This is a genomic window from Brevundimonas sp. UBA7507 (genome assembly GCF_002478355.1).
GTDB classification, from domain to species: domain Bacteria; phylum Pseudomonadota; class Alphaproteobacteria; order Caulobacterales; family Caulobacteraceae; genus Brevundimonas; species Brevundimonas diminuta_D.
In genome coordinates, this window is sequence record NZ_DLNP01000004.1 from 126,492 (window position 1) to 178,045 (window position 51,554).

The following is a 51,554-nucleotide window of genomic DNA, read 5'->3' on the forward strand; positions in this document are numbered from 1 at the left end:
GCGCTCGACTACGAAGCTTTCCGTGACCTCGACCGAGCCGGGCTTGGAGACGCGGCCCACGTCGTTACGGCCCAGGTCCAGCAGCATCAGGTGCTCGGCCCGTTCCTTGGGATCGGCCAGCAGTTCGACCTCCAGCGCCTTGTCCTGTTCGGTCGTGGCGCCGCGCGGGCGGGTGCCCGCCAGCGGGCGGATAGTGACGCGGCCGTCCTTCAGCCGGACCAGGATTTCCGGGCTGGACCCGGCCAGTTGGAAGTCGACGTAGTCGAGGAAGAACAGATAGGGCGACGGGTTGCCGCGACGCAGCGACCGGTAGAAGGCGAACGGATCCTGGCTCCACGGGGCCGAGAAACGGTGCGCCAGCACGACCTGGAAGATGTCGCCCGCGGCGATGTAGTCCTTGGCCCGCGCCACCATGCGGCCGAAGGCGGCCTCATCGACGGGGGAGTGGAAGTCGGGCGCCGGGACCGGCTCGACTTCGCGCTGGATCGGCAGGGGGCCGCGCAGGCGGTCCTCGAAGTCCTCCAGACGGGCCTCGGCGGCGGCGTAGGCCTGGACTGGATCGCTTGCGGTGTCCGGATAGGCGGCGGCGATCAGGACGATTTCGTGCTTCACCGAATCGAAGATGGCGACCAGGGCCGGGCGCGCCATGACGGCGTCGGACAGGTCCAGCGGATCGGGATTTGCGGCGCCCAGAGGCTCCAGCAGGCGCACCATGTCATAGCCGAACACCCCGAACAGACCGGCGGCCATCGGCGGCAGATCGGCGGGCAACTCGAACTTGGTCGCCGCGATCAGGGCGCGCAGGGATTCCAGCGCGGGCCGGTCTTCAGGCGTGAAGACGTCGGACAGAACGTCGGCGCCGCGCGCGATCTCGGCCTTGCCGTCCCGGCAGCGCCAGACCACGTCCGGCGACAGGGTGACGAAGGAGTAGCGGCCGTTGACGGCGCCGCCCTCGACCGACTCGAACAGGCTGGCGTAACGCCGCCCGTGCCCGACCTTCAGGAAGGCTGAGACGGGGGTCTCCAGATCATCGACCAGGCGGCGGACCAGAACCTGGGGTCGGCCCGCCGTCAGGCCGGCGATGAAGGCGTCGCGTTCTTCGTGCATTACTTCTTGGCGGGAGCAGGCGCAGCCGGAGCCGCAGGCGCAGCGGCCGGAGCCTCCACGCCCAGGGCTTGCAGGGCCAGGGCCGGGTCGTTGCGCGACTTGGTGCGTGCAGCGGCGGCGGCGATGGTGCGGTCGGCCAGGGTGTTGGCCAGCTCTTCGGTCAGACGCGGGCGGGCCTGTTCGGCCAGCGGCGCGGCCAGGGCCGGATTGGCGGCGTGGATGGCGTCCACGCGGCCGACGACGAAGGCGGTCTGCGACTGGGCGTCGGAGAAGACCTGACCCTTGCTCTGACCGAACAGGCCGCGCAGCACGCCGTCGCCGACCTGAGCCTGCGACTCGCGGCTCTGTTGCACGCCAGTGCGGACCGTCAGCGGGGCGCCGGCTTCGGCGGCCACCTTGGCGATGTCCTCGCCGGCGCGGACGCGACCGGCCAGCTGCTCAGCCTTGGCCGACAGCAGGCGCGCGTTTTCACGCAGGGTCCACTGCTGGCCCAGCGGGGCGCGCACTTCGTCCAGCGTCGGCAGGGCCGACGGGCGGATGTCGTCCAGGCGGACAGCGAAATACTGGCCGTCGCCGGCGTCGATCACATCGCTCTCGCCGCCCTTGGTCAGGGTGTAGGCGCTTTCCAGAACCTGGCGAGGGGCGTTCATCGGCTGGCCGTCCGGCAGTTGGCCCTGCTGGGTGAAGGGCGGCAGCTGGATGACGCGGGCCTTGGCGGCCGTGGCGGCGTCGGCCAGGTTCTTGCCTTCCTGACGGGCCTTCTCGAACTGCTCGACCTTGGCGTAGGTCGCGGCCTTGACGGCCTCGGCCTGCAGCTCCTGGGTCAAGGCGGGACGGGCGCTTTCCAGCGTCACGGCCTGACCGGCCTGAATGGCGGCCAGCTTGGCGACGGTGAAGCCCAGACGGCCCTGGATCGGGGCCGAAACCTGGTCGACGGTCAGGCCGAACACGGCGGCGCCGACGGCGGGGTCGCCCACGGCGGCCTGCGGCGTGGCCTTGTAGTCGCCCAGCTGGATGTTGTTGGCCTTGGCCACCTCGGCCGGAGCCTTGCCGGCGCGCAGGTCGGCGGCGATCTTGTCGGCGGCTTCCTTGGTCGGAACGGTCAGGGTGACGAAGGTGCGCTTTTCCGGGTCAGCCAGGGCGGCCTTGCGGAACTCATAGCGCTCTTGAATCTGTTCTTCGGTGACCGTCGGGCGCGGGTCGTTCGGACCCGGCGTGAACAGCACCAGGGAGATCATGCGGAACTCGGGGCTGCGCAGACGCGCCTCGTTTTCCTTCATGAAGGCGGTCAGTTGGGCGTCGGTCGGGGCGCCTGCGCGGCCGGCCATGTCCTGAGTGACCGAGAACCAGCGGCCGTCGCGCGTTTCTAGCGCCTGACCCGCCAGCAGGGCGGCGTAGACGCGCGGCGCCTGAAGACCGGCGAATACGGCCGAACCGACGTGCGAGGTGACATACTGGTCGCGCAGATCCTGCTCGAGCATTTCCGAGGTCAGGTTCTGCTGGGCCAGGGCCTGGGCGTAGAGGTCTTTGTCGAACTGGCCGGTGATCTGGTTGAAGAAGGCCGGAATCTTGCGGATTTCCGCCAGCACCAGCTCCTTGCCCGGACGGATGCCCGCCTTATAGGCCCAGTCTAGGAAGCCCAGGCGCTGGGTCTGGCTGTCCAGATACTGCTGGTGCAGGTTTTCCTGGACCATGTCGTCATAGCTGACGGGACGACCGGCCTGTTCCTGCAGATTGGCGCGCACGCGTTCGAAGTCGGCGCGGAACTGGTTGGAATCGACGCTGCGGTCCCCGGCGCTGATGATATGGCGCGGCCCCAGATTGGCGAAGATGTCGGATTGCGCCCCGACGATCAGGAAGCTGAGGATGATCAGGGCGAACAGGCCGGCGGCCCATTTCGACTTGGCGAAGTTTCGGAAGTACGTGATCATCGAAAAGAACCTGACGAGGGCCGGCGTCGAAAGGGCGCCAAGGGTCGCGTATAGGGGGTGCGGGGCCGCCGCCGCAAGTGAGGCTTGACGACATCTTGGCTTCCGCCGCCGTCGCCACTAGACAGGCCGCATGAAACAATCTGTGAAGCTGGTCGCCGGCAACTGGAAAATGAACGGCCTGGGCGCGAGCCTGGCCGAGGCTGAAACCCTTGAGAAGGCTCTGAAGGAACAGGCTGCGGCTTGCCGCGTGGCCCTGTGCCCGCCCGCCACCTTGATCGATCGCATGGCCCAGGCCCTGAAGGGCGGCGTCGTCGAGATCGGCGGGCAGGACTGCCACGCCGAGACATCGGGCGCCTACACCGGCTCGGTCTCGGCCGAGATGGTCCGCGATGCGGGCGCCGGTCTGGTGATTCTCGGCCACTCGGAGCGCCGCGCCGGATTCGGCGAGACCGACGCCGACGTCGCCGCCAAGGTCGAGGCCGCCTTGGCCGCCGGTCTGGAGCCGATCATCTGCATCGGCGAGACGCTTCAGCAACGCGAAGCCGGGCAGGCGGTCGAGGTCGTCAGCCGTCAGGTCGCGGGTTCGCTTCCGGCCTCGCTGGCGGGCAAGGCGTTCGCCGTCGCCTATGAGCCGGTCTGGGCCATCGGCACCGGCCTGACGCCGACGCTGGAGCAGATCGAGGAAGTCCACGCCGCCGTGCGCGCGACCATGGTCGCCAAGCTGGGCGAGGGCGGCCGCGCCGCCCCAATCCTGTACGGCGGCTCGGTCAAGCCGTCGAACGCCAGGGAGATCCTGGCGGTGGCCGAGGTCGGCGGCGCCCTGGTCGGCGGCGCCTCTCTGAAGGCCGAAGACTTCCTGGGCATCATCCGCGCGGTTTGACCGCGCGCCTGAGCGTTTGCCCGAAACCTCCATCAATGTTAGAGGCGGCCGCTTGATCGGCGCGCTTCTGCGCCCACATGAATGACGCCATGCTCCAGACCATTCTGCTCGTCGCCATGATCCTGATCTCGGTCGCCCTGTCGGCCGTGATCCTGCTGCAACGTTCCGAGGGCGGCGCCCTGGGCATGGGCGGCGGTCCTTCGGGCTTCATGACGGCGCGCGGGGCGGGCAATCTGCTGACCCGCACCACGTCGATCCTGGCGATCGCCTTCTTCGTCTGCGCTATCGGCCTGACGATCGCGGGCAACTATGCGCGCGGTTCGCGTTCGGTCATCGACGCCGACGCCGTCGGCTCCATCGCTGTGGATCAGCCGCAACAGACGGCTCCGGCTACGCCTGAAGCCGCACCGGCGACCCCGGCCGCTCCGGCCGCCCCGTCGCTGGACGATCTGGAAGCCAGCCTGCCGGCCGGCCAGGGCGCGCCCGCTCAATAAGGGCGGTCGCCGCCATCGAGTTTTGGGGAAGCGCGCCGCAAGGCGCGCTTTCTTCTTTTGATCAACAGTTGGATTTTTCCTGAGCCCCTGCGCGCAGGACGAATCATGGAGTAAGGTGTCCGCCCATGGCTCGCTATGTGTTCATCACCGGCGGCGTGGTTTCCTCTCTTGGAAAAGGCCTCGCTTCCGCCGCTCTCGGCGCTCTTCTGCAAGCGCGGGGCTACAAGGTCCGCCTGCGCAAGCTGGACCCCTATCTCAACGTCGATCCGGGCACGATGAGCCCCTATCAGCACGGCGAGGTCTTCGTGACCGACGACGGCGCCGAGACGGACCTCGACCTGGGTCACTATGAGCGCTTCACCGGCGTCTCGGCGGCCAAGTCGGACAACATCACGACCGGCCGCATCTATCAGACGATCATTGAGAAGGAGCGTCGCGGCGACTATCTGGGCGCGACGGTTCAGGTGATTCCGCACGTCACCGACCAGATCAAGCAGTTCTGCCTGAACCCGGCCAAGACGGACGGCGGCGAGGACGTGGATTTCGTCCTGGTCGAGATCGGCGGCACGGTCGGCGACATCGAGGGGCTGCCCTTCTTCGAGGCGATCCGTCAGCTGGAGCAGGATCTGCCGCGCGGCCAGTCCTGCTTCGTCCACCTGACCCTGCTGCCCTTCATCAAGACCGCCGGCGAGATGAAGACCAAGCCGACGCAGCACTCGGTCAAGGAGCTGCGCTCCATCGGCATCCAGCCCGACATCCTGCTGTGCCGCTGCGAGGCGCCGATCCCGGCCGACGAGAAGCGCAAGATCGCCCAGTTCTGCAACGTCCGTCCCGACAGCGTTATCCAGGCGATGGACTCGGCCGACATCTACGCCGTGCCGCTGGACTATCATCGCGAGGGTCTGGACACCCAGGTTCTGGCCCACTTCGGCCTGACCGACGCGCCTGAGCCGGAGCTGTCCGGCTGGAACGAGATCGTGCGCCGCCGCCTGCATCCGGACGGCGAGGTCACCATCGCCGTGGTCGGCAAGTACACCGTCCTGAAGGACGCCTATAAGTCGCTGATCGAGGCCCTGCAGCACGGCGGCGTGGCCAACAACGCCAAGGTCAACATCGACTGGGTCGAGGCCGACACCTTCGCCGGCGACCCGCAGGCCTGCGCCGAGCGGCTGGAAGGCGCCCACGCCATCCTGGTGCCCGGCGGCTTCGGCGAACGCGGGGCCGAGGGCAAGATCGAGGCGGCGCGCTACGCCCGTGAGCGCAAGATCCCGTACTTCGGCATCTGCTTCGGCATGCAGATGGCGGTGATCGAGGCGGCGCGAAACCTGGCGGGCTATCCCAAGGCGACCTCGACCGAGTTCGGCCCGGCGGAAGAACCGGTCGTCGGCCTGATGACCGAATGGGTCCAGGGCAATGAGCGCGTGAAGCGCGAGCAGGGCGGCGATCTGGGCGGCACCATGCGTCTGGGCGCCTATGCGTCCACCCTGGCGCCTGGCTCGAAGATCGCCGAGATCTACGGCCAGACCGACATCAACGAGCGCCATCGTCACCGCTATGAGGTGAACATCAACTATCGGCAGGCGGTGGAGGAGAAGGGCGGCCTGTTCTTCGCCGGTCTGTCGCCGGACGGCGTGCTGCCCGAGACGGTGGAGCGCAAGGATCACCCCTGGTTCATCGGCGTGCAGTATCACCCCGAGTACCGCAGCCGCCCCTTCGCTCCGCACCCGCTGTTCGCCAGCTTCATCGAAGCCGCGCTGGTGCAGAGCCGCCTGGTCTGATCACGAATCCTTGTTGGGGATTTCGCCGAACCGTGTGTCATCATGTTGTTAACCTTTCCGAGGTCGATGCAACATGGCAGGCGACATTCTCTACTTCCTGCACCGGCATTTTCGCGCGGTGTTTCTGATCGGCGCCACGATCGGCGTGATGGCGCTCGGCCTGATCGTTCGCGGCGTTCTGGGGCTGCTGTTCAGCGCCTCGACCGGCGGCGGCGCTGGTTGAGGGCGTTCCCGAGCTGAGGTTTCTCGGGCAGCGGTCATTTGACGCGCAGACGCTGCGGCTCGGCCGACGACAAGCCTGACCGCATCGACTATCCCTGACCTGATCGCCGAGCGATTGGCAGGGAGTTCAGCATTGATCGAGTTTCAGACGCACGTCATTGACGAGGTCGTGGTGACGGCGGCGCGGTTGCCGCCTGCGGCGGGCGAGGCGGCCTTTTCTGTCATTCGGCTGGACGAAGCGGCGCTGGCGCGCGCGGATCGGCTGGACGAGGCCCTGAGCGCTGTCCCGGCCGTGTCTCTGTTCCGGCGCACCTCCAGCCTGGCGGCCAACCCCACGACACAGGGCATTTCCTTGCGCGCCATCGCGCCGTCAGGCGCGGGGCGGACCCTGGTGACGCTGGACGGCGTGCCCATGAACGATCCCTTCGGCGGCTGGATGATCTGGTCGCAGACGCCGACGGAGAGCCTGGAGAGTCTCGACATCGTGCGGGGGGCCGGGGCTGGCCCCTATGGCGCGGGCGCTCTGACGGGCGTGATCCAACTGCGCGAGCGGGAGCGCGGCGGCGTGCTGTCCGTCTCGGTCGCTGAACGGGGAGGGGCGCGGCTGGCCGGGGCGGGCGGATTCGATCTCGGGCCGGCGCGGCTGAAGGCGTCCACCCTGTATGAGACCAGCGACGGCTATACGCCTGTGCGCGGCGCGGCGGCGGGGGCGGCGGATACGCCGCTGGATCTGGAAGCGCGCGCGGCGGCCCTGCGTCTGGACGCGCCGCTGGGCGAGGCCAGCGTGTCGCTGCGGGGATCGATCTATGACGAAGAACGCGGTTCAGGCCTCGCGGGGGCTCGATCCAGCGCCAGCGGCCACCTGCTGTCCGCCACGGCGGCGCGCCGAACGGACGAGGGCCGCTACGGCTGGCGCTTGCAGGCGTGGCGGCGCGAAAGCGACTTCGCCAACACCTCCGTCGCCGTGGCGGCCGATCGCAGCGCGACCACGCCCGCCAATGACCAATATGAAACCCCTGCGACCGGCTGGGGCGTCAACGCCGCCTTGCGTCGCGCGACGCGCGACGTCGCCGGAGGGCGGCTGGAATGGGAGCTGGGCGCCGACGCCCGCTTCAACGAGGGCGAAACGCGCGAGCGTTTCCGCTTCATGCAGGGGGCCTTCACCCGCGATCGCGTGGCGGGCGGCGAGACCTCGGTGGCGGGCGTCTATGGCGAAGGGTCGTGGAGCGACGACCTGTGGCTGGTGGCGGGCGGCCTGCGGCTGGACGGCTGGCGTAACGAAAACGGCCGGCGGCGAGAGTGGGACCGCGCCACGGGCTCGCCGACCTTGGATGAGAGCGATCCGGATCGTTCGGGCGAGGTGGTCAGCGCCCGCCTGGCGGCGCGCCGTTTCATCGGCGGCGGTTGGGCGGCGCGAGCGGCGGCCTATTCCGGCTTCCGCCCGGCGAGTCTGAATGAGCTGCACCGTCCGTTCCGTGTCGGCAACGACCTGACCGAGGCCAATGCGGCTCTGGTTCCCGAGACGTTGCAAGGGATCGAGGCTGGGCTGGCGTTCGAGGGGCCGATTTCGGCCTTCGGGGTCAATCTGTTCTGGAACCGGATTGAGGACGCCATCGTCAACGTCACCATCGCCGAGGGGCCGGGAACGTTTCCGCGGGCGGGTTTCGTTCCGGCGGGCGGCGTTCTGCGCCAGCGTCAGAACGCCGGGACCATCGAGGCCAAGGGCGTGGAGCTGACGGCGCGTCAGGCGCTGCGAGGCGGCTTGACCCTGAACGGCGCCCTGTCGATCACCGACGCGCGGATGGACGGCGGATCAGCCGCGCCTCAGCTGACCGGGCTGCGTCCCGCGCAGGCGCCGATCTGGAGCGCGACGGGCGGGCTGGACTGGCAGACGTCGGACCGGCTCGGGCTGTCGCTGCAGGCCCGCTATGAAAGCAAGCGGTTCGAGGACGATCTCAACAGCCGCGTGCTGGAGGCCGCCGTCACCGTCGACGCCCGTGCGGAATGGCGCGCCGGACCGCGAACCCTGCTGTGGCTGGCGGCGGACAATCTGTTCGACGCCGAGGTCGAGGTCTCGGAAACGGCGGGCGGCGTTGCCGGCTACGCTCCGCCGCGCATCCTGTCGCTGGGTCTGCGCCTGTCCTACTGAGGCGTGGCTCAGGCGGCGGCTGAGGCCGCCAGCTCGGCGTTGGTGACGCGGTTCCTGCCCGTCCGTTTGGAGGCGTAGAGCGCTTCGTCGGCGCGTTCCAAGAACTGCGAAGCCGCCTCGCCGGAATGGCGAAGGGCGAAGCCGATGGAAATGGTCACGGCCCCCAGGTCGTCATTGGTCGAACGACGACGCAGGCTGCGCGAGGCGATCTCTTCCCTGGCGGCGTTGAGGGCGGCTTCGATCGCGCCCCCCGTCTCGCGCGGGAAGATGACGGCGAACTCTTCACCGCCATAGCGGGCGGCGATGCGCGGCGTGCGCGCGATGCGAGCCAGGACGCTGGCGACATAGCGCAGCACCTGGTCGCCCGTCTGATGGCCCCAGGTGTCGTTGAAGCGTTTGAAGTGGTCGATATCGATCAGCGCCAATCCGATGGGCGTGCCGTCGCTCTCGGCTTCGTCGCACATGCGTTGCAGTTGTTCGTCGAACGCCTTGCGGTTGGCCAGATTGGTCAGGGCGTCGGTCATGGCGTCGCGACGGACCTGCTCCAGGTGATCGCGCAGCTTGACGACTTCGCGGTTGGAGGATTCCAGACGACGCTCCAGCGCGGAAGTGTGGCGTCGGATCCGCCGCGTGGCGTCGCTGAGGGAGGAAACGATGACGCCCAGGCTGTCGGTGTCAGGCGCCGAGGCCATGCGGTCGACCGCCTGTGACAGGGTGTCGCCGTAGTCGGCCTGGCTTTCGCGCGCCTTGTCGATGGCGGCGGCGACGGCGGCCAGTTCGCGGTTCAGCACGGCGCCCGCGTCGCGAATCTCTTCGGACAGGCGGCTGCGGGGCAGGAACTCGGCGGCCAGCATCTCGGCCGTGGTGTCAGTGAAGGGCGCGCCGCTGGCCAGCAGCCGCGCCATCTCCTGGCTCAACGGGCTGTCCGGCGCGCTGAGATAGTGCAGCCAGAGCTCGAAGTTCAGCGGGGTCGGCCAGACGCCTGCCTCTTGCATCGCATCAACCGCGCGGTGCGCCAAGGCATAGGCTTCCGGACTACGAACCGTGGTTTCGACCTGAGTGGTCATGCCTTGAAGCGCCCCTGGAAAGTTCAGGCCAGGAGGTTAGCCCGGCCTTCCGTAACGCAGGGTTAAATCAAGAACCGAGACGTCAATCAGCAAAAATAACCGGGCGACGCAGGAAAGCCGGCACATCATCACCGAAAGCGCTGCCCCGGATATCGCCGGACGATTTGGCGACGGCAGGAGCGGCGGCGGGAGCCGCAATCGAGGCGCGATCATCGGACTTCTTGCGGCTGCGCGAACGACGCGGCGCTTCATCGGCCTTGGGCGCGATGACTTCAGCGGCGACGGGCGCGTCGGACTCGATGTCGACCGGGGCGGCTTCAACCGTCTTGCGCGAACGACTGCGTTCGCTGCGCTCGCCGCGTCCACGGCCGCGCGAAGAGCGGCTGTCGTCGCGCGGGCGATCCTTGATCGAGGCGAAGTCGATGTCGTCCAGCGGCAGTTCGACCGGCTCCTTCTTGATCAGCTTCAGCACCTTGTCCAACGACTTGTCGTCGGCGGGCGTCACGATCATGAAGGCCTCGCCCAGACGCCCGGCGCGGCCGGTGCGGCCGATGCGGTGGACGTAGTCGTCGGCGTGGTGCGGAACGTCATAGTTGAAGACGTGGCTGACCGCCGGGATGTCCAGACCGCGCGCGGCGACGTCCGATGCGACCAGCAGCTTCAGCGCGCCGCTGCGGAAGTCGGACAGGGTCTTCATCCGCAGGGACTGATCCAGATCGCCGTGGATCGGGGCGGCGTCGAAGCCGTGGACCTGCAGCGACTTGGCGACGATGTCGACTTCCGACTTGCGGTTGCAGAAGACGATGCCGTTCTGGACCTCGCCGCGCTCGACCAGGGCGCGCAGGGCGGTGCGCTTGGCCTTGGGGTCCGAGGTCGGCAGGCGGGTGATGTGCTGGGTGATGGTGTCGGCGGTCGTGGCCGGGCGCGACACCTCGATCCGGGTCGGATCCTTGAGGAACTGCTGCGTCAGGCGCGTGATCTCCGGCGGCATGGTGGCCGAGAAGAACAGGGTCTGGCGGCGCGGCGGCGTCAGCTTGAAGATGCGCTCGATGTCCGGGATGAAGCCCATGTCCAGCATCCGGTCGGCTTCATCGACCACCATCAGCTCGACCCCGGTCAGCAGCATCTTGCCGCGATCGAACAGGTCCAGCAGGCGGCCCGGCGTGGCGATCAGCACGTCGACGCCCTTGTTCAGGGCGGCGACCTGGTCGCCCATGGAGACGCCGCCGATCAGCAGCACCCAGTTCAACTTGGTGCCCTTGGCGTATTTGGCGAAGCTTTCGGCGACCTGGTCGGCCAGTTCGCGAGTCGGCGCCAGCACCAGTGCGCGCGGCATCCGGGCGCGGGCGCGGCCCGAGGCCAGGCGGTCGACCATGGGCAGGGTGAAGGCGGCCGTCTTGCCTGTGCCGGTCTGGGCGATGCCGAGGACGTCGCGTCCGGCCAGGGCCACCGGGATGGCCTGTTCCTGAATGGGGGTGGCGGTCGTGTAGCCGGTATCGGCGACCGCTTGCAGGGTCGTGGGCGAAAGGCCCAGCTTGGAAAACTCAGTCATGCAGTCCTGAAGGGACGGAGGATAGCGTTCGCAAACGCCTTCAGCTGACGGAACCGCCCCTCTTGGGCGAGCGGGCGGCGCGCATCGCCAGTCCTGTTCCGAGCCTGCGGCCGTATAAGGAAAGCCCTACGCCTCAGTCAAGTATTTCTGTTCGCAATAGCCCCGCTTGGCAACAGCGTGCGGCCATGTATGGTCCGCCAAAGGGGCGGGAGAAGGATATCGAATGCGCGCTGCCGTATTGATCGCGGTGATGCTTGTCGCTCCAGTCAGCGCCAAGGCGTCGGATCGCGGACGGGCTGCTGACGCCATGCAGGCGGCGTTCGGCAATACGGTTGTCTCCCACTATCCTGACGGGGATTGGGTCAAACACTGGTTTGATCGCGACGGGGCCTATCGCGCCCTGTTTTCAGACGGGCGCCGTCTGACGGCCCGTTGGGCGCGCGAGGGCGACAAGGTCTGCCTGAACGAGATACGTCCCCGCATGATCATTTCGCGCTTCTGCACCCCGTATATCGAGGCGTCCGTGGGCGAGAGCTGGCCGGGGCGCGATCCACTGGGACGCCGCGTCCGCAATGAACTGATCGCAGGACGGTAGGATTAGGTTCGCTTCCAGGAAAAAACGCCCCCGTTCGCAAGAACGGGGGCGTTTTTCTTTATTCGGCTTCGGCGGCCTTGGCCTTCTTGGCCGGAGCCTTCTTCGCGGCCGGCTTCTTGGCCGCGGGCTCCTTCTTCGCTGCGGGTTTTTTCGCAGCAGCCTTCTTGGCAGGCGCCTTCTTCTTCGGCGCGGCCTCGGCCTTGGCGGCCAGCAGGGGCAGGGCGGCCTCCAACGTCATGTCTTCGGGCGCCGTGCCCTTGGGCAGGGTGGCGTTGATCTTGCCCGACTTGACGTAGGGGCCGTAGCGACCAGCCATGACCTGAACGGCCTCGCCCGTTTCCGGGTGGGCGCCCAGTTCCTTCAGCGGCGCGGCGGCCGAGGCGCGGCCTGCACGACCTGCGCGCTTTTCAGCCAGCAGGGCCACCGCGCGGTTCAGGCCGACGTCGAACACTTCCTCGATGTCCGCGACGTTGGCGTAGGTGCCCGCGTGCGCCACGAACGGACCATAGCGGCCCAGGCTGGCGGTGATCATCTTGCCGTCTTCGGGGTGCGGACCCACGTCGCGCGGCAGGCTGAGCAGGCGCAGCGCCTTCTCCAGATCGATCGAGGCCGGGGACCAGCCCTTGGGCAGGGACGAGCGCTTGGGCTTGTCCGCGTCCGGGGGCGTGGTTTCGACATAGGGGCCGAAGCGGCCGATCTTCAGATGCACCGGCTGGCCGGTCGCCGGATCGACGCCCAGTTCGCGATCGCCGCTCTCGGCGCCGCCGTCGGCCGCGTCGGGCGAGGCCACCGGGCGGGTGTATTTGCACTCCGGATAGCGCGAGCAGCCGATGAAGGCGCCGAAACGGCTGGTCTTCAGGCTCAACTGGCCTTCATGGCAGACCGGGCATTCGCGGGGATTGGATCCGTCGCCCTTGTTCGGGAAGATGTGCGGGCCCAGCGCCTCGTTCAGCTGATCGAGGATCGCCGTGGTACGCAGTTCGCCTGCGGCCTGCGTGGCGGCGTGGAAGTCCTGCCAGAAGCGGCGCAGCAGGGTCTTCCAGTCCAGATCGCCCGCCGACACCTCGTCCAGCTGGGTCTCCAGCGCGGCGGTGAAGTCGTATTCGACCCACTTGGCGAAGAACTGTTCCAGGAAGGCCGTGACCAGCCGTCCCTTGTCTTCGGGATAGAAGCGGTTCTTGTCCATGCGGACGTATTCGCGGTCGCGCAGGGTCGTCAGGATGGAGGCGTAGGTCGACGGGCGACCGATGCCCAGCTCTTCCAGCTTCTTGACCAGGGTGGCTTCCGAGAAGCGCGGCGGCGGTTCGGTGAAGTGCTGGTCGGTGCGGATCGCCTCGACCTTGGCCTTGGCGCCTTCCTTCAGCGCGGGCAGGCGTCCGCCCTCGTCCTCGTCGTCTTCAGCGCCCTTCTGCTTCTCGTCGCGGCCTTCTTCATAGGCGGCGATGAAGCCGTCGAAGACCACGACCTGGCCGGTGGCGCGCAGGCCGGTCTGGCCGTCGGGCGTCTCGATCTCGACCGTGGTGCGGTCTAGACGCGCCGACTCCATCTGCGAGGCGATCATCCGCTTCCAGATCAGCTCATACAGGCGCTGCAGGTCGTTCTCGAGCCGCAGGGTGTCGGGGCTGCGCAGGATGTTGGTCGGACGAATGGCTTCGTGCGCTTCCTGGGCGTTCTTGGCCTTGGTCTTGTAGTAGCGCGGCTCAGCCGGGACATAGGCGGGGCCGAAGCGCTGGCCGATGGCCTCGCGCGCCTGGGCGATGCCCTCGGGCGTCACATAGACGCCGTCGGTACGCATGTAGGTGATCAGGCCGCCGGTGTCGTCGACGCCCTCATACAGCTTTTGAGCCGCCTGCATGGTGCGCTGGGCGGTGAAGCCCAGCTTGCGCGCGGCTTCCTGTTGCAGGGTCGAGGTGGTGAAGGGCGGGGCGGGAGACCGCTTGGCCGGCTTCTTCTCGACCGACTTGATGGTGAAGTCGCCGCTGTGAACGGCCTCGCGCGCAGCCATGGCCATGGCCTCGGACACGATGTCCAGGCGCTGGACGCGCTTGCCGTCATGCTTGACCAGACGGGCGGTGAAGGGCGGGCTGTCGGCGATCAGGTCGGCCTCGACCGACCAGTATTCCTGAGCCTTGAACTTCTCGATCTCCATCTCGCGATCGACGACGATGCGCAGGGCGACCGACTGGACGCGACCCGCCGAGCGGGCGCCCGGCAGCTTGCGCCACAGCACCGGCGACAGGTTGAAGCCCACCAGATAGTCCAGCGCCCGGCGCGCCAGATAGGCGTCCACCAGCTCCATATCCAACTGGCGCGGATTGGCCATCGCTTCCAGCACGGCGGACTTGGTGATGGCGTTGAAGGTGACGCGCTGGACGTCAGTGTCCTTCAGCGCCTTCTTCTTGTTCAGGATCTCCAGAACGTGCCAGCTGATCGCCTCACCCTCGCGGTCGGGGTCGGTCGCCAGGATGACGCGGTCGGCGGCCTTGGCGGCCTCGGCGATCTCGGACAGCCGCTTGGAGGCCTTGGCGTCGACCTCCCAGTGCATGGCGAAGTCATCGTCGGGCAGGACCGAGCCGTCCTTCGACGGCAGATCGCGGACGTGGCCGTAGGAAGCCAGAACCTTATAGTCCGAGCCCAGGTATTTATTGATGGTCTTGGCCTTGGCGGGGCTCTCGACGATAACGAGATTCATGGCGCTCTATCGGGGAAAACGGGGCGCGAACGTGGTTGCGGCGGACGCGGAAGTCAATCGGCCCGTTTTATATGAGCAACCTTTCCGGGTAACGTGAGTTTACAAACCTCCTTGAGTTGTGTTCCTCTCAGGCGTTCTCGGGAGGGTTGACGATGAACAAGCCAGTGCAACGACGTCGCAAGGCGACAGGCCCTGACCTGACGGACTATCCGGTCCGTGAATATGTGGCCGCCATGGCCACGGAACTGGCCGGAATGGCCCGCTGGGACGGGGATGAGCGGTTGGCCGGACTTCTGGAAAGCGCGGCGGATATGGCCCGCCGCACCGCGCCCGCCTAGGTCGAGGCCAGTCCGCCGGGCAGCAAGGTCGCCCGCCCTGCGAGGTGAAGCTCCAGCAGGGCGGCGGCCGTTTCCGCAATTGACAATCCGGCGGCGCGCGCCAGTTCGTCGCGACCGATGGGTGTCGGCGACAGCAGGGCTTCGATACGATCCAGCACCGCATCGTCGATCTGATCCGGCGAACCGGCGGCGAACGGCGAATCAGCGGGCGGTTCGCGCAGCGTCCGCAGAGCGGCGTAGGCCCGCTCTATGTCCTCGATCCCTTCGCACAGGATGGCGCCCTGACGCAGCAGCTCGTTCGGCCCTTTGGAGCGCGGGTCCAGCGGCGAACCCGGTACGGCGAAGACGTCGCGCCCCTGTTCGCCCGCCAGCCGCGCGGTGATCAGGGAGCCTGAGCGGATTTCCGCCTCGACCACCACCACGCCGCGCGACAGGCCCGAGATTATGCGGTTGCGACGCGGGAAGTCGCGCGCCTGCGCCCGCGCGCCGACGGGGCTTTCCGATACGATGCAGCCGCGCTCGGCGATCTGGCGATACAGGTCGGCGTTGTCAGAGGGGTAGACGTCATCCACGCCGCCGCCCAGCACGGCGACCGTACCGGTCTCCAGCGCGCCCAGATGCGCCGCCGCATCCACGCCGCGCGCCAGACCCGAGACGACGACCTGGCCGCGTTCGCCCAACTGCTGGGCCAGGCCGCGCGCGATGCGCTGGCCGCCCGCCGAGGCGATGCGCGCCCCGACGATGGCCATGCAGGGCCGCTGCATCAGGGCCGGATCGCCCAGCGTCCACAATAGGGGCGGCGGCGGATCGACGGCGGCCAGGGCCTCAGGATAGGCGGTCTCGCCCCACAGGATCAGCCGCGCGCCGATACGGGCGCCGGCCTCCAGTTCGGCCTCGAGGGTTTCGGGCGCCGGGATGGAATAGCCGTTGCGTCCCCGGCTGCGGATCAGGTCGGGCAGGGCGTCCAAGGCGCGCCCGGCCGAACTGAACCGCTGCAACAGTTGGGAAAAGGCCACGGGGCCGACGCGGTCGGTCCGGGCGAGCCGGAGGCGGGCCAAGCGCTCGGCCTCCGACAGGAGCGTCACGCCTTCTTCGCCCCGATCTTGGGCTCGGCGCCTTTCAGCAGGCGGCCGATGTTCTCATGGTGGCGGATGAAGATCAGGACGGCGGTGAAGACCGCCATGATGAAGATGGGCTGCGGCGCAGGCAGACCCAGCGCAGGCAGGGGCAGCAGGGCGTAGAGCGGCGTCAGCGCCGCCGCCACCAGGGCCGACAGCGAGGAATAGCGCAAGGCGAAGGCCATGATCAGCCAGGTCGCCGCCGCCAGCAGGCCCAGCGGCCAGCACGCGGCCAGGATCAGGCCGAAAAAGGTCGCCACCCCCTTGCCGCCCTTGAACCCCAGCCAGATGGGGAACAGGTGGCCCAGGAAGGCCGCGCCCCCGGCGATGGCGCCCGCGACGTCGGTCCCTAGAAGATGTCGCGCGATCAGCAGGGCGACCGCGCCCTTGCCCGCGTCCAGGATCAGGGTGGCGATGGCCAGATCCTTGCGCCCGGTGCGCAGGACGTTGGTCGCGCCGATATTGCCCGAGCCGATGTTGCGCACGTCGCCCGCGCCCGCCGCGCGGGTCAGGACCACGCCGAACGGGATGGAGCCCAGCAGGTATCCGCCAATAGCCACAAGCCCGAGCGTAAGGAGCGCCGGCCCCGCCAGATCCTGCAAGTGATTCGCTCCCCTTAACGTGCGTCGTGGACGATGCGGCCCGAGACGACGGTGAGCAAGACCCTCCCTTGCAGTCGGCGCCCGTCAAAGGGCGAATTCTTCGACTTGGAGCGCAGGGTCGAGGCGTCGATCACCACCGGCGCACCGGCGTCGAACAGCACCAGATCGGCAGGCGACCCTTGCGACAGCTCACCGGCCTCCAGCCCCAGCAGGGCCGCCGGGCCTTGAGTCAGCGGCCGCAGCACGTCCAGCAGGTCGACACCGTATTCGTGGTGCAGCGTCAGGGCGGCGGGCAGCAGGGTCTCCAGACCCACGGCGCCCGGCTCGGCCTCGGCGAACGGGCGACGCTTGTTCTCGGCCGGTTCGGGACAGTGGGCCGAGGTGATGACGTCGATCAGGCCGTCGCGCACCGCTTCGACGAGGGCCTGCCGGTCGCTCTCGGCGCGCAGCGGCGGGTCCAGCCGGTAGAAGGTACGGTAGTCGCCGATGTCGATCTCGTTGAAGCACAGGTGGTTGATCGAGGCCGAAGCCGCGACCTCCAGCCCCCGCGCACGGGCGCGCGCCAGCGTCTCCAGCGCGCCCTCGGTCGAGATCTGGTCGATCAGGAAGCGTGCGCCGGTCTGCTCGACCAGGGCCAGGTCGCGTTCCAGCTGGATGCGCTCGGCGATGGCGGGCGCGCCCGACAGGCCCAACCGCGTCGCCAGTTCGCCTGAGGTCGCGACGGCGCCCTCCGACAGCCACGGCTCGGTCGGGCGGCAGGCGATCAGGGCGTTGAACGATGCGGCGTAAGACATCACCCGTTGCAGCGTGCGGGTGTTGCGGATCACCCGGTCGCCGTCGGTGAAATAGAGGGCGCCCGCCTCGTGCATCAGGCCGATCTCGGCCATGCGTTCGCCGTCGCGGCCTTGCGTCGCCGCACCCGCCGCGCGGACGTGGACCAGATCGAGCGCCGCGCCGCGTCGCTGAATGTGGTCGATCAGGGCGGGGTCGTCGATGGCCGGATCGGTGTCGGGCTGGACGACGATGGTGGTGACGCCGCCCGCCGCCGCTGACAGGCTGGCCGACTTCAGCGTCTCCTTGGGTTCGTTGCCCGGCTCGCCGGTCTTGACCCGGATGTCGATCAGGCCGGGCGCCAGGCAGCGGGCCTCGGCGTCGATGATCTGCACGCCTTCGGGGCGTTGGGTCGCCTGGCCGTGGATGACCTCGACGATGCGGCCGTTCTCGATCAGGACCGCGCCGGGGCCGTCATAGTCGCTGGCCGGGTCCAGCAGGCGGGCGTTGATGATGGCGATCGGCTGTTGAGCGGCGGTCATGCGGCGCATCCCGCGCGGCGGTGGGCGAGGGCGGCCAGGACGGCCATGCGGGCGGCGACGCCCATCTCGACCTGATCCTGGATCAGGGAGACGCTCAGATCGTCGGCCACGTCGGAATCGATCTCGACGCCCCGGTTCATCGGGCCGGGGTGCATGACCTTGGCGCCCGGCGCGGCCCAGGCCAGCTTTTCGCGGTCCAGACCCCAGAAGCGGAAATACTCGCGCGTCGAGGGGATCAGGGCGCCCGCCATCCGCTCCAGCTGAAGGCGCAGCATCATCACCACGTCGACGCCCTTCAGGCCGTCCTTCATGTCGTGGAAGACCTCGCAGCCCCAGCGGTCGGCGTCGCCGGGCACCAGCGTCGGCGGTCCGATCAGTCGCACCCGCGCGCCCATCATCTGCAGTAGGGCGACGTTCGAGCGCGCCACGCGGCTGTGGGCGATGTCGCCGCAGATGGCGATGCTCAGCCCGCCCACGTCGCCGAAGGCGCGTCGCATGGACAGCAGATCCAGCAGAGCCTGCGTCGGGTGCTCGTGGCGCCCGTCGCCGGCGTTGACGACGGCGCAGCCGACCTTCTGCGACAGCAAATCCACCGCGCCCGAGGACGCATGGCGCACCACCAGAATCTCCGGCTTCATGGCGTTCAGCGTCACGGCGGTGTCGATCAGCGTCTCGCCCTTCTTCACCGAGGAAGAGGCGACCGGCATGGTCACGACGTCGGCGCCCAGACGCTTGGCCGCGATCTCGAAGGAGGAGCTGGTCCGCGTCGAGTTCTCGAAGAACAGGTTCACGACTGTCTGACCGCGCATCAGGTCGACGCCCTTGGCGGATTGCCGGTTGAAGTCGACGAAGGCGTCGGCCAGGTCCAGCAAGGCCAGGGCGGCGGGCGGGTTCAGATCGCCTGCGGCCAGGAAGTGATCGCGGGGGAACGGGGTCAGCCGTTCCTGAATGAGTTCGGTGACGGGAGCGGCTTGGGTCATCGAGACGCCGCTATAGGCGGGACTCAGGCCAGATGGAATAGCAGCAGCGCCATTGGAATGCCGATCACGGAGAATACCGTCGTCGCCGCGATGATCCCGGCCATCAACGGCGCGTCTCCGCCCATCTGTCGCGCCAGCACATAGGCGGAGGCGGCGCCGGGCGCCGCGCCGCACAGCAGGGCGATTCCCTGCGCCAGCTCATCGCCGCCGTACAGGCGCGCCAGCTGCCACATGGCCAGCGGCGTCACGATCATCTTGACCACGACCACGGCGCCGACCGTGACGCGGGTGCGCGCCAGTTCGCGGAAGCTGAGCCCTGCGCCCGCCACGATCAGACCCAGCGGCAGGGCGGCTGATCCCAACAGTTGCAGCGTCTCGCTTACCCCCGGCGGCTGCGGCGCGCCCGAGAAGTTCAGCGCCAGTCCCAGCAGACAGGCCAGCAGGATGGGGTTGGACATCATCGCCCGGAACAGGGCCCTGGGCGAGGCGCCCCGCTGGTCCGCGCCCCATTTGGCCAGGACGACGACGCTGAGGATGTTGCTGACCGGGATCATTGCGGCGATGACCACGGCGGCCAGACCCACTCCCGCAGGTCCGAAGGTCGCCTGTACGACCGGCAGGAAGACGAAGCTGTTCCAGCGGATCATGCCCTGAAAGACGCTGGTGTAGGCCGGGCCGCTGAGGGGCAGCAGGGGCTTGGACAGCAAGGTCAGGGTTGAAATGATGATGGACACGGTCACTGCGGCGGCGCCCGCCGCGCCTGCAGCTGAGCCCGACAGGTCCGCGTTCCAGATCGCCGGGATCAGGAAGCCGGGATAGAGGACATTGATGGCCAGCTTCTCGATCGGCCGCCAGGCGGCGTCGGGCAGATAGTGCGACTTCTTCAGGCCATAGCCGAGCGCCAGCAGCAGGAAGACCGGCAGGACGCCCGCGAGAATGGCCGCCATCTCAGCCGCGCAGCCGGTCCAGCGCGCCTTGCAGGATCCATGCGGCGGCGGTGCGGTCCACCACATCGGCGCGGCGCTTTCGCGTTAGGTCCAGTTCGTCGATCAGGAAACGCTCGACGGCGGTGGTCGACAGGCGCTCGTCCTGAAAGGCGACGTTGACTGGCCGGAACCGCTCCAGATTGCGGGCGAAGGCGCGGCACGACTGGGCGCGCGGTCCTTCGGTGCCGTCCATGTTCAGCGGCAGGCCGATGACCAGGGCCGAGACCTTGCGGCCGTCCATGATCCTGAACAGTTGTTCGGCGTCCTGGCTGAACTTGGTCTTGCGGATCAGCTCCAGCGGGCTGGCGATGATACGGCCGGTGTCGGACACGCTGACGCCGATGGTGTTCTCGCCCAGATCCAGACCCAGCCACGGGGTGTTGGGCGGGCAGGCGGCGGGCAGTTCGGAAAGGTCAAAGACAGGCACGAGGGCGCGTTAGGCCCTGCGGGCGCGCGTGTCAAAGCGTGGGGCCCTTTCCCTCCGCCGGGATGAGCGGCGAGGGAGAGTGCCTCACACGTCGTCGTCCCCGACCGGCCCGCCTTCGTTCTCCAGGTTGCGGATCGAGCGCACTTCCTTGCGGGTGAACTTCAGCCGCACGCCCAGGCCGCCGTCTTCTTCGTGCAGGAAGACGGCGCCGCCTTCCTCCAGCGCAGCCTGAAGGCGGCTGCGGGCCTCGTCGCCGGGATCGACGTTTTCGCGCTCGAAGTCGGCCAGGGCGTCCGCCGTCAGGCCGGACAGGCGGGCCACATGGTCGCGCGGCCATTGCACCAGGGCGCGCGCGGCGCGGACTTGGGGGCCGGTGATCTTCATGGTCGCGTCTCCTGTGATCTGCGCTTCATACTTAGGCGCCGCCACGGCCTTCGATAGGGGGCGTTTGGCCGCAACGGCCAAGCTCATTTCGCGCCTGCACCCAAATCCTTGTCGAAGCGGCGGCGAAACGCTAATCCCGACCCCTTAGACTCTCATGCTTTGGAGGGCCGCATGGCCATCGACGCCGCGACGGTGCGCAAGGTTGCGCATCTCGCCCGCATCAAGACCCCCGAGGACCGCCTGGAGCCGCTGGCCCAGGAGCTGAACGGCATCCTGAAGTGGATCGAACAGCTGGACGAGGTGGACGTGCAGGGCGTCGAGCCGATGACCTCCAACGTGTCTCAACCGCTTCGCCTGCGCGATGACGTGGTGACGGACGGCGACAGGGTCGCCGACGTCCTGTCCAACGCGCCCAAGTCCGCCGACGGCTTCTTCGTCGTGCCCAAGGTCGTGGAGTAAGTCATGACCGATCTGACCAAGCTGACGCTGGCCGACGCCGTCGACGGCCTGAAGGCCAAGACCTTCTCGTCCGAAGAACTGACCAAGGCCTTCCTGACCAACATCGAAGCCTCGAACCCGACGCTGAACGCCTATGTCGAGGTGACGGCGGACAAGGCGCTGGAAAAGGCGCGCGCGTCCGACGCCCGTCTGGCCAAGGGCGAGGGCGGGGCGCTGGAAGGCGCGCCGCTGGGCATCAAGGATCTGTTCTGCACCGAGGGCGTGCAGACGACCGCCGGCTCCAACATGCTGCGCGGCTTCGTCCCGCCGTATGAATCGACCGTCACCGCCAATCTGTGGCGCGACGGGGCGGTCATGCTGGGCAAGCTGAACATGGACGAATTCGCCATGGGCTCGTCCAACGAAACCTCGGCCTTCGGCCCGGTGAAGAACCCGTGGAAGTCCAAGGGCTCGAACGCCGATCTGACGCCGGGCGGCTCGTCCGGCGGTTCGGCCTCGGCCGTGGCGGCGGACCTGTGCCTGGCTGCGACCGCGTCCGACACCGGCGGCTCGATCCGCCAGCCCGCCGCCTTCACCGGCACCGTGGGCATCAAGCCGACTTACGGCCGCGCCAGCCGCTACGGCATGGTCGCCTTCGCCAGTTCGCTGGATCAGGCCGGGCCGATCGCCAAGACGGTCAAGGATTCGGCCCTGCTGCTGAACTCCATGTGCTCGTTCGACGCCAAGGATTCGACCAGCCTGGACGTCCCGACCCCCGACTGGACCCAGTCGGTCGGCCAGTCGGTCAAGGGGCTGCGCATCGGCGTGCCCAAGGAATACGTCCTCGACGGCATGCCCGCCGAGATCCAGAAGCTGTGGGAGCAGGGCGTCGCGTGGCTGAAGGCCGCCGGCTGCGAGATCGTCGAGATCAGCCTGCCGCACACCAAATACGCCCTGCCGACCTACTACATCGTGGCCCCGGCCGAGGCGTCGTCGAACCTGGCGCGCTATGACGGCATGCGCTTCGGCCACCGCGCCGAGCAGTTCACCTCTCTGGACGACCTCTATGCGACCTCGCGCGCCGAGGGTTTCGGCAAGGAGGTCCAGCGTCGCCTGACCATCGGCGCCTATGTGCTGTCGGCGGGCTTTTACGACGCCTATTACGTCAAGGCGCTGAAGGTGCGTCGCCGCATCGCCCAGGACTTCGACAATGTCTGGGGCCAGGTGGACGCCATCCTGACGCCGTCCACGCCGTCGGCCGCCTTCGCCATCGGCGACAAGCAGATCGACCCCCTGACCATGTATCTGAACGACGTCTTCACGGTGACGACCAACCTGGCCGGCCTGCCGGGCATCTCGGTCCCCGCCGGCCTCAGCGCCGACGGCCTGCCGCTGGGCCTGCAGGTCATCGGCAAGGCCCTGGACGAGGCGACCGTCTTCCAGGTGGCGGGCGCCCTCGAAGACGCGGCGGGCTTCGTCGCCAAGCCGGACCGTTGGTGGTGAGCATGACTGAGAACTCCAAACTGATCCAAGGCCGCACGGGCGCCTGGGAAATCGTCATGGGTCTGGAGATCCACGCCCAGGTCGCCTCGAACGCCAAGCTGTTCTCGGGCGCGGCGGTCGGCTTCGGCGCCGGGCCGAACGAGCAGGTGTCGCTGGTCGACGCGGGCTTCCCCGGCATGCTGCCGACCCTGAACAAGTATTGCGTCGAGCAGGCGGTGAAGTCGGGCCTGGGCCTGCGCGCCCAGATCAATCTGAAGAGCCAGTTCGACCGCAAGAACTACTTCTATCCCGACCTGCCGACCGGTTATCAGATCAGCCAGCTGTATCACCCCCTCGTGGGCGAAGGCGTGGTCGAGGTGGAGGCTGAGGACGGCAGCTTCTTCAACGTCGGCATCGAGCGCCTGCACCTGGAACAGGACGCGGGCAAGCTGATCCACGACCTGTCGCCGACCGAATCCTACGTCGACCTGAACCGGGCGGGCACGGCTCTGATGGAGATCGTCTCGCGCCCAGACATCCGCACGCCGGAAGAGGCGGTCGCCTACGTCAAGAAGATCCGGACCATCCTGATCTACCTCGGCACCTGCGACGGCGACATGGAGAAGGGCAACCTGCGCGCCGACGTGAACGTGTCGGTCTGCCGCGCCGGGAACTATGACAAGTTCAAGGAAACGGGCGACTTCAGCTTCCTGGGCACACGCTGCGAGATCAAGAACGTCAACAGCTTCCGCTTCATTTCTCAGGCGATCCAGTATGAGGCGCGCCGCCAGATCGAGATCCTCGAAGACGGCGGTTCGATCACGCAGGAGACCCGCCTGTTCGACGCGGCGAAGGGCGAGACCCGCTCCATGCGCTCCAAGGAAGAGGCGCAGGACTATCGCTACTTCCCCGACCCCGACCTGTTGCCGCTGGTGCTGGAACAGGCCTGGATCGATGACATCAAGGCCAGCCTGCCGGAACTGCCGGACGACAAGCGTCGCCGCTTCATGAGCGAATACGGCCTGTCGCAATACGACGCGGGCGTGCTGATCTCGGAGCAGGCCAAGGCCGACTATTTCGAGGCCGCCGCCAAGGGTCGCGACGCCAAGCTGGTCTCCAACTGGGTGACGAACGAGGTCTCGGCCCGCCTGGCCGCCGACGGCAAGGACTTCAGCGACAACCCGCTGCCCGCCGCCCATGTGGCCCAGCTGGTCGAACTGATCGAGACGAACGTCATCTCGTCCAAGATCGCCAAGGAAGTCTTCGACTACGTCTGGAACGGCGAGGGCAGCCCCGCCGAGGTGGTCGAGAAGCACGGCCTGAAGCAGGTCACGGACACCGGCGCCATCGAGAAGGCGGTGGACGAGATCATCGCCGCCAACCCGGACAAGGCCGCCGCTGTCGCCGAGAAGCCCCAGGCCATCGGCTGGTTCGTCGGCCAGGTCATGAAGGCCACCGGCGGCAAGGCCAACCCGGCCGCGGTGAACGACATCCTTAAATCAAAGCTGGGGCTTTGATGCTGGGGGGCTGCGGCCCCCAAACCCCCGGCTGGTCGCTAACGCTCGCGACGCGGTCGCTCGCTGCTTGAGCGACGGAGGACTGCGTCGGAGCCTTCTGACCGCAGCACGAAAAAAGGCCCCGGAGATCGCTCTCCGGGGCCTTCCTGTTTTGCGCTACCAGCGCCAGGCGTCACGGACGACTTCGATGATGTAGCCGTCGTAGTCGTCGATGAGATAGATCGCGTTGTCGACATAGACCCACCGCGTGCCCGGAGGCGGATAGCCCAGGCCGTAGGTGCGCCAGTCGTTCACCTGATAGCGCCAGAAGACGTCCGGCAGATACTGGCCGACATAGTACTGCCGGTTCCAATAGGTGCGCGGCACGCTGTAGTAGCCGTAGCCGGGCGCGAAATAGAAGCCGATGCGCACGCCGTTCCAGCTGCGGAAGCGCTGGTCATGGCGCCACCAGTCGCTGCGATGACGGCGATCCCAGTCGCGGCGCCACTGGTCGCGGTTCCAGCGGTTGTGAAACTCGCGATAGTCGCGATCCCGGTTCCAATGGCCTTGACGATCCGGTCGGTGCGGACGGTGGGCGTCTGGGCGGCCGGGCCTGTTCCTGTCCGGGCGATCGGGACGGTCCGGGCGATGTGAATCCGGTCGATTCGGCCGGTTCCAGTCGGGTCGATCCGGGCGTTGAGGGCGATCTGGACGATGATTGTCCGGTCGATTCCAGTCGGGGCGGTCGGGATGATGCCCGTCGGGCCGGTCAGGGCGATTGGGCCTGTCAGGCCGCGGTTGATCGGGTCTCTGAGGCCGGTCCGGCCGATCCGGGCGTTGTGGCCAGTCCGGTCGGTTGGGACGATCGGGGCGGTTCCAGTCCGTTCGCTGCTCTGGCCTGTGCTCCGGTCGCTGAGGGCGCTGCCCATCGGGCCGGCGTTCCGGGCGCGGGCCTTCCTGGCGCGGGCGGTCGGCGTCGCGGTGCTGGCGCTGAGGTTGGCCGCGATCAGGACGACGCGGACCGTCCTCGCGCGCCTGCGGCCGATCCTGGGCCAGAACAGCCATGGGGGCTGCGGCGGGCACGAGGAAGCTGGCGGCCGCCGCGAACATGAGAAGCGAGCGTTTCATGGTCGAAGTCCTCGCACGTCCGAATTTGGACGGCTTACGGACAGAATGGACGTTGGGCCATGAACTGCTGCTGAACGTCGATCACAGAGCATTGTCATGAAAAAGCCCCCGCAAGACAGAGCCTTGCGGGGCGAAGCGATACCTTGGTCCAGCGCGCCTTAATAGACGTCGCTCAACACGCTGGCGATCAGGCCTGTGGCGACGGCGATCAGCAGGATGTCGTTGCCGGCATGGACGTAGCGATAGCCGCGCGGAGCCGGTCTCAGATTATAAAAATAGGGGTCGTTGACGTAGTAGGAGCGATAGGCGGGCGGCAGGTAGGCGCCCGTGCGCCAGCGATAGCCGTAATAGCGAGGCTCGACCCGATAATAGCCGTGTCCCGGCGCATACCAGTAGCCGTTGCGGGCGCCGCGATAGTCGCGGAACTCGGGCCGCCCGCGCCACCAGTTATGGTTGTCACGGCTCCAGCGGTCGTAACGACGATGGTCCTGACGCCATTCGCGGCGGTCCTCACGCCACTCGCGGCGGTCTTCGCGCCACTCACGGCGGTCCTCGCGTCGATCATGACGTCGCTCACGGTGGTCGTCGCGGCGATCATGGCGCCACTCGCGGCGGTCGCCGCGATGATCCTGCGCCTGGGCCATCATGGGGGCGGCTGTGGTCGCCAGGGCGAGCGCGACGACGGCGGCCTTGGTCAGGCGGTTCATTTGGCAACTCCATTCAAGAAGCGAAATCCCTGTCTGGCGTCGACTTTCACGCTGGTCGAATGAACCGTCGCTGAACCGGCCTGTCAGCTTGCGTCCGCATGCGGACAAGGGCCGCGCTGCGTGGGGCTTGAGCGCGTTAACGCTAATTTCAAACCAACGATACTTGAATGCGTGTCCGATAGCGGGGTCAGAACGACGCCGCGGGGGAGGATTGCTGATGAATCCGCTGCATGACGATCAAGCGCCCCAGGCGCGCGACACCTTGCCCTTGCCCACGCCCGACATGGACGGCGACGCCCTGTTCCGTCTGGGTCTGGCCTATTCGGCGGGACTGGACGGATGCCCGATCGATCGGGTGTCGGCCCATATGATCTTCAACCTGGCCTCCATGAAGGGCTCGATCGAGGCGCGGGAATACCGACGCGACATCAGCCAGGAGATGGAGCACGACGAGATCGCCGAGGCCCAGCGCGCCGCACGCCGCTGGATTGACGCCGGCTCTTCTACGCTCGCCGCCTGATCCAGGCGGTCTGATGAAGTCTTGCGGCGTCTGGACCGGGCGGCGGCGGCGGGGTATGCACCCCGCGAGTTCCCCGTCCGAAGGATTCCGTCCATGCTCGCTCGCATCTATCGCCCGGCCAAGACCGCGATGCAGTCCGGCAAGGCCAAGACGCGCGACTGGCGCCTGGAGTTCGAGCCGGCCTCGGCTCGCACCATCGATCCGCTGATGGGTTGGACCAGCTCGACCGACATGAACGGCCAGGTCCGCCTGTCCTTCGACACCAAGGAAGAGGCGGTCGAATACGCCGAACGCCACGGCATCGCCTTCCGTCTGCACGAGCCGAACGAGGCGCCGGTCATCATCAAGGCCTACGCCGACAACTTCGCTACTAACCGCAAGCAGTCCTGGACGCACTAAGTCCGAACTGCGGCCCTTTGCGCCCTTAGCTCAACCGGATAGAGCACCCGCCTTCTAAGCGGACGGTTGCAGGTTCGAGTCCTGCAGGGCGCGCCATGCCTTCAATCCCTTCTCAAGATCGCCGATCAGGTCGGCGGGATCTTCCAGCCCGATATGTAGACGCAGCAACTGGCCGGACAGGTCGGGCGCATGCTGCCGATGGGCCAGTTGCGGCGTTTCGTGGGTGATCAGGCTCTCGAAGCCGCCCCAGGAATACCCCATGCCGAACAGGCCGAGCGCGCGCATGAGGGCGTGGGCCGCCGCTGTGTCGCCGCCCTTCATGACCACGCCCATCAGGGAGGCCGCGCCGTCGAAGTCGCGCCGCCACAGGTCGTGTCCGACCGAACCGGGCAGGGGCGGATACAGGACGTCGGCGACTTCCGGCTGGGCTTGCAGCCACTGCGCCACCGTCAGGGCCGAGCGCGCCTGGGCCTCGTAGCGCAGGGGCAGGGTGCGGACGCCGCGCAGCGCCAGCCAGGCGTCGTCGGGCGAGACGTGCCAGCCCATGTCCTCGATGGTGTTTGCGATGGCGCGTAGGACGGACGGCGCGCCGGCGGCGATCCCGCCCATCAGCAGGTCGGAATGGCCGCCGACGTATTTGGTCAGGGCCTGGACGCTGACGTCGAGGCCATGCGCCAGCGGACGGAAGGCCAGCCCCGCCGCCCAGGTGTTGTCCATGACCGTCAGGACGCCGCGTTCGCGACAGGCGGCGGCCAGGGCGGGGGCGTCTGCGATCTCGAAGGTCAGAGAGGCGGGCGCTTCGATCAGCAGAAGTCGGGTGCGCGGGGTGATGGCGGTCAGAACGGCCTCGGTCGAGGCGTCGGCGGGGTGGAACCGGGCGGTGATCCCGCGCGCGGCGAGGTGGCGGGTCAGGAAACGGCGCGTGGGTCCATAGACGGCGTCGGTGGTCAGCACCTCGTCGCCGGGACGCAGCAGGGCGGTCAGGGGCACGGTCACGGCCGCCAGGCCCGAGGGGACCAGGAAGGCGTCGGTCCCGCCCTCCATCTGGGCCAGCAGGGCGCGCAGCTCGCGCGCCGCGCTCGTGCCGTCGAGGCCATAGACGGGGCCGTCCGACGCATCTTGCATCCGGGCCGGATCGTCGCTGAGCATGGTGGAGGCGCGCTCCACAGGAGGATTGACCGGGCGACGGCCCTGGCCGCGCCGGGTGGCGCCGGCGATCAGCCGGGTTCGGTCGGAAATGGGCGGCATGAAGGCTCCGGCGGGTTGCGGTTCGGGGCCTAGAGGGCTCTAAACTGTTCCGGGGCGCAAGACGGAGCGGTGGATCGGATGCGGAGATGGCGAGCGACAGCAGGCGTGGCGGCGATGCTGACCCTGGCGACAGGCGCCTGTCAGAGATCGGCTGAGCCGCAGGCGCCGGAGCCGCGCGAACCTTCACGCCAGGCGCCGACCGCCGCGACCGAGACGAAGTCCAGCCCGACCCTGGCGGCGGTGCGCCAGCGCGGTCGCTTGAACTGCGGCGTGCACGAGGGGCTGGTCGGTTTCGCCTATACTGACAATCGTGGCGCCTGGCGCGGTTTTGACGTCGACTTCTGCCGCGCTACGGCGGCCGCCATCTTCGGCGATCCTGACGCCGTGCGCTTCGTGCCGTTGACGACGGAACAGCGGTTCGAGGCCCTGCGCGACGGGCGCGTGGACGTGCTGTGGCGCAACACCTCCTGGACCATGAGCCGGGATACGGGCGCGCAGCTCAGTTTCGCCGGGATCAACTACTACGACGGCCAGGGCTTCATGGTGCGCCGCGCGCTCAATCTGAGCAGCGCGGCCGAACTGAACGGCGCTCGCATCTGCGTTCAGTCCGGCTCGACCACTGAGCTGAATGTCGAGGACTATTTCCGCCGCAGGGGCATCGAGTATCGCCCCGTCGTGGTCGCCACCGAAGGCGAGGCGCGCCAAGCCTATGCGCGCGAGGAATGCGACGCCTTCACCGCCGACATCTCGGCCCTGGCGGCGGCGCGCACGACCCTGCCGAACCCGCAGCAGCACGTCATTCTGCCGGACGTTATCTCCAAGGAGCCGCTGGGGCCCGTGGTGCGTAGCGGCGACGACCGCTGGACGGCGGTTATTCGCTGGACGCTCAACGCTCTGATTTTGGCCGAGGAATTGGGCGTGACGCGTGCAAATGCCGCAGACATGGATAAGAATTCCGCAGACCCTAGAGTCCGTCGTCTGCTCGGCGACGAAGGTGACTTCGGCCCGAGCCTCGATCTGTCGAGAACATGGGCGAAAGACGCTGTTTCTGCTGGCGGAAATTACGGCGAGATATTCAATCGGAACCTGGGCTCACAGTCGTCTCTGGATCTGGAGCGCGGATTGAATGCTCAATGGTCGTCACGGCCCAGTGGGTTGATCTATGGCCTTCCTGTCCGTTAGTCCAAGGGGGTGAGGGAATAGGGGAAGGGATCGGATGGAGATCAAAGCCAAGCGCGGACTGCCGCTCCATATGTTGATGCTGATCGGGTTTCTGGTCGGTCTCACGGGCGGGCTCATCGTCAATCTGACCGTCGGAGGGGACGTCGGTTGGGTGCAGTGGCTGACCTCCAACATCACAGGACCGGCCGGGCAGATCTTCCTGCGTCTGCTGTTCATGCTGGTTCTGCCGCTGCTGTTCTCGGCCCTGGTCATCGGGGTGGCCGAGATGGGCGACCTGAAGGCTCTGGGCCGGGCGGGCTCCAAGAGCCTGGGCTTCACCGTCTTCATTTCCGCCGTGGCCGTGCTGATCGGCATGGTCATGGTCAACGTCTTCCGGCCCGGCGACGGGGTTGATCCGGCTCTGGCGCAACAACTGCTGGATCAGGGGCGCGCGGGCGCGGCCTCCATCGTCGGCAATGCGCCCAAGTCGGTGCAGGCGGGCGACTTCTTTCTGGAGCTGATCCCGTCCAACGTCTTCACGGCGGCGGCCGAGAACCAGATTTTGCCGGTGATGGTCTTCGCCCTGTTCTTCGGCGTCGGCCTGGTCATGACCAAGAGCCCGGCCACGGACCGGCTGCAACAGACCATCGAGGGGCTGTTCGAGGTGATGATGAAGCTCATCAACCTCGTCATCCGCATCGCCCCGATCGCCATCGCCTGCCTGATGTTCAACCTGGCGGCCCTGTTCGGCTGGGAGCTGCTGATCCGCCTGGGCGCGTTCGTAGCCGTAGCCGTGGGGGCCATGGCGATCCATATGTTCGTGGTCTATCCGCTGGTGATCTGGCTGATGGGGGGCATGTCGCCGCTGAAGTTCTTCCGCGACATCCGCGAGGCCATGGTGGTGTCCTTCTCCACCGCCTCGTCCAACGCCAGCCTGCCCGTGTCGCTGCGCGTGGCCGAGCAGAATCTGGGTCTGCCGCGCAAGATCGCCCGCTTCGTCCTGACTGTCGGCGCCACCGCCAACCAGAACGGCACGGCCCTGTTCGAGGGGGTGACGGTGCTGTTCCTGGCCCAGTTCTTCGGCGTCGACCTGACGCTGGGCCAGCAGGTGATCGTCATGCTGGTCTGCATCCTGGGCGGCGTCGGCACGGCAGGGGTGCCCGCCGGCTCCTTGCCGGTCATCGCCATGATCCTGGCCATGGTGGGGGTGCCGCCGGAAGGGATCGGCCTGATCCTGGGCGTCGACCGCTTCCTGGACATGTGCCGGACCTCGCTGAACGTCACGGGCGACCTGGTCGTCGCCGCCGTGGTGTCGCGCGGAGAAGAGGATACGGACGCCGACGAGCCGCCTGCTGCGCCGGCCGTCGCATAGGAAAAGCCGACGCAGGGGATACTGCGTCGGCCTTGTCCCTAGCTCCCAGTTCCGGTCAGGACATGGGCGGGGGCGGCGTCCGATCGGGGGGCAGGGGGATGAATTCCTGATCGTCCATGTCGGGCAGTTTCATGCGACCGGCGCGCCAGTCGGCCTTGGCCTGCTCGATCCGCTCCTTCGAAGACGACACGAAGTTCCATTCGATGAAGCGCTCGCCCACCGGCTCGCCGCCCAGCACCATCAGGGTGGTCGGCTGCTGCGCCACGATGATGGAGGGCAGGCCCTTTTCAAGCACGGCCATCTGACCGGGGCCGACAGGGCGGCCCTCGTCGATCTCGACCATGCCCTGGACCACATAGACGGCGCTTTCGGCGTGATCCGTCGGCGTCTGGAACCGGGCGCCCGGCTCCATCTCAAGGTGCATGTAGTGCAGGGGCGAGAAGGTGCTGACTCCGGCCTTCATGCCCATGGTCTCGCCCGCCACCAGACGGCCCTTCACGCCCCTTTCAATCCAGGTCGGCAGGTCGCTGGAGCCGACGTGCTGGAAGGACGGATCGACCTCTTCCTGACCGTCCGGCAAGGCCAGCCAGGCCTGAATGCCCTCCAGCCGCAGCCCCTCCATGCGGGCGCGCTCGAACCGCTCGGAGTGGGTGACGCCGCTGCCTGCGGTCATCCAGTTGACCTCGGCCGGGCGGATATCCTGCTGGACGCCCAGGCTGTCGCGGTGGGTGATCTCGCCGTCGAACAGATAGGTCAGGGTCGAGATGCCGATGTGCGGGTGCGGTCGCACGTCGACCGTCTTGGGGATGCCAGCGGGCATGTCCACCGGCCCCATGTGGTCGAAGAAGACGAAGGGACCGACCGCGCGACGCTTGGCGAAGGGCAGGACGCGGCCGACCTCGAAGCCACCGAGATCCTTGCGGCGCTGGTCGATGATGAGTTCGATCATGGCTCTTTCCTCGAATGGGCGGCGACCCGGTCATTGCCGGGCCGCCTGTTGTTCAGTCTGTCACGCGGCGGCGGGGATGTCGCCGAAGCGGCCGCTGTTGAAGTCCGTGATAGCGGTGCGAATCTCGTCCTCGCTGTTCATCACGAAGGGGCCGTAGCCGACGATGGGCTCGTCGATCGGCTCTCCGGTCAGGATCAGCAGGGTCGTGTCCGCATCGGCGCTCAGGGTGACGCTGTCGCCCTTGCGGTCCAGCAGCAGGGCCTCGGCGGCGCCGGCCGGCTGGTCGCCGTTGACGGTGACATGGCCTGACAGAACCACCACCATGGCCGTATGGCCTTCGGGCAGGTCCAGCGTCGTCTCGGCGTCCCGGTTCAACCGCACGTCCCACACATTGATGGGCGTGAAGGTGCTGGCCGGGCCTTTCGAGCCGTCCATCGCGCCCGCGATGATCCGGGCCGTGCCTGCGTCGTCCGGCAGGGAAACGGTCGGAATGTCGGCGTTCAGGATCGACTGGTAGCCGGGACGGGTCATCTTGTCCTTGGCGGGCAGGTTGACCCACAGCTGAACCATGCGGAACGGGCCGCCGGTGCGCGAGAAGGCCGGGGAGTGGAACTCCTCGTGCAGGATGCCGCCGCCCGCCGTCATCCACTGGACGTCGCCGGGGCCGATGATCCCGCCCTGGCCGGTCGAGTCGCGATGCTCGACCTCGCCGTCATAGACGATGGTCACGGTCTCGAAGCCGCGGTGCGGATGCTGGCCCACGCCGCGCCGCTCGGTCGTCGGCTCGAAGTTGTACGGACCGGCGTAGTCGAGCAGCAGGAAGGGGCTGACCTGTTTGCCTGCGGCGTTGTAGGAAAACAGCGAACGGACGGGGAAACCGTCGCCGACCCAATGGCCGCGGTCGTTGCCGTAACGGCCCAGAACCTTCTTCATGGTCTTGTCTCCATTCGATGGACCGGCCGTCAGAAGAAGAGGCCGATCGCGTTGAAGACCTTATGCCTGCGAAACGATGAGGCGGGCAGATTGCGAAATCGCCTCGCTGCGTTCTATCAATAGGACGATGAGAGACCTCAACGACCTCTATTATTTCGTGCAGGTGGTGGATCACCACGGCTTCGCTCCGGCGGCGCGAGCGCTGGGCATGCAGAAGTCCAAGCTCAGCCGCCGCATCGCCGCGCTGGAAGACCAGTTGGGCACGCGGCTGATCCAGCGCTCATCACGCAAATTCTCGGTCACAGAGATCGGGCTGGCCTATTATCAGCACTGTCTGGCCATGCTGATCGAGGCCGAGGCGGCGCAGGCCTTGATCGACGGCGCCCGGTCCGAGCCGTGCGGCACGATCCGCGTCGCCTGCGCGCCGGGTCTGCTGACCTATCAGATGAGCAGTCTGATCGTCCGCTTCATGGCCCTGTTTCCCGATCTGGACGTGCAGTTGCACAGCACCAGTCGCCGGGTGGACGTCATCGGCGAGGGCTTCGACCTGGCGATCCGCGTCCGCGAGCCGCCGCTGGAACAAACCGATCTGGTCATGCGCAAGCTGGACGAGAGCGTGCATCGTCTGGTCGCCAGTCCGGACCTGATCGCCCGCATGGGACGGCCGACCGGCCCGGCCGATCTGGCGGGCTGGCCCAGCCTCGACTTCGGCCCGGCGCACCGTGACCACGTCTGGGCGCTGCATCACGTCGAAGGCATGACGGCCTCGGTGCGACACGCGCCGCGTCTTGTGACCGACGACCTGCACATGCTGCACGAAGGCGCAGTTCATGGTCTGGGCGTGGCCCTGCTGCCGACGGTGGCCGTCGCCCGCGATCTGGACGCCGGGAAACTAGTCGACCTGCTGCCGGACTGGCGACCGAAGAAGTGGATCGTCCACGCCGTCTTCCCGTCGCGACGCGGCCTTCTGCCGTCCGTGCGTATGCTGCTGGACTTCCTCGTCGCAGGCTGCGCCGAACAGCAGGCGCACGGCGAAAGGCCTGCCGCCTAGGCCGCGTCGTTCCGTGCGACAGCGTCGGGGTCGTAGTTCAGGATCGGCGCCAGCCAGCGCTCGGCCGTCTCCACGTCCCAGCCCTTGCGGGCGGCGTAGTCCTCGACCTGATCGCGGTCGATCTTGCCGACGCCGAAATAGTGGCTGCCCGGATGGCCGAAGTAGAGGCCGCTGACCGAGGCCGGGGGCGACATGGCGAAGGATTCCGTCAACTCCATCCCGGCGTTGGCGCCTGCGTCCAGCAGGCGGAACAGGGTGGCCTTCTCCGTGTGGTCGGGCTGGGCCGGATAGCCGGGAGCGGGGCGGATGCCCTGATACTTTTCCTCGATCAGATCCTGCACCGAGGTCTGTTCGTCGGGGACATAGCCCCACAACTGGGTGCGGACCTCCTTGTGCAGACGCTCGGCGAAGGCTTCGGCCAGGCGGTCGGCCAGGGCCGTGGCCATGATGGCGGAATAGTCGTCGCCCGCCGCCTTGAACTCGGCGGCCTTTTCCAGTTCGCCGTGACCGGCGGTGACGGCGAAGGCGCCCAGATAGTCGGCGCCGTCCTCGGCCACGAAGTCGGACAGGCACAGGTTCGGCTTGCCGTTGGACTTCTTGATCTGCTGACGTAGGCCGTGGAAGCGGGCGGCTTCGGTCGTCCGGGTTTCGTCGGTCCAGACCACCACGTCGTCGTCGCGGGCGTTGGCGGGCCAGAAGCCTACGACGCCCTTGGCGGTGAACCATTTCTCTTCGACGATGCGCTTCAGCATTCCTTGCGCGTCGCGGAACAGGTCGCGGGCGGCCTCGCCGACGATTTCGTCTTCCAGGATCAGCGGATAACGGCCGATCAGCTCCCAACTGGCGAAGAAGGGCGTCCAGTCGATGTGGTCGGCCAGATCCTGAAGATCCCACGCCTCATAGGCGCGCACGCCGAGGAAGGAGGGCGCCGGGGCAGGGTTCTGCGCCTCATCAGGTCGCCAGCGGTTGTCGCGCGCCTGTTGGATGGTGGCGCGGGCCTTCACTTCCTGGCCGCGGGCGTATTGCTCGCGAATGCGGATGTATTCGTCGCGGGTGGCCGCCTCGTTCTTGGCCTTGTCGGTGGGGGACAGCAGGCCCGACACCACGCCGACCGCCCGGCTGGCGTCGATGACATAGGTGGTCGAGCCCTTGCGATAGGCCGGTTCGATCTTCACCGCCGTATGGGTGCGGCTGGTCGTTGCGCCTCCGATCAGCAAGGGAATGTCGAAGCCGCGCCGCTCCATCTCGGCGGCGACGAAGGTCATTTCGTCCAGCGACGGCGTGATCAGGCCCGACAGGCCGATGATGTCGACCTTGTGCTCGATGGCGGCGTCCAGGATGCGGTCGGCCGGGACCATGACGCCCAGGTCGACGACCTCGTAATTGTTGCACTGAAGCACGACGCCGACGATGTTCTTGCCGATATCGTGGACGTCGCCCTTGACCGTGGCCATCAGAATCTTGCCTGCGGCCTGCCGCTCCTGACCTGCCTTTTCGGCCTCCATGAAGGGCTCCAGATGGGCGACGGCCTGCTTCATCACCCGCGCCGACTTCACCACCTGGGGCAGGAACATCCGGCCCGAGCCGAACAGGTCGCCGACCACGTTCATGCCGTCCATCAAGGGGCCTTCGATGACGTGCAGCGGGCGTTCGGACGCCTGACGGGCTTCCTCCGTGTCCTCGACGATATAGTCGGTGATGCCGTGGACCAGGGCGTGTTCAATGCGCTTGGCGACCGGGGCGTCGCGCCACTTCAGGTCCACGACCTTGGCCGCGCCCTTTTCGCCCTTGTAGCGGGGGGCCATGTCGACCAGCCGCTCGGTGTTGGACACGTTTGTCCGCTGCGGCCGGTTCAGGATCACGTCCTCGACCGCCTCGCGCAGTTCGGCGTCGATGTCGTCATAGACCGGCAGGTCGCCGGCGTTGACGATTCCCATGTCCATGCCGGCGTTGATGGCGTGGTACAGGAATACGCTGTGGATGGCCCGGCGCACCGGCTCGTTGCCGCGGAAGCTGAACGAGACGTTCGACACGCCTCCCGAGACGCGGGCGTGGGGCAGGGTCGCCTTGATGGCCCGGACCGCCTCGATGAAGTCGACGGCGTAGTTGTCGTGCTCCTCGATCCCCGTCGCCACGGCGAAGATATTGGGGTCGAAGATGATGTCTTCGGGCGGGAAGCCGACCTCGTTGACCAGGATGTTGTAGGCGCGGGTGCAGATCTCGATCTTGCGCGCGGCGGTGTCGGCCTGACCCACCTCGTCGAAGGCCATGACCACGACGGCGGCGCCGTAGCGCAGGCACTTGATCGCGTGCTCGCGGAAGGCGGCCTCGCCCTCCTTCATCGAGATCGAGTTGACGATCGGCTTGCCCTGAACGCACTTCAGGCCCGCCTCGATGACCTCCCACTTGGAGCTGTCGATCATCACCGGCACGCGGGCGATGTCGGGCTCGGCCGCGATCAGGTTGAGGAAGGTGCGCATGGCGACGGCGCCGTCCAGCAGGCCCTCGTCCATGTTGATGTCGATGATGGCCGCGCCCGCCTCGACCTGCTGGCGGGCGACATCGAGGGCGGCGGCGTAGTCGCCATCGACGATCAGTTTGCGGAACTTGGCCGAGCCGGTGACATTGGTCCGCTCGCCGACGTTGATGAAGATGGGACGCATCAGTTTACCGGCAATTTGCGAAGCATATGAAGAATGTAGGCGGCTCGGAAAGTTGTCTCGCCGGCTAGCTCGGCCCTTAGGCTCGAAGCCAGATCCACAACGGCCCCGCTTCGATCACCGTCAGCCGCTAGACGCCACGCGGCCTCGCGGCTGCCACGGAGTACGAATTGTTCCATGGCGTCGGACGGAAGTTCGTACTCCCAATCCATGCCGAGTTGGCCGATCCAGTTGCGCCAGACCTCGGCGTCATCTTCGTGCCCTAACGCTCGCAAGCGATCGAGCATGACGTGGAAACGCTGCCGCGCGGCATCCATCTCGTCATTCGATAGTCCATTGCCTGGCCCCACGCCGGGGTCGGTGCTGTCGAAGAATATGAAGAGGGCGCGGAGCGTCGTCGGCACATCAAAGGGCTCGCCAGCCTCAAATGCCCGCCAGTAGAGGTTTCCGGCTTCGACGAAGCGCTCGGCGCAATCGGCCTCGTATGCCCGGGCCAGCAACAACGGACTGCTCACGCCACCAGCTCGAACGGCTCCAGGCCCGCCAACCGCATGGCCACGGGGCGCTCGGGGATTTCGCGCGGTTTCAGCGGCGCGACTTCTTCGGCGACGTGCCTGATGTGGTCGGGGGTCGTGCCGCAGCAGCCGCCGACGATGTTGACCAGGCCCGAGGCGGCCCATTCCTCGATGAAGTGGGCGGTTTCGTGGGGCTGTTCGTCGTACTGGCCCATGGCGTTGGGCAGGCCGGCGTTGGGATAGGCGGCGACCAGGGTGTCGGCCACGCGGCTCAACTCGGCGATGAAGGGCCGCATCAGGTCGGCGCCCAGGGCGCAGTTGAAACCGACGGCGAAGGGCTTGGCGTGGCGCACGGAGTTCCAGAAGGCCTCGGCGGTCTGGCCCGACAGCGTCCGGCCCGAACGGTCGGTGATGGTGCCGGAAATCCAGATGGGCAGGGCGGGCAGGCCCTCGTCCTCAAGGTCCTTGATGGCCTTGATACAGGCCTTGCAGTTCAGCGTGTCGGTGATGGTTTCGATCAGATAGAGGTCGACGCCGCCCTCATTCAGGGCCTTCACCTGATGACGATAGGCCTCATAGACCTGATCGAAGGTGACGCTGCGCGCGCCGGGATCGTTCACGTCCGAGGACATGGACAGCATCTTGGTCAGCGGGCCGATGGAGCCGGCGGCGAAGCGCGGCTTGTGCGGTTCCTTCTCCGTCCAGCGGTCGGCGGCGGCGCGGGCCAGCCTGGCGCCTTCCAGATTGATGTCCCAGACGGCCTGGGCGTCCAGATGATAGTCGTCCTGAGCCAGCACCGTGCCGGAGAAGGTGTTGGTCTCGCTGATGTCCGCGCCCGCGCCGTAATACTGGTCGTGCAGGTCGGAAATAATGTCGGGGCGGGTGATGCAGAGGATGTCGTTGTTCCCCTTCATCTGGTGCTTTTCGTCATAGCCGTTGGCCGCGACGAAGCGGTCGCCGCGGAAGTCGGCTTCCTCCAGCCCGCGCCGCTGGATCATCACGCCCCACGAGCCGTCGAGGACGAGGATGCGTTCCCTGGCCGCCGCGTGCAGGGCGGCGATCCGTTCGGGACGGGTGAGGGGGGAGGTCATTTACGCAACAGCCTTGGTTTCACGCACGCCCAGCACCCGGCAGATCGCATAGACCAGCTCGGCGCGGTTCAGGGTGTAGAAGTGGAAGTCCGAGAAGCCCTCTTCCTGCAGCCGCGCGCAGGTCTCGGCGGCGATGGAGGCGGCCAGCAGCTTGCGCGTCTCCGGGTCGTCGTCCAGCCCGTCGAAGTGGGCCGCCAGCCAGTCGGGGATGCTGGCGCCGCAGGCGGCGCTCATCCGGCTCAGGCCCTTGAAGTTGGACACCGGCATGACGCCCGGGATCAGGGGGATGGTCACGCCCGCCGCCCGCACCCGGTCGCGGAAGCGCAGGAAGGCCTCGATATCGAAGAAGAACTGGGTCACCGCGCGCGTGGCGCCCGCGTCGACCTTGGCCTTCAGGACATCAATGTCGTGATCGATCGATGGGCTTTCCGGGTGGCGCTCAGGATAGGCGCCGACGGTGATGTCGAAGCCGCCGACGCGGCTGATGGCGGCGGTCAGTTCGGTGGCGTTGGCGTAGCCGTCGGCGCGCGGGGCATAGGCGCCGCCGATGCCGTCTCCGCCGGGCGGATCGCCGCGCAGGGCGACGATGTGATCGACGCCGATGGCCTTGTAGCCCTCGATGACCTCATCGACCTCGTCGCGGCTGGCCTCGACGCAGGTCAGGTGGGCGGCGGGGTGCAGGGTGGTCTCGCTGATGATGCGCTGGACGGTGCGGTGGGTGCGTTCGCGCGTCGAGCCGCCCGCGCCATAGGTGACCGAGACGAAGGCCGGGTTCAGCGGCTCCAGCCGCCGGATCGCCTTCCACAGATTGGCCTCTGCCTCGTCAGACTTGGGCGGAAAGAACTCGAAGGAGACGTTGACGGCGCTGCGGTTCGAACCGGCGCGGGCCACCGGGCCCAGCGGCGACAGCAGCAGGGCGCGGGCTTCAGCGAGGGATGAGGGGGCCATCAGGCGGTCTTTCGGGCAGGGCTCGCGGCGCGTTCGCCGGTCCAGATGTGAACGGTCAGGCCTTCCGTGTCGGGCGGCAGGGCGATGGGCGCCGAGGGCGTCAGGCCCGCCTTGGTCAGCCATTCGCGGATTTCGGAGTCGGCGAAGCCCAGGCGGCGGTGCTGGTGCGCCTCGCGCAGATGTTCGAACTTGTGGGGCGCGAAGTCGACGATCAGCAGCTTGCCGCCCGGCATGACCAGACGCGCAGCCTCGGCCACGGCGGCGGCCGGATCGGCGAGATAGTGCAGCACCTGATGGACGATCACCAGATCGGCGCTTTCGTGCGGCAGGCGGGTCGAGAAGATGTCGCCGTGGCGCAGCTCGACCTTGTCCAGCCCGGCCTTGGAGACGTTGGCGCGGGCGATGTTCAGCATGTTCTGCGACAGGTCGAGGCCGACCGACATCTTCGCCTTCTTGCCGAACAGGGTCAGCATCCGGCCCGAGCCGGTGCCTAGATCGACCACGCGCTCGAACGGACCGGAGCCGGCGGCGCGCTCAACCGCCGCCTCGACGGCGCTTTCGCAGACATAGAGGCTGCGCATCTGGTCCCACTGAGGCGCGATCTGTTCGAAGTAGCGGGCGGCGTCGATGGCGCGCTCCTTGCGCACCTCGTCCAGACGGCGATGGTCGGCCTCGCCCTCGCCGTCGTCCAGCAGGTCCAGCACGGTGTCGATCAGACGCCGCGACAGGGCGTCGTGCGACAGGCGGTAGAAGACACGCGCGCCGTCGGGGAATCGCTCGATCAGCCCGGCGTCCGCCATCAGCTTCAGATGGCGCGAGACGCGCGGCTGGCTCTGGTCCAGAACGCGCGACAGCTCCATCACCGAAAGCTCTTCCGCAGCCAGCAGGGACAGGACGCGCAGGCGGGTCGGTTCGCCGGCGGCGCGCAGGGCTTCTACAGTCTGGTCAGCGGTCAGTGTCATAGGTCGTATAAAGATATCCTTATACGCTTATGCAAGCAAAATCTGGTCGCATGCGTCTTCTATCCGCGTAATGCAGGCACGGATCGTTCGTTCTGCGTCGAAAACAGGGGGCGAGACGGCCCCGAGGGGCGGAATTTCAGTCTGCGACAGGCGTCTTCAGCGGCTCATCGGCAAAGTGGGCCGAGAGATTCTGTAGAAGCAGCATCAGCATACCCTGCACCGCTTCGGTCGTGGCGCCGCCGGTGTGGGGCGTCAGGACGGTGTTGGGCACACCCGCCCAACGCGCGGCTTCGGTCGGCTCCTGGGCGAAGACGTCCAGCGCGGCGCCGCCCAGTCGGCCCTCTTTCAGGGCAGCGATGACGGCGTCCTCATCGACCAATTGCCCGCGCGCGACATTGACCAGCAGGCCCGACGGGCCAAGCGCCTCGATCACTTCGGCCGAGATCAACCCCCGATTGTTCTGATCCGCGCGACAGGCGACGACGAGAATGTCGGAACCTCGGGCGAGGTCGATCAAGGTGTCGGCGCGAGGCCAGCTTGCGTCCTTCTCGCGCGGGCCCCACCAGCGGACGTCCATCCGCATGACGTCGGCGCGTCTCGCCACAGCCTCGCCGATATGGCCCAGACCGACGATCCCCAGTCTCTGACCGCTCAAGGAGGTGGTGATGCTGCGTGTGGAGAGGCTCCACCCGCCCGCGCGGAGCGTGCGGTCGCCCTCGGCGATCTGGCGGCGCGCGGCCAGGATCAGGCCGATGGCGTGGTCGGCCACGTCTTCGTGGTTCACGCCGGGGGCATGGGTGACGGGCAGACCGCGCGCGCGGCACCATTCGACGTCGATGCCGTCATAACCCGCCGTGAAGCAGGCGATCAGCGACAGATTGGGCAGGCGTTCGATCAGGCTCTTGTCCAGTTCGAACTCGCCCGCGACGATCAGAGCGCGGATATCATGGGCGGCCTCGATCGGCGGGCCTTCCCAGAAGCGATAGACGTCGTAGGCGCCTTCCAGGAAGGCGCTCAGCGGGGCCAGATGCCGCTGCATGATCAGGACGGCGGGACGCTGGGTCATGGGGACAGACTATCCCGCTTTCGCTGGAGCGCCAGTCCAAAGCAGAACGGCCCCCCGATTGCTCGGAGGGCCGCTTGTCATCTTGTCCGTTCGATCAGCGACCGAACTTCTGGTGCTGGATGCGCTTGGGAATGATGCTGTCCGCGCCCAGGCGGCGCATCTTGTCCTGTTCATAGGCTTCGAAGTTGCCCTCGAACCATTCCACGTGGCCGTCGCCTTCGAAGGCGAGGATGTGGGTGGCCAGACGGTCCAGGAACCAGCGGTCGTGGCTGATGACCACGGCGCAGCCGGCGAACTCTTCCAGAGCCTCTTCGAGGTTCTGCAGGGTTTCGATGTCCAGGTCGTTGGTCGGTTCGTCGAGCAGGATCAGGTTGCCGCCGGTGGCCAGGGTCTTGGCCAGGTGGACGCGGTTGCGCTCACCGCCCGACAGTTGGCCGACCTTCTTCTGCTGGTCGCCGCCCTTGAAGTTGAAGCTGCCGACATAGGCGCGGGTGTTAATCTCGCGCTTGCCGACCATCATGATGTCGGTGCCGCCCGAGATGGCCTGCCAGATGGTGTCGTCCGGCTTCAGGTCGTCGCGCGACTGATCGACGTAGGCCAGCTTGACCGTTTCGCCGACCTTGATCGTGCCGCCGTCAGGGGTTTCCTGGCCGGTGATCAGCTTGAACATGGTCGACTTGCCGGCGCCGTTGGGGCCGATGACGCCGACGATGCCGTTGGGCGGCAGCTTGAAGGTCAGGTTGTCGAACAGAAGCTTGTCGCCATAGGACTTCTTCAGGCCGTCGACTTCCAGCACGACGTTGCCCAGGCGCGGGCCGGGCGGGATCTGGATGACGGCGAAGGATTGGGCCTGACGCGAATTTTCCTGCTCGGCGACCATCTTCTCATAGGCGGCCAGACGGGCCTTGGACTTGGCCTGACGGGCCTTGGCGCCCGAGCGGACCCATTCCAGTTCGCGGGTGAGGGCGCGCTGACGGGCTTCGGATTCCGACTGTTCCTGCACGACGCGCTTCTGCTTGGCTTCCAGCCACGACGAGTAGTTGCCCTCGTGCGGGTGGCCCTTGCCGCGGTCCAGCTCCAGCGTCCACTTCGTGACCTGATCCAGGAAGTAGCGGTCGTGGGTGACCAGGATGACGCAGCCGGGGAAGTTCTCCAGGTGGTGCTGCAGCCAGGCGACGGATTCGGCGTCCAGGTGGTTGGTCGGTTCGTCCATCAGCAGCATGTCGGGCTTCGACAGCAGCAGGCGGGCCAGGGCCACGCGGCGCTTTTCACCGCCGGACAGGTTGGTGACTTCCCAGTCGTCGGGCGGACAACGCAGGGCGCCCATGGCCTGATCGATGCGGCTGTCGATATCCCAGACGTCGCCGGCGTCGATCTTCTCCTGGAGGGCGGTCATCTCCTCCATCAGTTCGTCGGTGTAGTTCTCGCCCAGTTCGGCGGCGACTTCGTTGAAGCGGTTGACCCACTGCTTCTCTTCACACCAGGCCTCGACGTTCTGGCGCACATTCAGCGCCGGATCGAGGTGGGGCTCCTGCTCCAGATAGCCGCGCTTGACGCCGTCGGCGGCGCGGGCCTCGCCCTGAAATTCGCTGTCCAGGCCGGCCATGATCTTCAGCAGGGTGGATTTACCCGAGCCGTTGACACCGACAACGCCGATCTTGGCGTCGTTGTAGAAGCTCAGCCAGATGTTCTCGAAGATCTTTTTGCCGCCGGGGAAGGTCTTGGTCAGACCCTGCATCTGGAAGATATATTGCTGCGCCATGCGTCGCGTCGCGCCCTTGATTCAGTGCGGATGGGGAAGTTGACGGGGGATGTAGCGATCCCGACGCCTTTGGGCAAATCTTCGGATAGGCGCGCGGCTTTTCGGAGGCGGCCTCAGCGGGCGGGAAGCACGGCCTCAAGAGCGCGCGTGAAGCCGACGGGGGCGACGGTCAGGTGGTCTTCGTCCTCCAGCACTACGGAGCTGACTTTCAGACCGGGATAGCCGCGCGATTCCAGGTTGCGGTGCAGAGCCTGCATGTCGCCGACCATGTCGGCCTCGCTGTTGCGGCGTGTCGGGCCGGGCTTCTCGTGACCGCCCACATACATGAAGACCTGGGCGTTCAGGTCGCGATGGCTGCGGGCGTAGTCGGCCTCGACCCCCATCATATAGCCCTTGTCGTACCAGAGCGACGGACTGCCCAGGACGTAGGACTGGAACATCGTCGGGTCGCTGAACAGGATCTGGGCGCCCAGCAAGCCGCCGTAGGAATGTCCCAGCAGAACGCGGTGGGCCGGGTCGGCGCGGAACGTCTTCTCGATGAAGGGCAGGGCCTGGGTCTTCAGATAGGTCTGGTACGCCGCGCCGCCGCCATGCACGGCGGCGCCTGAGCTGCGCGGGCCGTTGGGCGTCGGCGTGTAGTCGCGGCGGCGGCTGTCGGCGCCCTTGTCGCCGTCGGCGTAGGACAGGCCAACCAGGATGAACTCCTGCACGACCGGCCCCTCCAGATTCACCCGCCTGGCGATCTGGCGGATGATGGGGAAGGCGTAGTCCGCGTCGGTGACATAGAGCGCGGGATAGCGGCGGCCGGGGTTGGCTTCATAGCCGGCGGGCAGGCTGACGAAGACCTGATAGTTCCGCCCGGACACGGGATCGGGCACGCTCCAGACCTGGGTGCCGGTCAGCACATAGGGGGCGCCTTCGGTCGCGAGGGCGGGATCAGGGGCAGGGGCCGTTCGCGCATCCGCCTTTTCGCCGCATGCGCCCAGAAGCAGGGCGCCCGTCGTGAACATGGCGATCGCCGCCGCCGCGCTGAAAACCCGCATCCATTCCCTCCAAAGCTTCGCCGTTGACGCAAGGTTCGGGGCAAATGCGGCGAGGGAAGGGCGAGCCGGCGTCAGGCGTAGTTGAAGCTGATCGAGATGCGTTGTTCTTCGGCGCGATTGGCGGGCACCTCGTGGCGCAGCCAGCTTTCCCACATCAGCACCGTGCCGGGCGCGGGCTTCAGATAGACGAAGGGCTGCTCGGCCTCGCCGGCGGCGGCGGTCAGGCCGGGGCGGGCCATCATCATGACCAGGCGCGGGTCTTCGATCTTCAGCGAAGAGGCGCCGTCGGGCACGTGGATGTAGAGGGTGCCGGACAGCACGGCGTGCGGGTGGATGTGGCCGGTGTGGCCCCCGCCGGGCATCAGGACGTTGACCCACAGATTGTCGAGCCGCAGCTTCTTGGCCAGGTCGAAATGCAGGCTCTCGGCGAAGCTCGCCGCGTGCTTGTCCAGCAGCTTCTTCAGCTCGGCGAACTCGGGAAACCGCTGCGGCAGGTCGTTGATCGAGCCGTAGGAGGTGTAGCCCGGATAGTGGTTGGCCCGGCACCACTCGATCCCGGCCTCGTCCTCCTCGGCCATGACCAGGCAAAGGTCGAGCAGTTCCTCATGCAGTTCCGCCCAGCCGCGCGAAGAGGCGAGGGAGGCGTCATAGACCTGGGTGGCGAAGAGGGATCGCAAGGACATGGGAGGTGCAATAGCCCTTCTCCAACAAGGGGAGAAGAGACGCCGCCCCGCAATCGACCAGCCTATCCTTCCGTCTGTGCTAGGCTCCTCGCGGTCTCGGAAAGCGCCGTCGCGCGCCGCAGGAGATTTCAGACGATTCAGACGAATTGGACTCTATTTTTCTTCCTTCTGCCGCAAGGGATGAAGGGCGAGTGAAGGCGGGTTCAGAAGCCCAGACTCGCCTCGCCGCGCAGGATCGCTTCGGCCTGCGGGCTGTGCTTGGCGCCGTCGCGGTCATGCAGGATCAGGGGCGGCAGCAAGCGCAAGGGCGCCTTGCCGGTCTTGATGGCCTGGACCAGCACGCGCTTGGCGGGTTGATCGGCGTAGGGGTGGATCGGGCGGACGGCGAAGGAGCCCGCCTTGGGCGCCAGCAGGCTCAGGATGTCGGCGAGGCGGTCGGCGCGGTGGATGATGACGATGCGTCCGCCCTCGCGCACCGCCTTCAGCAGGAAGCCCGCCCAGGCGGTCAGGCCGTCGTCGGCCATCCAGGCGCCGAGCTTGCCTTCGGCGGGCGCGCGCAGGGCGCCCGGGTCGTCGAAGAAGGGCGGATTGCTGACCGCCCAGTCGAACGGCGGCAGGTCCAGGGCGCGAAACCCCCGCGCCACGTCGCCCTCCACGATGGCGGTGCGCGCCTCGGCGTTGTTCAGTTCGGCATTCTGACGCGCGAGGGCGGCGGCGGCTGTGTCGCGCTCCAGTCCGGTCAGCAGGACGCCGGGGCGTCGGGCGGCGATCTGCATCAGGACGGCGCCCGCGCCGCAGCCCGCCTCGATCAGTCGTTCGCCAGGGCGCGCCTCGACGGCGGCGGCCAGCAGGGCGGCGTCCATGCCCGCGCGATAGCCCCTCGTCGGTTGGCGCAAGCGGATGCGTCCGCCCAGAAAGGCGGATTCGGCCACATCTGCGGCGGCAGTAAGGGATGACTCGGCTTGACCCATCATAACGCCGCCACCATTGTGCGCCGCATCGCGTCCGGGCAAGCGGATGCGTGTGAATTTCGGGCGAATCTCCCCCTTCGCCCCTGTGCTGAAAGAGATTTCCGTGGACGCAGCTCTCGCCGTCGCTCCCCGTCCCAAGGGCGATGTGGACGCCCTGGTTCATCTGGCCAAGGACGACATGGCGGCGGTCGACGCCCTGATCATCGCGCGGATGCAGTCCGATGTGCCGGTTATCCCTCTGTTGGCTGAGCATCTGGTGTCGGCGGGCGGCAAGCGTCTGCGTCCCCTGTTGACCGTCGCGGCGGCGCGGGCGGTGGGCCAGACCGGCGCCATCGAAGGCCCCAAGAAACTGGCCGCCTCCGTCGAGTTCATCCACACCGCCACCCTGCTGCATGACGATATTGTCGACGGTTCGGAAATGCGTCGGGGCAAGGTCGCGGCGCATCTGATCTGGGGCGCGGCCTCTTCGGTGCTGGTCGGCGACTTCCTGTTCGCGCGCGCGTTCGAACTGATGGTCGAAACGGATTCCCTGCGCGCTCTGGGCATTTTGGCGCGGGCCTCGGCCGTGATCGCCGAGGGCGAGGTGCTGCAACTGACGCGCGCTCACGATCTGAGCCTGGATCTGGACACCTATCTGCAGATCATCCGCGCCAAGACGGCCGAGCTGTTCGCTGCCGCCGCTGAATCCGGCGCTGTAGGGGCGGGCGCGACCGATGAGCAGGTTAAGGCTCTGCGCGACTATGGCATGGGTCTGGGCATAGCCTTCCAGCTGGCGGACGACGCCCTGGATTACGGCGGCGCGACCGAGACATTGGGCAAGAACGCGGGCGACGACTTCAACGAGGGGAAGGCGACCCTGCCGCTGCTGCTGGCCGTTCAGCGCACTAAGGGGACCGAAGATCTGTTCTGGGACCGCGTCATCACCAAGGGCGACCGCAAGCCCGAGGATTTCGACCGCGCGCGGCAGTTGATCGTCGCCAGCGGCGCGGTCGAGGCCACGCTTGATACGGCGTCGGAGTACGCCGACCGGGCCAAGACGGCCTTGCAGGTTCTGCCCGCCGGGCCGTGGCGTTCGGCGCTGGAAGCCCTGGCCGACTTCGCCGTCAGCCGGGCGATGTGATGCTGGCGGCGCTGCTCGTCGCCGGGCAACTGGCCGCGCAGGAGCCGCCGCGCTTCCTCATGCCGCAAAGGCCGGGGGACGGGCTGAAAGCTGAGCTGTTCCGTCTGGAGCCGGGCGATCCCGGCGGTCAGGCGCGCGCCCTGCTGGGCGAGGCGATGATGCGGGACGACGCCGAATTGGTGGTGCGCCCCGTGCCGCCGATCATCATGCTGTATCGCGAGGGCAGTCTGCCGGACGGCCCGATCGTGCTCTACGCCGGGCCTGAGGTGGAGGGCGAACCGGACGCCGCCTGCCGTCTGTCACGCATTCCCGACGGAGAGATCGACAACTCGGAGCGCGCGCTGGCGTGGTGCGCGGGGTTCATTCTGAAAACGGCGCCGACGTTGAACATTCCGCCGGCGCCGGTTCACTGAAGGCTTACTTCAGGCTGGCGCAGAAGCGTTGGATGCGGGTGCAGCCTTCTTCCAGCACGGCTTCCGAGGTGGCGTAGCTGATGCGGAAATAGGGGCTGAGGCCGAAGGCCGCGCCCTGGACCACGGCCACGCCCTCGGCGTTCAGCAGTTCGGCGGTGAAGGTCTCGTCGTCGGTGATGACCACGCCCGACGGCGCCGTCTTGCCGATCAGGCCCTCGATCGACGGATAGACGTAGAAGGCGCCTTCCGGCTTCGGGCAACGGATGCCGTCGGCCTGATTCAGCATGGAGACGACCAGGTCACGGCGCTTCTCGAAGGCGGCGGCGCGCGGGGCCAGGAAGTCTTGCGGGCCGTTCAGGGCCTCGACCGCCGCCCACTGGCTAATGGACGAGGGGTTGGAGGTCGTCTGGCTGGCCACCTTGCGCATCAGGTCGATCAGCGGCTTGGGGCCGCCCGCATAGCCGATGCGCCAGCCGGTCATGGCGTAGGCCTTGGACACGCCGTTGCAGGTCAGGGTGCGGTCGTAGAGGTCCGGCGCGACCTGGGCCATGGTGACGTAGTCGAAGTCGCCATAGACGAGGTGCTCATACATGTCGTCGGTCAGGATCCAGACCTGCGGGTGCTTGCGCAGCACCACGGCCAGGGCTTCCAGTTCGGCGCGGGTATAGGCGGCGCCGGTCGGATTCGACGGCGAGTTCAGGATGATCCACTTGGTCCTGGGCGTGATGGCGGCGTCAAGCACCTCGGGACGCAGTTTGAAGCCGTCGGCTTCCTGACCGACCACGGTGACGGGCTCGCCGCCCGCCAGCAGCACCATGTCGGGATAGGAGACCCAGTAGGGCGCCGGCACGATCACTTCGTCGCCGGGGTTCAGCGTGGCGACCAGGGCGTTGTAGATCACCGGCTTGCCGCCCGAGGCGACGTGGATCTGGTTGGTTTCGTAGGTCAGGCCGTTTTCGCGGGCGAACTTGGCGACGATGGCGGCCTTCAGCTCAGGCATGCCGTCGGCTTCGGTGTATTTCGTTTCGCCGCGATTGATGGCTTCGATGGCGGCGGCCTTGATGTTGTCAGGCGTATCGAAGTCCGGCTCGCCGGCGCCCAGGCCGATGACGTCGCGTCCCTGGCGTTTCAGTTCGCGCGCCTGGGCGGTCACGGCCAGGGTGGCCGACGGCTTGACGCGAGCGAGGGAGGCGGACTGAAGGCTGGACATGTCTATCCCGTCTGGTGGAAGTGATGGGCCGGGGAGGCTGAGGCTTGATACGCAACCCCGCAGGGGCGCACAACGTTTGTGCGCGTCCCGGACGATCAAAAGGCGATTTGGGCGAAATTTATGCGGCGGGTCGTCGATTTTCTGCTGAATATGGAGGCCAAGCGGTGGCGCACCCTGGCCGTGACCCTGCTGCTGCTGGCGGGAATCATCGCCCTGTTCGCCTTGGGCAAGACGCAACTGGCGTTGGGGACGGAGGACCGACTGGAGCATTGGCTGGCCGGATATCGCATCGGCCCGTGGGGGCTGGCGGCGGCGGTGCTCGTCTTCACCCTGTCGGCCTTCATCGGCGTGCCGCAGTTCTTGTTGATCGCGGCCTGCGTCGTGGCCTTCGGGCCGTGGTTCGGTTTTCTCTATAGCTGGATCGCCACGATCGCTTCGGCGGCCGTCACCTATTGGCTGGGGCGCGGGCCGACCGCGCGCACGCTGGAACGCTACGGCGGCGGGACGGTCGAGCGCATCCGCAAATTCGTGGGCCGAAACGCCTTCTCGGCCAGCTTCATCATCCGCAACGTGCCCTCGGCGCCCTTCATCGTCGTGAACATGGCCTTCGGCGCGGTGCGCGCCTCCTTCCCGGCCTATCTGGCGGGGTGCGCTTTAGGAGTGCTGCCCAAGACGGCGCTGGTCGCCTTTTTCGGCGGGTCGTTCATGGCGGCGGTCAGCGGCGACGGAATATGGACCTCGGTGATCCTGGCGGCCGTCGCGGGCGTTTGGCTTGTATTGATGCTGGCGGTGCGTGAGTGGGTGAAGCGCCGTGAGGCTGCGCGCAGCCTGCAAGTGGATTGATCGGAGAACGACGATGCTGAAGCTCTATTATTCGCCCGGCGCCTGCGCCGTCGCTTCGCACATCGGCCTGGAAGAGGCGGGCGCCGACTATGTGATCGAGAAGATCGACCTGCGCGCCGGCCAGCAGCGCACGCCGGAATATCTGGCCATCAACCCGGCGGGCGTGACCCCGGCGCTCCAGACCTCCGAGGGCGTGATCACCCAGAACGCCGCCATCCTGGCCTACGTCGCCCAGACGCATCCGCATGCTCAACTGGCCGACCTGGACAATCCGTTCGAATTCGCGCGACTCCAGGCCTTCAACGGCTGGCTGGCGTCGTCGCTGCACCCGGCGATCGGCAAGGTGCTGTTCTCCAAGCCGCCGCTGGAAGGCGAGGCCAGGGACGAGGCCGTGCGGATCGCGCTGGAAAAATACGACCTGGCCGAGCATCATCTGCTGACCGGCCCGTGGGTCATGGGCGAAGATCATTCGATGGCGGACGGTTATCTGATGGTTTTCACGCGCTGGGCGCGCCAGGCAGGGCTGTTGGACAAGGCCCGCTTCTCGAAGCTCAACGCTCACTTGGACCTTGTTCAGTCGCGCCCGGCCGTGCAGCGCGTGCTCCATGCCGAGGGCATCACAGCGGTCTGAGCTGCGAACCCGCAAGCGGGGCTGGAAAGCTTGAGCGGAAAGGCTTTCAAGCCTTGCCGTGACAAGCCTGTGATCGAGAGGTCATAGGCGCTTGCAATCCCTGCGGCATGAGGGCAAACGGGCCTGTAGTCGGCTCGGCGAAGACGGTCAGGACAGCTTTGCGATCAACGTGAAGCGGGGGTAGGGCGTCGCCACAGCGGACGAATGAAATTCACGCCCTTGCAGGCCCGAACTAAAGCGGTACCGACGCCCATGCTTTCACCCCTCTTCGGCATGATTTCCAATGACATCGCTATGGATCTGGGGACGGCCAACACCCTGATCTACATGCGCGGCAAGGGGATCGTCCTGAACGAGCCGTCGGTCGTCGCCCTGCGTAACGTCGGCGGCCGCAAGATCGTCCACGCCGTCGGCCTGGAAGCCAAGCAGATGTTGGGCCGCACCCCCGGCCACATGGAAGCCATCCGTCCGATGCGCGACGGGGTCATCGCCGACTTCGAAGTCGCCGAGGAGATGATCAAGCACTTCATCCGCAAGGTTCACAACCGCAAGGGCTTCGTGAACCCCAAGATGATCGTCTGCGTCCCGTCGGGCGCCACGGCCGTCGAACGCCGCGCCATCAATGATTCCTGCCTGAACGCCTCGGCCCGCCGCGTCGGCCTGATCGACGAGCCGATGGCCGCCGCGATCGGCGCCGGTCTGCCGATCCACGAGCCGACCGGCTCGATGGTCGTCGACATCGGCGGCGGCACGACCGAAGTGGCCGTTCTGTCGCTGTCGGGCATCGTCTATTCGCGCTCGGTCCGCGTCGGCGGCGACATGATGGACGACGCCCTGATCGCCTATATGCGCCGCAACCATAACCTGCTGATCGGCGAAACGACCGCCGAGCGCATCAAGAAGGACATCGGCACCGCCCGCATCCCAGCCGACGGCGAAGGCCTGTCGATCGAGGTCAAAGGCCGCGACCTGATGCAGGGCGTGCCGCGCGAAGTGAAGATGAGCGAACGTCAGGCGGCTGAAGCCCTGGCTGAGCCGGTTTCGCAGATCGTGGAGGCCGTGAAGGTCGCCCTGGAAGCCACGCCGCCGGAACTGGCCGCCGACATCGCCGACAAGGGCATCATGCTGACGGGCGGCGGCGCTCTGCTGCGCGGCCTGGACGCCGAGATTCGCGACCACACGGGCCTGCCGGTGCAGGTGGCGGACGATCCGCTGTCGTGCGTCGCCATCGGCTGCGGCAAGGTGCTGGAGCACCCGTCGTGGATGAAGGGCGTCCTCGAGTCGTCGCTCTGAGACTGATCGGCCTGCCGCAGGCGCCGCATTCCTGAAAAGGAGCGGATTTCTGGGGCAGGCTCACGCTTTCGGCGGGCTTCGCCCCGCCGATTCCTAAGCTCTAGCAGGAAGGCTGGCCGTGGCGTTTCGCGACGGACCGTTCGAGAATCTGAAGGTGCCGCTGGCCTGGACGGCCGCGGTCATGGTCGTCGGCGGCATCGTCGCTGCGGTCATGCTTCTGCTCGCCGATCGGCCGCAACAGGCGGCCGACGACCTGGAGCCCGCGCGCGCCGCATTCGACAGCGCCGCCGGAACCACGGGCGGCGTCCTGGCTGCGCCGGTCCGCTGGGGCGGCGACGCCGTGGATTACGTCACAGGTTATTTCTTCGCCGTGTCGGAGAACCGCCGCCTGCGCCGCGAACTGGCGGAGATGAGCGCCTGGCGCGACGACGCCCTGGCGCTGAAGAACCTCAACGCCCGCTACGAACAACTGCTGGGCCTGCAGACTGAGCCGCCCATCGCCATGACGGCCGGACGCGCCATTACTGACGCGCGCGGTCCGTTCGCCCGGTCGCGCCTGTTGAACGTCGGCGCCGGCAAGGGCGTGCGCGTGGGCAATCCGGTGCTGAGCGAGCATGGCCTGGTGGGCCGCATCTCGGGCGTTTCGGGCGCGCACAGCCGCATGGTGCTGCTGACCGACGTGGCCTCGCGCATTCCGGTCATGGTCGAGCGCACCGACGCCCGCGCCATGCTGACCGGCGACGGCAGCCGAAGCCCGCGCCTCGACTATGTGCGCGGGCAGGGCTCGGTGCAGGAAGGCGACCGCATCCTGACCTCGGGCGACGGCGGCGGTTTCCCGCGCGGC

The 51,554-nt window shown here is 67.3% G+C and carries 49 protein-coding genes and 1 tRNA gene (1 of these 50 only partly in view); 22 read left to right on the forward strand and 28 right to left on the reverse strand.

The genetic code is table 11. The features are described 5' to 3' along the window. A protein-coding gene (trpE, locus tag B3D50_RS02905) for an anthranilate synthase component I (RefSeq protein WP_286949331.1) crosses the window boundary here: on the reverse strand, window positions 1-1,107 show its 5' portion. It extends 417 nt beyond the left edge of the window; 1,107 of the gene's 1,524 nt are visible here — the first part of the coding sequence; the start codon lies at window positions 1,105-1,107; its stop codon lies beyond the left edge, outside the window. Then, window positions 1,107-3,038, reverse strand: a complete 1,932-nt coding sequence (locus B3D50_RS02910) for a peptidylprolyl isomerase (protein ID WP_286949333.1) — start codon at window positions 3,036-3,038, stop codon at window positions 1,107-1,109. The genes trpE and B3D50_RS02910 overlap by 1 nt, the downstream gene beginning before the upstream one ends. A gap of 130 nt (window positions 3,039-3,168) precedes the next feature. Here B3D50_RS02910 and tpiA point away from each other — a divergent pair, with 130 nt between their 5' ends. The 5 genes from tpiA (at window position 3,169) to B3D50_RS02935 (ending at window position 8,561) form a co-directional block, all read left to right on the forward strand. Next, complete coding sequence (gene tpiA / locus B3D50_RS02915; RefSeq protein WP_286949335.1) at window positions 3,169-3,918, forward strand: triose-phosphate isomerase; 750 nt, start codon at window positions 3,169-3,171, stop codon at window positions 3,916-3,918. Between the two features lie 89 nt (window positions 3,919-4,007). Further along, entirely contained in the window at window positions 4,008-4,412 is a 405-nt protein-coding gene (secG, locus tag B3D50_RS02920) for a preprotein translocase subunit SecG (protein ID WP_223850708.1), read from the forward strand. Between the two features lie 125 nt (window positions 4,413-4,537). Beyond that, complete coding sequence (locus tag B3D50_RS02925) at window positions 4,538-6,190, forward strand: CTP synthase (RefSeq protein WP_040345199.1); 1,653 nt, start codon at window positions 4,538-4,540, stop codon at window positions 6,188-6,190. 73 nt (window positions 6,191-6,263) lie between these two features. Continuing rightward, window positions 6,264-6,413 carry a hypothetical protein gene (locus B3D50_RS02930; RefSeq protein ID WP_286949336.1) on the forward strand — a complete coding sequence of 50 codons (150 nt, stop codon included), beginning with the start codon at window positions 6,264-6,266 and terminating at the stop codon, window positions 6,411-6,413. Window positions 6,414-6,545: 132 nt separating this feature from the next. Then, window positions 6,546-8,561, forward strand: a complete 2,016-nt coding sequence (locus tag B3D50_RS02935; RefSeq protein ID WP_286949337.1) for a TonB-dependent receptor — start codon at window positions 6,546-6,548, stop codon at window positions 8,559-8,561. An 8-nt stretch (window positions 8,562-8,569) separates the two neighbouring features. On the opposite strand, the gene B3D50_RS02940 is transcribed toward B3D50_RS02935, so the two are convergent. Both B3D50_RS02940 and B3D50_RS02945 read right to left on the reverse strand, forming a co-directional pair. Beyond that, a complete protein-coding gene (locus B3D50_RS02940; RefSeq protein WP_286949338.1) occupies window positions 8,570-9,628 on the reverse strand; it encodes a GGDEF domain-containing protein in 1,059 nt (352 codons plus the stop codon). Window positions 9,629-9,710: 82 nt separating this feature from the next. After that, window positions 9,711-11,180, reverse strand: coding sequence for a DEAD/DEAH box helicase (locus B3D50_RS02945; RefSeq protein WP_286949339.1), 1,470 nt, complete (start codon window positions 11,178-11,180; stop codon window positions 9,711-9,713). A gap of 223 nt (window positions 11,181-11,403) precedes the next feature. Between B3D50_RS02945 and B3D50_RS02950 the strand changes: the two genes are divergently transcribed. Next, entirely contained in the window at window positions 11,404-11,775 is a 372-nt protein-coding gene (locus B3D50_RS02950) for a hypothetical protein (RefSeq protein ID WP_286949341.1), read from the forward strand. A 58-nt stretch (window positions 11,776-11,833) separates the two neighbouring features. On the opposite strand, the gene topA is transcribed toward B3D50_RS02950, so the two are convergent. After that, the gene (gene topA, locus B3D50_RS02955) at window positions 11,834-14,467 is read right to left on the reverse strand and encodes a type I DNA topoisomerase (protein ID WP_286949342.1); all 2,634 of its coding nucleotides are present in this window, start codon (window positions 14,465-14,467) and stop codon (window positions 11,834-11,836) included. A 152-nt stretch (window positions 14,468-14,619) separates the two neighbouring features. Between topA and B3D50_RS02960 the strand changes: the two genes are divergently transcribed. Then, on the forward strand, window positions 14,620-14,805 hold the full coding sequence (locus tag B3D50_RS02960; RefSeq protein ID WP_040345201.1) for a hypothetical protein: 186 nt from the start codon (window positions 14,620-14,622) through the stop codon (window positions 14,803-14,805). Here B3D50_RS02960 and dprA read toward each other — a convergent pair. The 7 genes from dprA to B3D50_RS02995 form a co-directional block, all read right to left on the reverse strand. Continuing rightward, window positions 14,802-15,890 carry a DNA-processing protein DprA gene (gene dprA, locus B3D50_RS02965; protein ID WP_286949343.1) on the reverse strand — a complete coding sequence of 363 codons (1,089 nt, stop codon included), beginning with the start codon at window positions 15,888-15,890 and terminating at the stop codon, window positions 14,802-14,804. The two genes, B3D50_RS02960 and dprA, sit on opposite strands and share 4 nt — an antisense overlap. Further along, complete coding sequence (gene plsY / locus B3D50_RS02970; protein ID WP_128719937.1) at window positions 15,887-16,525, reverse strand: glycerol-3-phosphate 1-O-acyltransferase PlsY; 639 nt, start codon at window positions 16,523-16,525, stop codon at window positions 15,887-15,889. The genes dprA and plsY overlap by 4 nt, the downstream gene beginning before the upstream one ends. A 14-nt stretch (window positions 16,526-16,539) precedes the next feature. Next, a complete protein-coding gene (gene pyrC / locus B3D50_RS02975; RefSeq protein WP_286949345.1) occupies window positions 16,540-17,838 on the reverse strand; it encodes a dihydroorotase in 1,299 nt (432 codons plus the stop codon). Continuing rightward, a complete protein-coding gene (locus B3D50_RS02980) occupies window positions 17,835-18,818 on the reverse strand; it encodes an aspartate carbamoyltransferase catalytic subunit (RefSeq protein WP_286949347.1) in 984 nt (327 codons plus the stop codon). Before B3D50_RS02980 ends, pyrC begins: the two co-directional genes overlap by 4 nt. Window positions 18,819-18,841: 23 nt before the next feature. Beyond that, entirely contained in the window at window positions 18,842-19,765 is a 924-nt protein-coding gene (locus B3D50_RS02985) for an AEC family transporter (RefSeq protein WP_286949349.1), read from the reverse strand. A 1-nt stretch (window position 19,766) separates the two neighbouring features. After that, entirely contained in the window at window positions 19,767-20,231 is a 465-nt protein-coding gene (ruvX, locus tag B3D50_RS02990) for a Holliday junction resolvase RuvX (protein ID WP_286949350.1), read from the reverse strand. 84 nt (window positions 20,232-20,315) lie between these two features. Further along, window positions 20,316-20,615 (reverse strand): DNA-binding protein, encoded by a 300-nt coding sequence (locus B3D50_RS02995; RefSeq protein ID WP_286949352.1) that lies wholly within the window; start codon window positions 20,613-20,615, stop codon window positions 20,316-20,318. 171 nt (window positions 20,616-20,786) lie between these two features. On the opposite strand from B3D50_RS02995, the gene gatC reads away from it, so the two are divergent. From gatC to gatB, 3 genes are read left to right on the forward strand one after another with little or no spacing between them, the layout of a single operon-like run. Then, window positions 20,787-21,074, forward strand: coding sequence for an Asp-tRNA(Asn)/Glu-tRNA(Gln) amidotransferase subunit GatC (gene gatC / locus B3D50_RS03000; RefSeq protein ID WP_286949353.1), 288 nt, complete (start codon window positions 20,787-20,789; stop codon window positions 21,072-21,074). Window positions 21,075-21,077: 3 nt separating this feature from the next. After that, entirely contained in the window at window positions 21,078-22,556 is a 1,479-nt protein-coding gene (gene gatA / locus B3D50_RS03005; protein WP_286949355.1) for an Asp-tRNA(Asn)/Glu-tRNA(Gln) amidotransferase subunit GatA, read from the forward strand. Between the two features lie 2 nt (window positions 22,557-22,558). Next, the gene (gene gatB / locus B3D50_RS03010) at window positions 22,559-24,052 is read left to right on the forward strand and encodes an Asp-tRNA(Asn)/Glu-tRNA(Gln) amidotransferase subunit GatB (RefSeq protein WP_286949357.1); all 1,494 of its coding nucleotides are present in this window, start codon (window positions 22,559-22,561) and stop codon (window positions 24,050-24,052) included. 156 nt (window positions 24,053-24,208) lie between these two features. Here gatB and B3D50_RS03015 read toward each other — a convergent pair whose 3' ends face one another. Both B3D50_RS03015 and B3D50_RS03020 read right to left on the reverse strand, forming a co-directional pair. Then, window positions 24,209-25,159 carry an RcnB family protein gene (locus B3D50_RS03015; RefSeq protein WP_286949358.1) on the reverse strand — a complete coding sequence of 317 codons (951 nt, stop codon included), beginning with the start codon at window positions 25,157-25,159 and terminating at the stop codon, window positions 24,209-24,211. A 158-nt stretch (window positions 25,160-25,317) separates the two neighbouring features. Next, the gene (locus tag B3D50_RS03020) at window positions 25,318-25,866 is read right to left on the reverse strand and encodes an RcnB family protein (protein WP_286949359.1); all 549 of its coding nucleotides are present in this window, start codon (window positions 25,864-25,866) and stop codon (window positions 25,318-25,320) included. A 217-nt stretch (window positions 25,867-26,083) separates the two neighbouring features. Between B3D50_RS03020 and B3D50_RS03025 the strand changes: the two genes are divergently transcribed. The 3 genes from B3D50_RS03025 (at window position 26,084) to B3D50_RS03035 (ending at window position 26,881) form a co-directional block, all read left to right on the forward strand. Next, the gene (locus B3D50_RS03025) at window positions 26,084-26,386 is read left to right on the forward strand and encodes a hypothetical protein (RefSeq protein WP_003164659.1); all 303 of its coding nucleotides are present in this window, start codon (window positions 26,084-26,086) and stop codon (window positions 26,384-26,386) included. Window positions 26,387-26,479: 93 nt separating this feature from the next. Next, window positions 26,480-26,785, forward strand: coding sequence for an ETC complex I subunit (locus tag B3D50_RS03030; protein WP_003164660.1), 306 nt, complete (start codon window positions 26,480-26,482; stop codon window positions 26,783-26,785). Window positions 26,786-26,804: 19 nt separating this feature from the next. After that, window positions 26,805-26,881 (forward strand) — tRNA-Arg (locus tag B3D50_RS03035). On the opposite strand, the gene metC is transcribed toward B3D50_RS03035, so the two are convergent. Further along, entirely contained in the window at window positions 26,840-28,033 is a 1,194-nt protein-coding gene (gene metC / locus B3D50_RS03040) for a cystathionine beta-lyase (RefSeq protein WP_286949383.1), read from the reverse strand. The genes B3D50_RS03035 and metC overlap by 42 nt on opposite strands. Before the next feature lie 78 nt (window positions 28,034-28,111). Here metC and B3D50_RS03045 point away from each other — a divergent pair, with 78 nt between their 5' ends. Both B3D50_RS03045 and B3D50_RS03050 read left to right on the forward strand, forming a co-directional pair. Next, window positions 28,112-29,215 carry an amino acid ABC transporter substrate-binding protein gene (locus tag B3D50_RS03045; protein ID WP_286949360.1) on the forward strand — a complete coding sequence of 368 codons (1,104 nt, stop codon included), beginning with the start codon at window positions 28,112-28,114 and terminating at the stop codon, window positions 29,213-29,215. 34 nt (window positions 29,216-29,249) lie between these two features. Further along, window positions 29,250-30,566 carry a dicarboxylate/amino acid:cation symporter gene (locus tag B3D50_RS03050; RefSeq protein ID WP_286949361.1) on the forward strand — a complete coding sequence of 439 codons (1,317 nt, stop codon included), beginning with the start codon at window positions 29,250-29,252 and terminating at the stop codon, window positions 30,564-30,566. Between the two features lie 55 nt (window positions 30,567-30,621). On the opposite strand, the gene B3D50_RS03055 is transcribed toward B3D50_RS03050, so the two are convergent. Continuing rightward, window positions 30,622-31,515 carry a pirin family protein gene (locus tag B3D50_RS03055; protein WP_286949362.1) on the reverse strand — a complete coding sequence of 298 codons (894 nt, stop codon included), beginning with the start codon at window positions 31,513-31,515 and terminating at the stop codon, window positions 30,622-30,624. Window positions 31,516-31,575: 60 nt separating this feature from the next. Then, entirely contained in the window at window positions 31,576-32,448 is an 873-nt protein-coding gene (locus B3D50_RS03060; RefSeq protein WP_286949363.1) for a pirin family protein, read from the reverse strand. 127 nt (window positions 32,449-32,575) lie between these two features. Here B3D50_RS03060 and B3D50_RS03065 point away from each other — a divergent pair, with 127 nt between their 5' ends. Further along, window positions 32,576-33,499, forward strand: a complete 924-nt coding sequence (locus tag B3D50_RS03065; RefSeq protein WP_286949364.1) for a LysR substrate-binding domain-containing protein — start codon at window positions 32,576-32,578, stop codon at window positions 33,497-33,499. On the opposite strand, the gene metH is transcribed toward B3D50_RS03065, so the two are convergent. From metH to B3D50_RS03115, 10 genes are all read right to left on the reverse strand, one after another. Further along, on the reverse strand, window positions 33,496-36,162 hold the full coding sequence (gene metH / locus B3D50_RS03070) for a methionine synthase (protein ID WP_286949365.1): 2,667 nt from the start codon (window positions 36,160-36,162) through the stop codon (window positions 33,496-33,498). The two genes, B3D50_RS03065 and metH, sit on opposite strands and share 4 nt — an antisense overlap. Beyond that, on the reverse strand, window positions 36,162-36,662 hold the full coding sequence (locus B3D50_RS03075) for a hypothetical protein (protein WP_286949366.1): 501 nt from the start codon (window positions 36,660-36,662) through the stop codon (window positions 36,162-36,164). Before B3D50_RS03075 ends, metH begins: the two co-directional genes overlap by 1 nt. An 8-nt stretch (window positions 36,663-36,670) precedes the next feature. After that, window positions 36,671-37,765, reverse strand: coding sequence for a homocysteine S-methyltransferase family protein (locus tag B3D50_RS03080; protein WP_286949367.1), 1,095 nt, complete (start codon window positions 37,763-37,765; stop codon window positions 36,671-36,673). Next, window positions 37,766-38,713, reverse strand: a complete 948-nt coding sequence (gene metF, locus B3D50_RS03085) for a methylenetetrahydrofolate reductase [NAD(P)H] (RefSeq protein ID WP_286949368.1) — start codon at window positions 38,711-38,713, stop codon at window positions 37,766-37,768. Further along, window positions 38,713-39,675, reverse strand: coding sequence for an ArsR/SmtB family transcription factor (locus tag B3D50_RS03090; protein WP_286949369.1), 963 nt, complete (start codon window positions 39,673-39,675; stop codon window positions 38,713-38,715). The genes metF and B3D50_RS03090 overlap by 1 nt, the downstream gene beginning before the upstream one ends. Window positions 39,676-39,811: 136 nt before the next feature. Further along, window positions 39,812-40,741, reverse strand: a complete 930-nt coding sequence (locus tag B3D50_RS03095; RefSeq protein ID WP_286949370.1) for a 2-hydroxyacid dehydrogenase — start codon at window positions 40,739-40,741, stop codon at window positions 39,812-39,814. Between the two features lie 94 nt (window positions 40,742-40,835). After that, window positions 40,836-42,503 (reverse strand): energy-dependent translational throttle protein EttA, encoded by a 1,668-nt coding sequence (gene ettA, locus B3D50_RS03100; RefSeq protein WP_040345215.1) that lies wholly within the window; start codon window positions 42,501-42,503, stop codon window positions 40,836-40,838. Window positions 42,504-42,616: 113 nt separating this feature from the next. Then, window positions 42,617-43,546, reverse strand: a complete 930-nt coding sequence (locus B3D50_RS03105; RefSeq protein ID WP_286949371.1) for an alpha/beta hydrolase — start codon at window positions 43,544-43,546, stop codon at window positions 42,617-42,619. Window positions 43,547-43,617: 71 nt separating this feature from the next. After that, on the reverse strand, window positions 43,618-44,229 hold the full coding sequence (locus tag B3D50_RS03110) for a TIGR02466 family protein (protein WP_003164680.1): 612 nt from the start codon (window positions 44,227-44,229) through the stop codon (window positions 43,618-43,620). A 203-nt stretch (window positions 44,230-44,432) separates the two neighbouring features. Next, window positions 44,433-45,203, reverse strand: a complete 771-nt coding sequence (locus B3D50_RS03115; protein WP_286949372.1) for a tRNA1(Val) (adenine(37)-N6)-methyltransferase — start codon at window positions 45,201-45,203, stop codon at window positions 44,433-44,435. 142 nt (window positions 45,204-45,345) lie between these two features. Between B3D50_RS03115 and B3D50_RS03120 the strand changes: the two genes are divergently transcribed. Further along, window positions 45,346-46,320, forward strand: coding sequence for a polyprenyl synthetase family protein (locus B3D50_RS03120; RefSeq protein ID WP_286949384.1), 975 nt, complete (start codon window positions 45,346-45,348; stop codon window positions 46,318-46,320). Further along, a complete protein-coding gene (locus B3D50_RS03125; protein ID WP_269298215.1) occupies window positions 46,320-46,733 on the forward strand; it encodes a hypothetical protein in 414 nt (137 codons plus the stop codon). Before B3D50_RS03120 ends, B3D50_RS03125 begins: the two co-directional genes overlap by 1 nt. A gap of 4 nt (window positions 46,734-46,737) precedes the next feature. On the opposite strand, the gene B3D50_RS03130 is transcribed toward B3D50_RS03125, so the two are convergent. After that, window positions 46,738-47,943, reverse strand: a complete 1,206-nt coding sequence (locus B3D50_RS03130) for a pyridoxal phosphate-dependent aminotransferase (RefSeq protein ID WP_286949373.1) — start codon at window positions 47,941-47,943, stop codon at window positions 46,738-46,740. 120 nt (window positions 47,944-48,063) lie between these two features. Here B3D50_RS03130 and B3D50_RS03135 point away from each other — a divergent pair, with 120 nt between their 5' ends. The 4 genes from B3D50_RS03135 to mreC all read left to right on the forward strand — a co-directional run. Further along, on the forward strand, window positions 48,064-48,786 hold the full coding sequence (locus B3D50_RS03135) for a TVP38/TMEM64 family protein (protein ID WP_286949374.1): 723 nt from the start codon (window positions 48,064-48,066) through the stop codon (window positions 48,784-48,786). 13 nt (window positions 48,787-48,799) lie between these two features. Beyond that, complete coding sequence (locus B3D50_RS03140; protein ID WP_286949375.1) at window positions 48,800-49,417, forward strand: glutathione S-transferase family protein; 618 nt, start codon at window positions 48,800-48,802, stop codon at window positions 49,415-49,417. A 252-nt stretch (window positions 49,418-49,669) separates the two neighbouring features. Then, window positions 49,670-50,710, forward strand: coding sequence for a rod shape-determining protein (locus B3D50_RS03145; RefSeq protein WP_003164688.1), 1,041 nt, complete (start codon window positions 49,670-49,672; stop codon window positions 50,708-50,710). 118 nt (window positions 50,711-50,828) lie between these two features. Further along, a partial coding sequence (gene mreC / locus B3D50_RS03150) for a rod shape-determining protein MreC (protein WP_286949377.1) occupies window positions 50,829-51,554 on the forward strand: 726 nt, incomplete at its 3' end.

Bases quoted from the DNA above. Each gene is read 5' to 3' on its own strand.
- B3D50_RS02910 (WP_286949333.1), bottom strand. From the start codon at position 3,038: ATGATCACGTACTTCCGAAACTTCGCCAAGTCGAAATGGGCCGCCGGC.
- tpiA (WP_286949335.1), top strand. From the start codon at position 3,169: ATGAAACAATCTGTGAAGCTGGTCGCCGGCAACTGGAAAATGAACGGC.
- secG (WP_223850708.1), top strand. From the start codon at position 4,008: ATGCTCCAGACCATTCTGCTCGTCGCCATGATCCTGATCTCGGTCGCC.
- B3D50_RS02925 (WP_040345199.1), top strand. From the start codon at position 4,538: ATGGCTCGCTATGTGTTCATCACCGGCGGCGTGGTTTCCTCTCTTGGA.
- B3D50_RS02930 (WP_286949336.1), top strand. From the start codon at position 6,264: ATGGCAGGCGACATTCTCTACTTCCTGCACCGGCATTTTCGCGCGGTG.
- B3D50_RS02940 (WP_286949338.1), bottom strand. From the start codon at position 9,628: ATGACCACTCAGGTCGAAACCACGGTTCGTAGTCCGGAAGCCTATGCC.
- B3D50_RS02945 (WP_286949339.1), bottom strand. From the start codon at position 11,180: ATGACTGAGTTTTCCAAGCTGGGCCTTTCGCCCACGACCCTGCAAGCG.
- B3D50_RS02950 (WP_286949341.1), top strand. From the start codon at position 11,404: ATGCGCGCTGCCGTATTGATCGCGGTGATGCTTGTCGCTCCAGTCAGC.
- topA (WP_286949342.1), bottom strand. From the start codon at position 14,467: ATGAATCTCGTTATCGTCGAGAGCCCCGCCAAGGCCAAGACCATCAAT.
- B3D50_RS02960 (WP_040345201.1), top strand. From the start codon at position 14,620: ATGAACAAGCCAGTGCAACGACGTCGCAAGGCGACAGGCCCTGACCTG.
- pyrC (WP_286949345.1), bottom strand. From the start codon at position 17,838: ATGACCGCCGCTCAACAGCCGATCGCCATCATCAACGCCCGCCTGCTG.
- B3D50_RS02980 (WP_286949347.1), bottom strand. From the start codon at position 18,818: ATGACCCAAGCCGCTCCCGTCACCGAACTCATTCAGGAACGGCTGACC.
- B3D50_RS02985 (WP_286949349.1), bottom strand. From the start codon at position 19,765: ATGGCGGCCATTCTCGCGGGCGTCCTGCCGGTCTTCCTGCTGCTGGCG.
- B3D50_RS02995 (WP_286949352.1), bottom strand. From the start codon at position 20,615: ATGAAGATCACCGGCCCCCAAGTCCGCGCCGCGCGCGCCCTGGTGCAA.
- gatC (WP_286949353.1), top strand. From the start codon at position 20,787: ATGGCCATCGACGCCGCGACGGTGCGCAAGGTTGCGCATCTCGCCCGC.
- gatA (WP_286949355.1), top strand. From the start codon at position 21,078: ATGACCGATCTGACCAAGCTGACGCTGGCCGACGCCGTCGACGGCCTG.
- gatB (WP_286949357.1), top strand. From the start codon at position 22,559: ATGACTGAGAACTCCAAACTGATCCAAGGCCGCACGGGCGCCTGGGAA.
- B3D50_RS03015 (WP_286949358.1), bottom strand. From the start codon at position 25,159: ATGAAACGCTCGCTTCTCATGTTCGCGGCGGCCGCCAGCTTCCTCGTG.
- B3D50_RS03020 (WP_286949359.1), bottom strand. From the start codon at position 25,866: ATGAACCGCCTGACCAAGGCCGCCGTCGTCGCGCTCGCCCTGGCGACC.
- B3D50_RS03025 (WP_003164659.1), top strand. From the start codon at position 26,084: ATGAATCCGCTGCATGACGATCAAGCGCCCCAGGCGCGCGACACCTTG.
- B3D50_RS03030 (WP_003164660.1), top strand. From the start codon at position 26,480: ATGCTCGCTCGCATCTATCGCCCGGCCAAGACCGCGATGCAGTCCGGC.
- metC (WP_286949383.1), bottom strand. From the start codon at position 28,033: ATGCCGCCCATTTCCGACCGAACCCGGCTGATCGCCGGCGCCACCCGG.
- B3D50_RS03045 (WP_286949360.1), top strand. From the start codon at position 28,112: ATGCGGAGATGGCGAGCGACAGCAGGCGTGGCGGCGATGCTGACCCTG.
- B3D50_RS03050 (WP_286949361.1), top strand. From the start codon at position 29,250: ATGGAGATCAAAGCCAAGCGCGGACTGCCGCTCCATATGTTGATGCTG.
- B3D50_RS03055 (WP_286949362.1), bottom strand. From the start codon at position 31,515: ATGATCGAACTCATCATCGACCAGCGCCGCAAGGATCTCGGTGGCTTC.
- B3D50_RS03060 (WP_286949363.1), bottom strand. From the start codon at position 32,448: ATGAAGAAGGTTCTGGGCCGTTACGGCAACGACCGCGGCCATTGGGTC.
- B3D50_RS03065 (WP_286949364.1), top strand. From the start codon at position 32,576: ATGAGAGACCTCAACGACCTCTATTATTTCGTGCAGGTGGTGGATCAC.
- metH (WP_286949365.1), bottom strand. From the start codon at position 36,162: ATGCGTCCCATCTTCATCAACGTCGGCGAGCGGACCAATGTCACCGGC.
- B3D50_RS03080 (WP_286949367.1), bottom strand. From the start codon at position 37,765: ATGACCTCCCCCCTCACCCGTCCCGAACGGATCGCCGCCCTGCACGCG.
- metF (WP_286949368.1), bottom strand. From the start codon at position 38,713: ATGGCCCCCTCATCCCTCGCTGAAGCCCGCGCCCTGCTGCTGTCGCCG.
- B3D50_RS03090 (WP_286949369.1), bottom strand. From the start codon at position 39,675: ATGACACTGACCGCTGACCAGACTGTAGAAGCCCTGCGCGCCGCCGGC.
- B3D50_RS03095 (WP_286949370.1), bottom strand. From the start codon at position 40,741: ATGACCCAGCGTCCCGCCGTCCTGATCATGCAGCGGCATCTGGCCCCG.
- ettA (WP_040345215.1), bottom strand. From the start codon at position 42,503: ATGGCGCAGCAATATATCTTCCAGATGCAGGGTCTGACCAAGACCTTC.
- B3D50_RS03105 (WP_286949371.1), bottom strand. From the start codon at position 43,546: ATGCGGGTTTTCAGCGCGGCGGCGGCGATCGCCATGTTCACGACGGGC.
- B3D50_RS03110 (WP_003164680.1), bottom strand. From the start codon at position 44,229: ATGTCCTTGCGATCCCTCTTCGCCACCCAGGTCTATGACGCCTCCCTC.
- B3D50_RS03115 (WP_286949372.1), bottom strand. From the start codon at position 45,203: ATGATGGGTCAAGCCGAGTCATCCCTTACTGCCGCCGCAGATGTGGCC.
- B3D50_RS03125 (WP_269298215.1), top strand. From the start codon at position 46,320: ATGCTGGCGGCGCTGCTCGTCGCCGGGCAACTGGCCGCGCAGGAGCCG.
- B3D50_RS03130 (WP_286949373.1), bottom strand. From the start codon at position 47,943: ATGTCCAGCCTTCAGTCCGCCTCCCTCGCTCGCGTCAAGCCGTCGGCC.
- B3D50_RS03135 (WP_286949374.1), top strand. From the start codon at position 48,064: ATGCGGCGGGTCGTCGATTTTCTGCTGAATATGGAGGCCAAGCGGTGG.
- B3D50_RS03140 (WP_286949375.1), top strand. From the start codon at position 48,800: ATGCTGAAGCTCTATTATTCGCCCGGCGCCTGCGCCGTCGCTTCGCAC.
- B3D50_RS03145 (WP_003164688.1), top strand. From the start codon at position 49,670: ATGCTTTCACCCCTCTTCGGCATGATTTCCAATGACATCGCTATGGAT.